Source organism: Hymenobacter gelipurpurascens, from assembly GCF_900187375.1.
In the GTDB taxonomy this organism is placed as follows: Bacteria; Bacteroidota; Bacteroidia; order Cytophagales; family Hymenobacteraceae; genus Hymenobacter; species Hymenobacter gelipurpurascens.
The window spans coordinates 346,030-403,700 of the sequence record NZ_FYEW01000003.1; the positions used below are offsets into that span (position 1 = coordinate 346,030).

Sequence of the window (57,671 nt, forward strand, 5' to 3'; positions counted from 1 at the left end):
CGGGTTCGGAGTGGGTGTATCCTATTATCAAAGCCACGCCTTGGACTACATCACTGTTCGCGACCGATTGGTGAATTTCCGCCAAGAGGAGGGTTTCCCGATTGAGCGGCAATACGTGGTGGCAGGCCTACGCTGGCGCCGCACGGTGCAGCACCGTACGGCCCTGGATATTTCTCACCATCGGGAGCAGGTGTCAGACTCACTGTATGCCCGCAACCCTGCATATTTCTTGGGCCGCTCGCGCCGCGAATACCTGGAATTTGCTTTAATAAGTATTCTGAATCAGCGCAATACCTTTGCCTATCCGCTCACAGGGCAGTACGTTGAAGCCGGTATCAGCTACCGAAAGTTCCTGACTCCTGGAAGCCCCGATATTACTACCCTGCGTGGGCGCTATGCCCGTTACGTGGCCTTGGGAGGTGATTGGTTTTATAGTGCAGGCGTACGAGGGCAGGTGCGTTTTGCCCAGCACCTGGCCTACGCCGATAGCCGTAGCTTCGGCTACGAGACATTGGTTCGGGGCTATGATGCCTACGTGATAGAGGGCCGACACTATGCATTGCTGCAGCAAGGGTTAACGTACCGTTTGTTTGATGCTGCAAGGGTAAAGTTGAATGGCATTAATAATGCTAAAATCAATTCCATCCCGCTCGCGCTGTATTTGAATACCTTTGCCGATGTGGGCTACGTCCGTAATCCGCAGAAACTAGCTACGAACCAATTGCCTAATAAACCCCTGGCAGCCATAGGCCTAGGCCTACACTTGGCTACCTACTACGATTGGGTTTTTACCCTAGAGTATTCGCGCAACGTAGAGCGGCAGGGTGGTTTCTTTTTTCGTACCGAATTTCCCATCTAGCTCGGCTGGCACTTCCCAGGGTTAATCTTTGACTATGAAAATTGCGATTCTGGGGAAGCCCTTCGATGAATCCCTGGCCCCATTCCTACAGGCATTGCTAAATGATTTGATTCAACGGCAGGCCCAGGTAATGATTGTGGAGGCATTTCATACGTACCTCAGCCAGCACATGGAGGTGCCCGCCAGCATTACTACTTTCCGTCGCGGCGATTCACTGCAGGGGGTACGCTTCGTGCTCAGTATTGGCGGCGATGGTACCCTGCTAGACACTGTTACCTACGTGGGCAGCCTGCAGATTCCCATCCTCGGCATCAACACTGGGCGCTTGGGCTTTCTGGCTACCATTACCCCGGATAATATCGCGCCCGCCATCGATTCGCTCTTCAAAGGACATTTCGTGCTGGAAGATCGTAGCCTGATCAGAGTCGATACCGATCCCGATTCATTTGGTGCTATCAACTTCGGTCTCAACGAGTTCAGTATACTAAAGCGGGATTCTTCGTCCATGATCGTCGTCCACACGTATATCGACGGCGAATACCTGAATTCCTACTGGGCCGATGGTCTGATTGTCTCAACACCTACCGGTTCAACAGGCTACTCCCTGAGTTGCGGTGGCCCAGTAATGTTGCCACAAACGAACAATTTTATTATCGCTCCCGTATGCCCTCACAATTTGAACGTACGTCCACTTATCGTATCGGATAGAAGCGTAATTTCTTTCGAGATAGAAGGTAGGAGCAACAACTTTTTACTGTCTTTGGACTCTCGTTCGGTTACGGTAGAAGCCAACGTGCAAATAGCAGTCCGTCGCGAAAACTTTAATGCTCGATTAGTAAAACTAAACCACGTCAACTTCCTGAGTACCTTGCGCAGTAAGTTGAACTGGGGTTTAGACCGGAGAAATCCAGCGGGCATACCTATTTAATAATATAGTTTTTCAACTAATTATTTTTTTAGTTCCCCTCAACCTCTACTTTTGTCACTGACTGCGACCGTGTTCAAGCGGATTTTCGCCTCTCCCTCCTCCGATATTTCTAACTCTCGCTCCATATGAAGCAATTTTTCACCCACACTCTGGCGTTGTTACTAGTGTTGGCACTAGTAGCTACTGACGCAAGTGCGCAGCAATTCACTAAGCGGAAGCAGTATAACTCCGTAGGCGTATCGCTAAATGCAATGAACTACTTCGGCGACATCACGCCTAAGCCTAGCATTCCTAGCTTCCGTGCCGGTGCAACTCGCCCCAACCTGGGCCTGACATTTACTCACCGCTTTGCCCCACGCATTTCTGGTCGTGCAGCTCTTTCGTATGGCCGCATAACCGGTGATGATTCGAAAGCAGCCGACCAGAACGATTCTGACGCCAAGTATCGCTTCAACCGCAACATGAACTTCCGGAATGATATTCTAGAGTTATCTGCAGTTGGTATTTTCGATCTTATCGAGAACCGGAATAACTATCTTAAGCGCCCTGACTTCGTTCCTTATCTGTTTGGTGGTGTAGGTGTTATACATCACAACCCAAAGGGATTGAATGAGGCAGGCAATTATGTTGCACTTCAGCCGTTAAAGACGGAAGGGCAGTCATCTGGCTATAGTCTGACCCAGTTTGTTATTCCTTTCGGTGCTGGTGCCCGCTACAAACTAAACCGGAACTTTGACCTCGGTTTGGAATTAGGTTTCCGTAAAACCTTCACCGACTACTTGGATGATGTTAGCGGCAATTATGCTGATCCGTCAAAGCTTTCTTCAACGGATGCTCTATATTTTGGCAGTACCATCACAAAAGGAACTGCTATTGTGCCCGGCACATACGACGAATTTCAGCAGCCAGGCCAAATGCGTGGTAAAAGCAATGAGAAAGACTGGTACACTACTTTGGGTATATCGGTAAACTATATCCTTGCTCCTAAAGTAAAAAGCCCCAAGTTCCGATAGCCAGCAGATTCTGGCTGTCTTGATTCACCAACAGCCAATCTGATGACCCATTCGTTTCTCTTCAAAGCACTCCTTGTTTGCCTTGTGCAAGCTGGGAGTGTTTTTTTTGTTCATTCAGTAGCTGCACAAAATACCAGCGAAATAGGCCTAGGCCTAGGCGGTCTTACCTATAAGGGAGAATTATCGCCTCATTATCAGTTTCGTAACAACAGCCCGGCTCTTACCGCTTTCTACCGCAAGGATATTTCTGCGCCCATAACTTTGCGAGGGGCCTTTACGGGAGGAATGCTCAGAGCTGATGATACTACTGTGAAAGGCGTAAACGGAAATACTGCACCGCTTGCCGCTTACCGCAACGCTACCCTGAAAGGCAGTTTGCTTGAGCTATCAGGTGTAATGGAGTATAACTTCTTCGATTACCACGACCGTAAGGACAAAGTCCGTTTCACGCCTTATGTATTTATAGGCCTAGGTGGCTTCTATGCACACACCAAAGTACTGGGCAGGGGTATCAGTGACAGTAAATACAATATCCTGATCAACCTATCCATACCGGCAGGTTTAGGGTTTAAATATGCTCTTTCCGACCATTGGAATCTAGGCCTAGAGGCAGGTGCCCGGAAGACCTTTACCGATGAAATGGACCGATACAATGGGAAGGATCTGCCTACAGGAGGATTGGACGCTCAGGTTATGGGAAACACCCATGACAAAGACTGGTATTTCTACAACGGGCTAAGCGTTTCTTACACCTTTTATAAAATCCGCTGTCCCGATACTGGTCAGGAAAAGGGTAAAAAGAAGTAGACCTTAGATATATTGCCCAAATGCCCCTGGCACGTAGCTGATAAAGCTGAAGTGTCAGGGGCATTTGGGCAATGTAGAGAATAGGGATGCGTTGAAAGCTTAGATCGAAGGGAATGCAACCATTTGCGTACCTTGCGGCCTCTTTACGCAAAAAGGTACAATGGCCGCTCGGTCCGAGATAGATTCCCAGAATATTCCCGCGCACGTAGCCGTCATTATGGACGGTAATGGCCGATGGGCCAAGCAGAAAGGCGGTTTACGCATCTTTGGGCACCAGAATGCCATTACGGCCGTTCGGGAAACCGTAGAAGCTGCCGCTGAGGTTGGTGTGCGCTTCCTGACGTTGTATGCTTTCTCTACTGAGAACTGGGCTCGTCCCGCTCATGAAGTGATGGCCTTGATGCAGTTGCTCGTGCACACCATACGGCAGGAGACGCCTACTCTGCTTAAAAATAAAGTTCGTTTGCAGGCTATAGGCCAGATTGAGAATCTGCCTGCTTCCTGCCAGCGAGAACTGGCCGAGGCAATTGAGCTGACAAAAGCCGGTGACCGGATGACGTTGGTGTTGGCCCTAAGCTATAGTGGCCGTTGGGACCTCACACACGCAGCGCAACAGTTGGCCACCGATGTAGCCGCCGGGCGCTTGGAGCCCTCTGCTATTACGGAGCAAACCCTGGCTGGTTACTTATCTACCAAAGGCATTCCCGACCCAGAGCTGCTCATTCGCACAAGTGGAGAGCAGCGCATCAGTAACTTCTTGCTGTGGCAACTGGCTTACACCGAACTCTATATCACCGATTTGCTGTGGCCTGATTTCCGGCGTGAGCATTTCTACGACGCCCTGCGGGCTTACCAGCAGCGGGAGCGGCGTTTCGGCAAAACCAGTGAGCAGCTAACCGTTTCGTAATTGCAGAAAATGAGTTCTTCCTATCATAAAGCTTTCCAGGTACTCGCTATAACCTTATCGTTGGGGGTAGCTGCCAGCGAAGCTGCCTTGGCTCAAACGGTGCCAGCAGCAACCTCTGGCCAGGAGCCCCAGCGTTATACATTGGGGGGAATTACAATTAGTGGTGCCCGATACCTCGATTCCAACACGCTAATCGGACTGACGGGCTTGAAAATCGGCGACCCTATCACAATTCCTGGCGAGGAAGTCGGCAAAGCTATCCGGAAACTCTGGGACCAAGGAATTCTAGGGGACGTCAGCGTGAGCGTTGATCATTTTGAAGGTTCCAAAGTATTCCTGGACTTCAACCTGAAGGAGCGCCCGCGCCTGTCGAAGTTTGATTTCACAGGCATTGGCAAGAGCCAAGCCGACGAGCTGAAGAATAAGATCAAGCTTATTCGGGGCAAGGTGGTGACGGATGCGTTGCTCAGCAACACCAAGGCGCAGGTGCGGAAGTTCTACACCAACAAGGGCTTCCTGGATACAAAAGTGAACATCGTGCAAGTGCCCGATTCTTCACTTTCCAACAGTGTGTCGCTCAACATCAGCGTCGACAAAGGTGATAAAGTTCGCATCCACGATATCGTGTTTGAAGGCAACGAGGCGTTCAAAGACGGTGCCCTGAAAGGCAAGTTCAAGAAGACGAAGGAGAAGAAATTTCCCAAAATCCTGAACTCCGGCAAATTCCAGCGCACAGAGTTTGAGGAGGATAAGAAGAAGCTGATTGATTTCTACAACGCGCAGGGCTACCGCGATGCTGTAGTGGTATCAGACTCCCTCTCCAGAGATCAGAAAGGTCTGATCCTGACGGTGCGCGTGGATGAAGGACCGAAATACTACTTCCGTAACATTACCTGGAACGGCAATTACCTCTATGACGATAAGACACTGGCTTCGGTGCTGGCTATCAAAGAAGGCAGTGTTTACAGCAAAGAGACGCTGGATAAGCGCCTAAACTACAACCCAACTGGCCAAGACGTAACCTCGCTCTACATGAACGATGGGTATCTGTTCTTCCAGATTGAGCCGGTAGAGACAAAGGTGGAAGGCGACTCGATTGATATCGAGATGCGCATTACGGAAGGTGTGCAGGCGCGGGTTAAGGAGATTAACATTGCCGGAAACACCAAGACTTCCGACCATGTAGTGCGTCGGGCATTGTATACGTTGCCCGGCGATAAATTCAGCCGCGAGCAGCTCATTCGTTCCCAGCGCGAACTGGCCACACTAGGGTATTTTGACCCCGAGAAAATCGGGATGAACCCTGTGCCCAACCAAGCAGATGGAACTGTTGATATCAACTACACGGTAGAAGAGAAGCCTTCTGATCAGATTACGCTTTCGGGCGGTTGGGGCGGCTACGCTGGCTTTATCGGTACCGTAGGCCTGGTATTCAACAACTTCTCGCTGCGCAAAGCCAGCAGCCTCCGCAACTGGACGCCGGTGCCCGCCGGTGATGGGCAGCGCCTCTCGTTGAACGTGCAGGCGAATGGCCTACAGTATCAGGCCTATTCGTTCTCCTTCACGGAACCGTGGCTGGGTGGCCGCAAGCCAAACTCTTTCTCTTTCAGCCTGAACAAGAGCATCCAGCGTCTGGGCACCAACTTCGACCCCAAAACAGGGCAGTCGATCAAGGTAAACAGCGCATCTGTAAGCCTAGGCCGCCGTCTGCGCTGGCCCGATGACTACTTTACGCTCAGTAATTCGCTGTCGTATAGCCAGTACAAGCTTCAGAACTACAACATCTTCGAGAACTTCACGAACGGCAACGCGAACAACTTCACGTTCAACACCACGTTGTCGCGCAACAGTATCGACAACCCGACCTTCACCCGTCGGGGCTCTACCTTGGCGCTGAGTGTAAACCTGACGCCGCCTTATTCCTTGTTCCCGGGCTCGCACCCGAACTTGAATGAGTGGGTAGAATTCCATAAGTGGATGTTTGATGCTTCGTGGTTCTCGCCGCTGATAGGTAAGCTGGTTCTGAACACGCGGGCACACTTTGGCTTTATCGGTAGCTACAACAGCAGCCGACAAATTGGCCCATTTGAGCGCTTTAAGTTGGGTGGTTCTGGCCTAGGCCAGGGCGGTTCGGCAAACTTCCTGGTAGGTACGGAATATGTAGGCCTACGCGGCTACGCTGACCCCAATGACCCGGAATCTATACCTGCTTCGCAGCAGCGCTCCAATGGTGGCGTAGTGTACAACAAGTATGTACTGGAAATGCGCTATCCGGTGAGCTTGAACCCGGCTGCAACGGTTTATGTTCTAGGCTTTGCAGAGGCAGGCAACTCTTTTGAGCGGTATACCGACTATAACCCTTACAAGCTGTACCGTTCAGCTGGCCTAGGAGCCCGTATCTTCATGTCGGCATTTGGTTTGCTAGGCTTTGACTACGGATGGGGCTTCGACAAGGTGCCCGTTGTTTCCCCCGGTCAAAAGCAGACCATGGGACGTTTCCACTTCATCATCGGTCAGCAGATCCGTTAAGCCCGACGGTATAGGCGGCCCGCTATCAACTCCTCATTTGCTATGAATAAGTTACTGACGTGGATGCTGGCTGCACTACTGCTGTGCGCTGTAGCTCCGGTGGCGCAAGCCCAGAAATTCGGATACGTAGATTCCGAATTCATTATGGGTAAAATGCCGGCCTATACACAGGCTCAACAGGAGCTGAATACACTCTCAGCAAACTGGCAGAAAGACATTGAGAGTCAGAAAAAAGACCTTGATAAGCTTTATCGGAATTATCAGGCCGAGGAAGTCGTTCTGACAGAGCCGATGAAGAAAAAACGGCAGGACGAAATCCTGAAGAAGGAGCAAGACATCAAGGCGTATCAAAACAAGATATTCGGTTTTGAAGGTCAGCTTTTCAAGAAGCGCCAAGAGCTAACCAAACCAGTGCAGGACCAGGTGTTTGAGGCTATTGAAAAAGTAGCCAAGAAAAAGCAGCTCGGAATTGTGTTTGATAAGTCGGGCGACCTGACCATGCTGTACACCAATCCTGTGCATGATTACACAGAGTTTGTGCTGGAAGAGCTAGGTTTGGCTTCACCGGAGCGCAACCAGCCAGCCCAGAAAGGCGCTGTGAAGTCTGTCTCGACACCACAAACTCCTGCTGGCAGCACCGATGCTGTAGCGGAGGATGCTCCGGCCCCGACCAAAACACCGACGCGCACGACTACACGGCCGGCAACTCGAAAAAATTAACTTTGTGCATCTTAACTCTCTGACTTTCCACTTTTGATGATCACCATGAACAAATTCCGCGTTGCACTGGCTGTTGCCGTTCTTACCTTCACTACGGCTACGGCTTCCATGGCTCAGACGGCCGCACCGCTGAAAATTGGCTATACCAGCGTAGAATATGTGCTGAGCCAGATGCCCGAAAGCAAGCAGATTGAGTCGCAGCTGAAAGACTATAGCACGCAACTGAAAAATCAGCTGGATGCCAAAGCAGCCGAATTCCGCACCAAAGGAGAGGCCTACCAAAAAGGTGCCGCTACCATGACAGAAGTAGTTCGCACCGACAAGGAGCGTGAACTACAAGGCATGCAGCAGTCTATCCAGGAGTTTCAGCAGAGTGCAGAAAACTCTCTGCAGCAGAAGCAGCAAGCCTTGCTGAAGCCTGCTCTGGATAAGCTGCAGAAAACTATTGATGCAGTGGCTGACGAAAACGGCTTCACGTACATCCTGAACTCGGATGGTGCCAGCCCAGTGCTGCTGCACGGCCCTAAGGACGGTGACGTTTCCGATCTGATTCTGAAGAAAATGGGCATCACGCCAGGTGCTGCTCAGGCAGCAGCCAAGGTAACTACGCCTGCTGCGGCTCCAGCTTCTACCCCCGCTGCTCCCAGCAAGACCAAAACTAAAACCAAGAAGTAGCATCTGCTGACTCTTGCTTTGCACATAACAGCCGAGGCCTAGGTCTCGGCTGTTGTTGTTTTAGTGAGACCCCAGCATTCAAGCCAGCGCCCCATGATGGAGCCCGAAGAACTAGACCAACAACTTCCTCTCTTGCCCGCCCCTGACTCAGAGGGAGAAGGAGATGGGGAGGACGAACTGTACGAGCATCACCGCATCCGGGCAGACAAAAAGCAAGAGCTGCTGCGCCTAGATAAGTTTTTGCTCAACCGCCTAGCTAATACGTCTCGCACGCGCATTCAGAATGCTATTAAAGCCGAGGCAGTTCAGGTAAACGACCGAGTGGTTAAGTCTAACTACCGCGTCAAACCCCTTGATGTGATTACCATCACGCTGCCGGAGCCGCCGCGTGAGTTCAAGGTAGTGCCGGAGCCCATGGATCTGGACATCCGGTACGAGGATAGTGAGTTGCTCTTAGTAAACAAACCAGCGGGCTTGGTCGTACATCCGGCGTTTGGCAACTGGCAGGGTACATTGGTCAACGGACTGGCCTACCACCTCAGCAATCTGCCTACGGGCCGCAATGGCGAAATACGCCCTGGCCTAGTACACCGGATTGATAAGGATACGTCGGGTCTGCTGGTGGTAGGGAAATCAGAATGGGCGATGACGCACCTGTCTCAGCAGTTTTTTCATCATACAATCGAGCGCACCTACTTAGCTCTTGTATGGGGAGTGCCAAAGGAATCTACAGGCACCATTCGGGGGCATATCGGGCGCAGCCTGAAGGACCGGAAGGTGCAAGCCGTATATCCTGCTGGTGAACAAGGAAAGCATGCTGTAACGCACTACAAAGTACTGCGCTCATTCGGGACAGTATCCTTGCTCCAATGCAACCTCGAAACAGGGCGTACGCATCAAATTAGAGCGCACATGAAGCACATAGGCCACCCGTTGTTTGGCGATGCCACCTACGGAGGAGATAAGATAGTATATGGGCAACGCACTGGTGCCTATAAGGTATTTGCCGAAAAGGCGCTGGAGATAATGCCGCGCCAAGCGTTACACGCAAAATCACTCGGCTTTATTCATCCAACAACGCACGAGCAGCTACACTTCGAAGTAGAGTTGCCCGCCGACTTTGAGGCCGTTCTTGCCAAGTGGGAGCAATACGAGCAGCAATAGCTTAATGGCATACAAACAAAAAAGCCCCGTTCCATCATTGGAACGGGGCTTTTTTACTAAGAGAATTACTTACGCTTTACAGGAGCTTTAGAAGCTGCTTTCGGCTTGGTAATCTCATCAACAGCTGTTTTAGCTTGGGCATCTGCCGGGTCTAAAGCCAGCACTTGCTGCCAGTAGGGGAGAGAGGCGGTCTTATCGTTCTTGGTGAAGAGATAATAAGAACCGAGGTACTTGTTTGCCTCAATCAGTCCGCTCTTGTATTTGGCCGCATCAGCACCAGATGCTACTTCGATGTATTTCTCGTAGTACGGCTTTGCCAAGCCTTGCTTAGAGTCTTTATCGATGTTGGCATTTGCTCTGGCGCGCATCTGATAGCCCGGTACGTAGGTTGGGCGCTCCTTTACAACCAGGCCATACAAGCTGTCTGCTTGTGCATACTGCCCGTTCATCTCATAAGCCCGGCCCAAGTATACCTTGTCAGTCAGTTCACCACCGTTAGTAGCTGCCATACGCGTTTTGTAAGTGGCAATTGCATTCGGGTAGTCTTTAGCTGCCAGGTAAGCCTGTGCCAACTCATTCTGCAGCTCTGTGGCTTTCTTGGGGTCAGCGGCAATAGCCTTCTTAATGATAGCAGCGCCTTCGCTGGTTTTGCCACCCTTGATCAGCATCTTACCGTAGTACACGTTGTCTTCGGTAATCACTTTGTTGCCAGCGCTAGCCAACTGCATGTATTTCTGCATGGCAGCCAAAGCTTCATCGTTCTTACCGGTTTCGTACAGCGAGTAAGCCCGCAGACGGTTCATGGTCAGGTCATTTGGGTTGCTGACCAACGCCTTGTCAATCTCTACCAGAGCCTCCGGATACTTCTTCGTCAAATAGAGGAAGGAAGCGTTTTTGATATCCGTAGCCGGAGATTTTTCCGCCAACGAAGAGTACTTCTGGAACTGAGCCAGTGCGTCATCGTAACGGCCCGCGAAGTAGTACGTCTCAGCCAGGTAGTTGTAGGCCGGCGCATAGTTCGGGTCAAGGCTAATAGCCTTGTCGAAGTTGGTTTTTGCTTCGTTGTACGAACGTGCCCGAACGTTCAGCTGGCCTTTGCGCACATACGCTTTCACGTTGTTGGGGTCAGCCATTGTAGCACGCTCATAGCTGTTCATGGCTTCGCCGCCACCCTGCTCCGTCTTGAGGTAGATATCACCCCGAGCAATCATCAACGCCGGATCATCTTTGCCTTTGTTCAGCTTCTGAGCAGCATCTACATAGGTCAGCGCTTTCGTAATGTCCGTGATGTTTGATTCGGCGTAGGCCTGTGCAATCATCGTGTACACCTTGGCATCTTTGCCTTTAGATGCTTTCACGGCATTGTCAAACTGGATTTGTGCTTCAGCCGTTTTGTTCTGGGCTAAAGCAGCGCGGCCAGCTGCAACCATAGTAACCGGATCCTTCTGATTCAGTGGGATACGATTGAAATAGTAAGCTGCTGAGTCGGACATGTCGCGCATCTGATACAGACGGCCTAGTTCGTAATTAGACTCAACAGAGCCACCTTGCTTAAGCAACGTTGACCGGGCTTCGCTATAACGCTCCAGATCAATGGCTTTTTGAGCGGTTGAGGTATTCTGGGCAAGAGCGGCAGAGCCGGAAACAGACAAGGCAGCGAGGAGCGTTAGCTTCCAGGGCTTGAAGTTCATGAGCAAGAGGTTTAGTGAAAAAGCTTGTGGAAAGGAGTGGGTAAGCAGGATTACTTAGAATTTACTTCGATGAGCCGGACTTGACCGGTTGCAGGCATCAAACCAGATTTCAACATGATAAGCTGTCCTTTGTTACCTGCTACGAAGGATGCAAAACCGGTGCCAAGTCCGGCGCGTGCCTCGCGGCTGATAACGTATAGCTCCCGACGTAGTGGATATTTTTTCTGCGCCAGGTATGCCTGATACGGCTGAACGTAATCATCTGGCCCGGAGTTAGTTGCTTTTGCGCTTACTCCTACAACCCGAATTCGCTTCCGGAATTTTTGGACAGCAGCATCGTCTCGGTCACTGATCCAATTGACACCAATGACGCCAATAGCGTTTGGATGAGTAGCAACGTATTCTATCAGCGCTGGGTTCGATTTTGAGGCAAATGCTCCTTTTGCTAAGGCAACGCCTCGCGTCACGGAGTCCTGTACAAAACGAGCGGTGCTGGAATTGTTGTTATCAAAAACAACGGTAATATCTCCCGACTTATTCTTGCTATTGACCTGCGCCCATTGCTTTTGCTGGCCAGTGAATATCCCACGTAACTGTGGCATAGTCAGCAAAGAATCAGGATTGTTTGGATGAACAATAACGGCCACCCCGTCAACCCCCACCCGGATAGAACGGGGGGAAAGCTTAAGTCTTTCCAATACACCTCTCTCCTGCGAGGTAAGGTCGCGGGATATAACCGCTAGTCGAACGTTATCAGCCAGAAACGACTGGATTACATTCTGTTCAGGCTGATATAAGGCTTGAATCCGGGCACTGGGGTAGAGCTTCTGAAAGGTATCTACCTGAGATTTTAAGATGGGCTCAAAAGTCTCATCTACACCTATACTAATGGTACCACTAGTTGGGGTGTCTGTTGGGGAAGCCGTAGTAGAGCTGTTTCCGCCATTACAGCCCGCCAGCATTCCGCCCAAAGCTAAAATGGCGCCGGCTGCTCGGAAATTAGCGTACATCGTCATGGCGTTTTTTGAAATGTTGCTGATAGGTACGAACAAATCTAATGATTCCGTAAAGCACGAAGACGCCTCCTAGGAGTTGACGCTTTCCAGTAGATATGGTCAACACACTGGCCGCTTCAGTCCACAGGAATACGCCTAGGCCCATGTATATGATGGCCATCACCAGCATAAAGTAATGGGAAAAGCGCTGTTTGGAACCTGTAGCCAGACGTTCTTCAGTAGGTGTGAGATCAAGCATAAGCAAAGGCAAGGTAAACAGGATGATATTCAACAAACATAATAAAGCGTCTTTTTTGTTCGATTACGAGGATTCCCAAACGGAGTTGAGGTACAAATATTGTCATAGAAATAGCACAGGGACGGCCGATTAGGCTTAATCGGCCGTCCCTGTGCTTCTGAAAATCAATTAGATTTCGTGAATATTCTTTCTGCAACAATGGTGGCCAGTAGGCCTATTCGTACCGGAATGTTATAGGAAGAGTGTAGCGGACAGGCACAGCGTGTTTGTTCTGACGGCCAGGTTTCCAAGCAGGCATGGAGCTAATAACTCGCGAAGCTTCTTCATCGGTACCGTAGCCCAAGCCTTTCAAAATCTCCACATCCATGATGGTGCCGTCGGAATTGACTGTAAAGGCAACGAAGACTTTTCCTGAAACACCCTCGCGGAGTGCAGATGCCGGATAGCGTAAATGGCGCTGCAGATATTTAGCTAGAGCAGCTTGCCCTCCGATAAAGTCAGGCATCTCTTCCACATGAATAAACGGTTTCGTAGTGGCGGGTACCGTGGTATGCGCAGCGGTATCATTGCCAGTACTAACATCGCCAACAGTTCCTACAGTAGGCCCATCAGAGGCAACGGGACCTACAACAGAAGGGCCATCAGTAGCTTCCACTGGCTTAAGCGGTTCCACAGTAGGTTTCACCTGTTCATCAGGAACAACCCTTGTCGGGAGGGCAGTAGCAGGAGGCCGCACTACTACGGCTTGGCGTGCGGCTGGTGGAGGCAACGTTTCCTGCTTAGGAATAACGATATCAGTTAAGTGTACAACGGGTGGCGGAAGCTCAAAGATATATGCGGCCACAACTGTGCTAGGCCAGATGCGTTGTACCACTATAGGAATTGCAATAAGCAATGCCATGAGCGCAGTTGCCAAGGCAACGGCCGTATAAAGATTACGTCCATAAATGCGGCGTAATACATAAGCGCCATAAGCTTTGTTGCGGCCCTCGAAGACGATATCATCGAGAGAGAGGAGCGGGGTGTGCGTGGTCGTGGTCATGGGCTGTATAGAATAAAGGTGAACAATGGCCTATGCAATTCCCCAAGCCAATCTCACACTACTCCACTTCTGGCATCCTTACTGGCTTTCTCTTAATCAACGTAAGGAATTAACCATATAGTATGCGCGCCTACTATATAGTGTCATATATTTTTTTACAAAAAAATCCCTGAACCAAGCTATTGCTCGATTCAGGGATTTAGAACTGTTGACCGAAGTCAACCAGTACATTACTTGATAGCAAACGTCACAGGAACAGTAAAGTATACTGGTACTGCACGACCATTTTGCTTACCTGGAGTGAATTTAGGTAGGTTCTTGATTACGCGAAGAGATTCTTCGTCGCAACCAGCCCCAATGCCTTTCTGCACTTCAGCATTCGTAACAGAGCCATCGGCACCTACTACGAATTTGATAAATACACGGCCTTCAACTTGGTTACGTAGTGCCATGGCCGGATACTTGATGTTCTTACCGATGTAAGCCAACAAAGCTTCCTGACCACCGGGGAATACCGGCATTTGCTCTACATACGTGTAAGGCTTGCTTTCAACCACCTCTTCAACAGCCTTGGTTCCTTCACCAGGTTCTAGGCCAGCCAAGTCGGCAGGGTTGTCAGTATTGCCTTTCACAGTTACGTCAGCCACTGTTTTCTCCTTCAGCTCTTCCTGATCAGGAATTTCCTCTACTTTTTTCACTTCCTCATCCTTCTTTACGACGGGAGGTGTGAACTTAACAGTGGAAAGCTTTGGTGGCGGCGGCGGCGGCGCGTCTGGTGGCGGCGGCGGTGGGGGTGGGGGCTTTGTAGCATCCAGCGGAGGTGCTTCCATCAGCTCATTCACCTTCAGCATTGCATCATCCTTCACCACTTCTTCTTTCTTCAACATGCGCGCCAACAGGGGGAACGCAATCATGAGAGCAAAAAAAGCAACTGCGAGAAGCACTGCACGGGTCACGTGCTTACCATACACCCGCCGGATTACGTAGGCTCCATAGGCCTTATTGCGCCCCTCGAAAACGATGTCGTCGAGGGAGGCTTTGGCCAACTGTGTGTTGTCCATCATAACCCAGAAGTTTTAATCAGGTCCTGATCCGACTTCGAAATGTCTACTAACGCATATTTTTTCTGGTCAGTAATGTTCATTTCGTCGAGGATGTCGACCATGTTTTTGTAGTTCGACTTATCGTCTGGCTTAATTAGCACTACAGTGCCGGGGTTAGCACGACGACGGTCTAACAGCGTCTTACGAATGCCGTTGGCATCGTAGCTGCTCAACTTTAACTCAGGCTTCGTGGTAGCATCCAAGAGGCCTTCGTAATAGTAGATTTTGTTGTTCTCGCCCAGCAAAACTGTAAAAGCGTCAGATGCCTTTAGTACTGTAGGATCATCTTCCTTCTTTTCCTTCACCGGCATCGTCACCTGCATGACGGTCGGTTTGCTGAACGTAGTGGTAAGCATGAAAAAGGTGAGGAGCAGGAAGGCCAAGTCCACCATCGGTGTCATGTCGATTTTGGTCGACATTTTCTTGGCCCGCTTCTTTCCGCCTTTTCCGCCACCGGAGGCTTGTTGTTGGATTTCTGCCATGTCTGTGCGGAGTTAGTTACCGGCCACCGGTTTGGTTTCGAGGTCGGTAATTAGGTTGAACCGGTTAATGTTCTTTTCCTGCATCAGTTTGATGACTTTCTTCACCGTCGGTACGTCTGCTTGGCCATCGCCTTTTATGGCGATGTAAGCGGGCTTACTGAACTGCTTACGGCTGAGCGACTGTGCAGTCACCACCCATTCGATAAGTTGGTTATTAAGCGAATCGGAAGGTATGCCTTCCTGCTTATAAGCCTTACGCTGTTCGCTGTCCAGATTAAGGAGAGCAGGCAGCTTTTCGATGGGGGTTCCGAAGCTAGTAGCAACGCCTCGGAAGGCTTGAACCTGAGCGGCAGTGAAACTCACTCCGTATTTGGCTCCAACCTGCTTAAGCAAATCAGCCTTGATTTCCTCATCATCCATTCCGAAGAATACGCGCTTGTCTTTGTCTACCGCAATCGTGATTACGTGAGACTCCGGCAGGCGAATTTCTGAGGTGGAGGAGGGGGTATCGACCACTACTGCCTCTTCCGGGGCAAACTTAGTGGTGAGCATGAAGAAGGTCACCAGCAGAAAGGCCAAGTCTACCATCGGAGTCATATCCAACGATGGTGAGGTTCTATGAGGCTTTACTTTGGGCATTGCTGGTGTAATTAGGTGGCTTAATTCAGAAACGAACGAACCTGTGTATTAGTGCAATAGCGCACTAAAATTACACCGTGGTGTTGTGGTGTTCTGTTGCGCCGTGCTGAGCCGAGAAGGTCTGGATGATGCTGAAGCCAGCCTCGTCGATGCTGTAGGTCAACTCGTCAATTTTGCTGGTGAAGTAGTTATAAGCTACGATAGCCAGAGCTGACGTGCTGATACCCAAAGCCGTGTTGATCAGTGCTTCCGAGATACCGTTAGCCAGACCTACTGCGTCAGGAGCACCACCTTGTGCCAGAGCCGAGAAAGCCTTGATCATACCGAGTACCGTACCAATCAGACCTACCAGCGTAGCGATTGAAGCCAGGGTAGAGATGATAACTAGGTTTTTCTCCAGCATAGGCAATTCCAGAGCCGTAGACTCTTCAATTTCCTTCTGGATAGCCAATACTTTCTGGTCTTTCTCCATGTGACGCTCACGAGCCATCTCCTGGTATTTCACCAGACCAGCTTTCACTACGTTAGCAACTGAACCTTTCTGCTGATCGCAGGTTGCAATAGCACCCGTGATGTCGTTTACGTTCAGTTTCTGACGGATGGTGCGTACGAACGACTCGATGCTCTTGCTGCCTTTTGCACGGCCCAGAGTCAGAGCGCGCTCAATAGAGAAGATGATTACGCACAGGAACATGGTGATCAGTACGGGTACTACTGGGCCGCCTTTGTACACTACACCAAAGTAGTCGCCTGGAAGGGGGTTGTTATCATGATTACCACCTTGGAAGTGGCTACCGTCGCCGAGGACGAAGATGAAAACGATTACGCTTACAATAAAGGCCAAAATGATGGCGAATACGGCAAATAGGGACGAACTACCACCCTTAGCTTCGCCTTGCGGCGCAGCAGCAGTGGCGGGCCGAGCCGCGGGCTTGTTTATGGCATTCTTTTGTTCCATTGTTCCGGAGAATTAGTGGGTTGTTGGTGAAAGGTTGAAGTTGACAGTAAAAAGTGAACAATTAGGCTGACTAGGCTATAGACAGAGAAGCCCCGCTCACCCGCATGGTTGGCCTAAGATAGGCCACAAATCATGGGTCTGCTCGTGTGCGGGGCCTGTTCCAAAAATAGGTCTAGCCTTGGCAAACCTAAGTAAAAACATGTGTGCCGCCAAATGAATAATGGCTTTAAACGCTTTAAAACCATTTATGACCCGAAAAAAGGCTATTTCGGCTGCGTGTTGTTAGTGGAAGAAATCGAGAGTCTTTTAGCTTCTTCCCAATAACGGTCCATCTGTTTTAAGGTTAAGTCTTTCAGACTGTGGCCTTCACGTGCGGCTTCTGTTTCAAGATACTGAAAGCGTTGAATAAACTTCCGATTAGTACGCTCCAACGCTTCTTCGGGGTCAATGCCCGCGTGTCGGGCAAAATTGATAAGCGAGAATAAAAGGTCGCCAAACTCAGCAGCAGCCCGTTCTTGGTTGATGTCGGCGGGTTCTGCCTGAACGAATTCGGCCGAAAACTCCTCTAGCTCTTCTTGTACTTTCTCCCACACTTGCTCAGGCTTATCCCAGTCAAAACCTGCACCGCGGGCCTTTTCCTGGATCCGCATTGCCTTCACAAGCGCAGGTAACGAAACGGGTACGCCGCCTAGCACAGATGTGTTGCCTTTTTCTTGCAGCTTAAGCTGCTCCCAGTTACGCTTAACTTCTTCTTCGGTTTCCGCTTGCACGTCGCCATAGATATGGGGATGACGGAAAATAAGCTTCTCACACTGGGCGTTCAAAACATCGGCAATGTCGAATGCGCCTTGTTCGTGGGCTATTTTGGCATAGAAAGTCAGATGAAGCATTACATCACCTAGCTCCTTTTTAATATCCTGCAGGTCGTCGCGCAGAATAGCGTCGCTGAGTTCATACGTTTCCTCAATTGTGAGATGGCGGAGGCTTTGCAACGTCTGCTTACGGTCCCAGGGGCATTCTGCCCGAAGGCGGTCTAAAACATCCAGCAAGCGACTAAATGCAGCTAGCTGAGCTGCACGGAGGTCAGGCGAAGTATATTCCATTAAGTCAAATATACGATTTATGGTACGTACACCGATTTGCGTAGGCCAGTCGGTAGGCAATTGGTAAAAACAACTTTTAAGTTCTTCAGCTTAGCCCACTGCATCTTTCGTAGGGAAAGCAGGGGGCTTTGCCTACTTTTGCAGACTCTTAAAACCGACTAGAACTGTGGCATTAATAAAATCAATTTCAGGCATCAGAGGGACTATTGGAGGTGCTGTTGGCGAAGGCCTGACCCCAATTGATGTGGTAAAATATGCTGCGGCTTTCGGGACGTGGGTCCTCAACAAGACGCAAAACAATACCATCGTAATTGGCCGTGATGCACGTTTGTCGGGCGATATGGTGAGCCGGTTGGTGGCTGCTACCCTTCAGGGCTTAGGCATTCATGTAATTGACCTAGGTCTCAGCACTACGCCGACTGTGGAAATGGCTGTGCCTGCCAAACAAGCAGGTGGAGGCATAATTCTCACGGCTTCTCATAACCCGAAGCAATGGAATGCCTTGAAACTCCTAAATGATAAGGGCGAGTTTATTTCTGACGAAGATGGCAAAACGGTGCTGGCTCTTGGCGACTCAGAAGCCTTCGATTTTGCTCCGGTAACCAAGCTAGGCCAGTATTCAGTAGATGATACGTTTCTGCAGCAGCATATAGACGCCATCTTGCAGCTACCGTTGGTTGATAAAGAAGCCATTAAAGCCCGCAATTTCCGGGTGGTGGTGGATGCCGTGAACTCCACAGGTGGTTTTGCCGTGCCCATGCTGCTAGAAGCGCTTGGAGTCGAGACCATTGAGAAGCTGTACTGTGAGCCAACTGGCGACTTTGCGCACAACCCGGAGCCGTTGCCTGAGAACCTGCGTGATATCGCTCGGATTTTGGAGAAAGGCAGCTTCGACCTGGGCATTGTGGTAGACCCTGATGTTGACCGCTTAGCCCTAGTGAACGAGGATGGTACCATGTTCGGTGAGGAGTACACACTAGTGGCCGTATCCGACTATGTGCTCCAGCAGAATGGCGGTGGCAACACGGTCAGCAACCTGAGCAGCACCCGTGCCTTGCGCGATGTAACGGAGAAGCACGGTGGTAGCTACGCTGCTGCGGCTGTAGGCGAGGTGAACGTGGTAAACAAGATGAAGGAAACCAATGCTGTGATTGGAGGCGAAGGCAATGGGGGCATCATTTATCCCGAGCTGCACTACGGCCGCGATTCGTTGGTAGGTATTGCGTTGTTCTTGAGTCATCTGGCCAAGACTGGCCTGACCATGACGCGCTTGCGGGCTTCGTACCCGAACTACTTTATCTCCAAAAACAAGATTGAGCTGACCCCCGAAATCAATACCGATGAGGTGTTGGTGCAGATGCAGCAACGCTATGCCAAGCAGCCCGTCAACACGATAGATGGGGTGAAGATTGAGTTTGATAAAGAGTGGGTGCACCTGCGGAAATCAAACACGGAGCCTATTATCCGCATTTATGCAGAGTCGGACTCCAATGCCACGGCAGACCATCTGGCCAAAAAAATCATCGAAGACATAAAGGAGATTATCAACCACTAAAACGGACGTGGAGTAACTCCGGAGTGGGTGAGTTGGAGGTTCGGTCTGGGCAGTTTATGCCAGTCGGGTCTTCAGCCCACCCATTCCTGTTTAATGATTGCCTCGCACCCCGTTGGAATCCTTTATTTTTGTGAAGTTTTCTGTCGATTCCTTTCCGCTTTAGCTGCCCTGCTCATGACCGTGTATTTTGATAATGCTGCCACTACACCTCTCGATCCGGAAGTATTAGAGGCTATGCTGCCGTTCATGCGCGACCATTTCGGTAATCCAAGCAGCATTCATGGCCACGGGCGGCAGGTACGGGCGGCCATCGAAAACGCACGCAAAAGCATTGCACATTTGATTAATGCGGCCCCGGCTGAAATTGTGTTTACCTCCTGCGGAACGGAAGCCGACAACTACGCGGCTTTCGGAAGCATCCGGACGCTAGGCCTACGGCACGCCATCACCTCGAAGCTGGAGCATCATGCGGTGCTGCATACGCTGCAGGCCCTGGAAAAAGCCGGCGACATACAACTCAGCTACCTGCGGCACGATGCCCGCGGCCAACTTGACCTAGGCCACCTAGATGAGCTGTTGGCCACCCACCCAGGCAGAACGTTTGTCAGCCTGATGCATGCCAACAATGAAATTGGCAACCTCAACGATATTGAAGCCATCGGGGAGATTTGTCAGCGCCACGAAGCCGTGTTCCATACGGATACGGTGCAGACGATGGGCCATTATAAGCACGATGTGCAGAAGTTGAAGGTCGATTTTCTGGTGGGCTCGGCACACAAGTTCCATGGGCCGAAGGGCATCGGGTTTTTGTACCGCCGCTCCGGGGTGTTGGTAGATTCCCTTATTCATGGCGGCTCGCAGGAGCGGAACCAGCGGGCCGGCACAGAAAACGTGTATGGTATCGTCGGACTATCGAAAGCCCTGGAAATCGCCTGTCGGGATATGGCTGAGCATCAACAGCATATTCAGGGACTGAAAGACCGCTTCATCCATAAATTACGGGCCGAGATTGAAGGAGTAGAATTCAATGGTCTTTCTGCTGAAGCAGAGCATAGCCTCTACACCGTGCTGAATGTAAGCCTGCCGCCTTCCGAGATGAACGAGATGCTGCTTTTTAATCTGGATATCAACCGCGTATCCGTTTCGGGCGGTTCTGCCTGTACCAGTGGCGCCAATGCAGGCTCGCATGTACTAAGCGCGCTAAACTGCGACCCCAACCGGGGCGCCATCCGCTTCTCAATGAGCAAGTATAATACGGCCGAAGAAGTAGATTATGCGGTAGAGCAACTAGCAAAGATGTACCGGAAAGAGCCGTTGAAAATTTGAGTGTCAGCGTAGAACTATTACGCACACAAAAGGCCCGCTACCAGATGTTAGCGGGCCTTTTGTCTATACTGCAGGCTGCGTAGCCACCTGAACTTCTTTCATAAGACTGGCCTACAGCAGTTCAATAGGTTGCCATTTCAGACGGTGGTAACCGGACTCCGCTGAATTTACGCTGTTGCCAATATTGGCGTAGCTTGTCGGCCGTATCGGATTGCCGCCTGCATCCGTATGATGGTCTACACCCTGTTCCGCATACTATGGCTGACATTAATATTCAACGAAAAAAATCTTCTCCCAGCCCCTGGCTGCTTGTTTTACTGGTGCTGATAGGCCTAGTAGCGGTTGGCTACTACATATTCCGGACTGATACTGACCAGCCTGTAGAAACAGCCCGACCCATACCTAGTGTGGAGCCTGCCCCCGATTCTACCACCGGTGCTGAAACAGCGCCCAGGCCTACCAACGACCCAGCAGTATCGGATATGGCCACGGAGGAGCCAGGTGCCTCGCCCGATGAGTTGGCCGCATTTGCCGCTTCTGGCACCACTGCGCCTGATTACGGCCGACGTGGCCTAGAAATGCTAAGCGCCACCTTACTGCCCCTCGCTGACCGCGACGATCTGCGCGATGCGACTGTAAACGAGAAGCGCGATGACCTCACCAGTGCCACCAGCCGTTTGCAGGAACAAAATAGCAGTCTGCGCCCCGGCTATGTGGCCGCTGCGGCTCTTCTGAAGGCGTTACAGCAGAAAGGCTACCCCGCGCTGGAGGCAGATGCCGGAGAACTCACAACGCGGGCTGAGGCCCTTAGCGGCCGCGCCTCTACCCCCCAGGATCAGGAGCAGATACGTGATTTTCTGACCCGTGCTGCCCAGCTTCTGCGTACTATAAGCCAGCCAGCGCGCTGATCATTGGCTTTTACTCCTGCTAACCTCATGGAACCTACCCTCGACTCTATCCCTTCCGGTGAAGGCCTGCACTTGCGGCGTCTGCGCGATTTATCTGAATTTGAAGTGGCCGACGGCAGCCCCGATGTACGCGGCTGGACCGTGCGGGGCAGTGATGGTAAGCCCTTCGGTGAAGTGTTTGAGCTAATAGTGGAAGTAGATGCCCTGAAAGTACGCTACATCGATATTGAGCTATCCGCCAGCCTGCACATCAACGAGCGCGACCGGCATATCTTACTGCCCATTGGAGTAGCCGCTATAGATGAAGAAGGCGACAACGTGTTCGTGCCCTCGCTTACCAGCGAATCGGTGCTGGACTACCCACCCTACAATGAAATCCAGATTACGCGGGAGTATGAGGAAGCTATGCTGCGAGCTTTAAAAATGCCGTTGCCAGCTGCCAGGCCTCAAAGTTTCTACGACCAGCCCAGCTACGACGAGCAAAGCTTTTACCACGGCCGCCGCAACGCCTCTTCAGAGTCTTTCCGGCGAAGTGACCGACAACTGGATGCATAAGAAAAGGGCCGCTGCAGTACTGCAGCAGCCCTTTTTTATGGTGAGTATTAGTTATGCCGAATCATGTCGGCCACGGTTTCCACCCACTGGGGGTGCGAGTTCAGCGAGGGAACCAGTTGCCAATGCTCGCCACCGGCTTCTTCAAAGAGCTCCTTAAATTCCTCGCCGACCTCAATAGTCGTTTCGAGACAATCGGCCACGAAAGCGGGGGAGAAGGCCAATACACTTTTGATGCCTTTAGCTGGGAATTCCTTAATAACCTCGTCGGTGTAAGGCTGCAGCCATGGGTCGCGGAGGCGGCTTTGCAGGCGGCTCTGGAAGGTGGTGGTGTACTGCTCAGGCGAGAGGCCTAGAGCCGCGCCTAGCAGGCGAGACGTCTCAAAGCACTGGGCCCGGTAGCAGTAACGGTTGTTTTTGTTATAGCTGTTGCAGCAATTGGCAAGCTTGCAGTAACCGTTTTGGCTGCCTTTCAGCACGTGCCGCTCCGGAATGCCGTGGTAGCTGAACACCACATGGTCGTAGTGATGCTTGGCCATTTCTTCTTTGCCCAGCGTGGCAAATGTGCCCGTGAACCCCGGAATATCTACAAAGGTGCTGATGAAGCTGATGCTGGGCACCACCCACCACTTGCTCACAATATCCATTACCTTTTCTTGTACTGAGCCTGTGCTGGCCGCCGCGTACTGCGGAAACAGCGGCAGCACGATAATGCGGTCTACAGCTGCATCGCGCAGTTCTTGTAGGGCGCTTTCAATACTGGGTTTCTGGTAGCGCATCCCGAAGGCGACCAGATAGTCCTTGCCAAGCTTTTCCTGTACTAGTTTTTGCAAATCTAGGCCATGAAAAAGCAGTGGCGAGCCTCGGTCGGTCCAGAGCTGCTGATATATTTTGGCGGATTTGGGGGCTCGTAATGGCACCACAAGTCCTCTGAACAGCGGGTAGCGTACGGCGGCCGGCATATCAATCACGCGGGCATCCGTCAGGAATTCGTTGAGGTAGCGGCGCACGTCGCCGGTCTGGGGCGAGTCGGGCGTGCCGAGGTTCACGAGCAGGACGCCGATGCGGCCTTTAGTAGAAGTGGGAATGGAGGGCATAAAAGAAGGTAACGCCAAGAGGTGCCAAGCGAATCAGCGGGGCAAGTGGCCTAGAAACTGTACTAAGCCAATGCAAAGGTCGCCAACGATTTCTGAACTAAAACCTGACTTATGTCATCTTTCAATTCGTGGTAGAGACAATCTTGCCCGAAGCTATGTTTTAGAGGGCAGGTGGCCTAGCCGCCGGAAAGTCGTACCTTTGCAGGCCAAAATCCAGATTCTGAAGTGAATACCGAACCAACTCCGCACCGCGCTGGCTTTGTGAGCATTATCGGCAAGCCCAATGTGGGCAAGTCTACGCTTATGAACGCCCTGATGGGCGAGCGGCTCAGCATCGTTACGAGCAAGGCCCAGACCACGCGTCACCGCATCTTGGGCATCCTCAACGGCGCTGATTTCCAGCTTGTCTATTCCGATACGCCCGGTATCATCCAGCCCAAATACGAGTTGCACAACGCCATGATGTCGTTTGTGTACTCCTCCTTGGAAGATGCGGACGTGATTCTGTTCGTGACCGACATCTACGAAAAGCACGACGAAGAGCCGGTAGTTGAGCGTCTGCGCAAAATGGTAGACACACCGATCCTGCTGCTCGTTAATAAAATTGACCAAGCCGATCAGGCCGAGGTGGAAGCCAAAGTAGACTACTGGCGTGAGCATTTGCCCAATGCCACCCACGTTCTGCCGATTTCGGCGCTGGAGAAGTTCGGGACCGGCGAACTGCTGGATCTGATTCTGGGCTACCTGCCAGTGCACCCACCGTACTACCCCAAAGACGAGCTAACCGACAAGCCCGAGCGGTTCTTTGCGGCCGAGATGATTCGGGAAAAAATCTTCAAGCTCTACAAAAAAGAGGTGCCTTACAGCTGTGAGGTAGAAATTGAGGAGTTCAAAGAAGAAGATGCCATCATCCGGATGCGCTCCATCATCTATGTAGAGCGCGCCAGCCAGAAAGGCATCATCATCGGGCAGCAAGGCGCTGCTCTCAAGAAAGTAGGCACCTGGGCCCGCGAGGAAATGGAGAAGTTCTTCCAGAAGAAAGTATTCCTCGAAATCCACGTAAAAATCAACGAAAACTGGCGCACTGACCCCAAAGCGCTAAGCCGCTTTGGCTATAACCAATAAGTGAAATTGTGAAAGGTGAAGTTGTGAACTGATGTTCGACTGGCCTAGGTGACGCAGCCGGAACAGCAATTCGCAATTTCACCTTTCACAATTTTACCTCTTCCGACCTCACATTCACTTAACTACTCCGGGCACTGCCGAAATTGGTCGGGCCGGCGGCTGGAGTCAGACACATGAAAAATACCATTGCCATTGTAGGCCGCCCCAACGTGGGTAAGTCTACCCTTTTTAACCGCCTCGTAGGCCAGCGCAAAGCCATCATGGACAACGAGTCCGGCGTGACGCGCGACCGGCACTACGGCTACGGCGAGTGGATCGGAAAGTACTACACCGTGATTGACACCGGTGGCTACGTGCACAACTCCGACGACATCTTCGAAGGCGAAATTAATAAGCAGGTAAAGCTGGCCATTGATGAGGCTGATGTAGTCCTGTTCATGGTAGACGTAGACGCGGGCATTCATCACCTGGATGAAGAATTTGCCAACGTACTGCGCCGCTACCAAGGCAAAAAGCCGATTTACATTGTCGCCAACAAGGCCGATACCAACTCGCGCATTCATGCTTCCGGTGAGTTCTACACGTTGGGCGTGGGCGATGGTGAGATTTTCCCGATCAGCAGCCAGAGTGGTTCCGGCACCGGCGACCTGCTGGATGCGGTAGTGAGCCACTTTGAGGAAGAAGGCGTGGAAGAACCCGATGCTGGTGTTCCGAAAATTGCCATCGTAGGCCGCCCGAACGTGGGAAAATCGTCGTTCGTGAACCTGCTGCTGGGCACCGACCGCAGCATCGTAACGGATATTGCTGGCACCACCCGCGACTCTATTCAGGCGCGCTACAATGCCTTCGGCAACGAGTTCATTCTGGTAGATACCGCTGGCCTACGCCGCAAAACCAAGGTGCACGAAGACGTAGAGTTCTACTCAGTGCTGCGCTCGTTGCGTGCCTTGGAAGAATCGGATGTCTGCATCGTGATGCTCGACGCTACGCGCGGCATTGAGGCCCAGGATGTGAACATCATTGGCCTGGCCGACAAGAACCGCAAGGGCATCGTGATTCTGGTGAACAAGTGGGACCTGATCGAGAACAAGGAAACCAATACGGCCAAGGATTTCGAGGCAAAAATCCTCGAAAAGATTGCGCCTATTGCCTATCCGCCTATCATTTTCACCTCGGTGCTCACCAAGCAGCGCGTGCATAAGGCCATTGAAACGGCCGTGCAGGTGTATGAGAACAAGCGCAAGAAAGTACCGACTTCCGAGCTGAACGAGGTGATGCTGCGCGAAATCGAGAAATACCCGCCGCCCATTAGCAAGGGCAAACTGGTGCGCATCAAGTACGTGACGCAGCTGCCCACGCACAACCCTGTGTTTGCGTTCTTCTGCAACCTGCCGCAGTACGTGAAAGAGAGCTACACGCGCTACCTGGAAAACCGCCTGCGCGAAAACTTTGGCTTCGAAGGCACACCTATCGGTATTGTTTTCCGGAAAAAGTAAGAGTGGAAAGTGGCCTAGCGTATGCGCTAAGATCATTGCTAGGCCACTTTCATAACCCCGTCAGTAAAGAAGAAAAATTTTCTTTGCTGACGGGGTTACCTTTTTCAAGGTGAGGTATAAAGGGACGTATTTCACTGACGCTCTCTCCTGAAAAGCAGTGAAATCAGCTTTTAAATTGACTTCAAAGTTTTCAAACAACCCCTACCATGAAAAAAGTACTGTTCCTTGCCCTGGCTGCCGCTTCGTTCTCGTTCACTGCTTGCGACAGCAAGAAAGAAGATGCTACCGAGCAGGCTGCTGACAACGTAGAAAACGCTGGCGAAGCTAAGGCTGACGCTATGGAAGAGAAGGCTGATGCCGTTCGCGATTCAGCTGACGCTACTGCCGACAAAATGGAAGATGCAGCTGACGCAACTGATGCTCCTGCTACCACTACCGCTCCTGCTACGACTCCTGCTCAGTAATTTGAGTGAGTCCTTCGGGATATAAAAAAGAGGCCTATCACTTGTGGTAGGCCTCTTTTTTTGTGCCTATGCTACTTTGAATAGGCGAGTTGTTAGCCCAGCCGTCGCTGTAGCAGGCTATCTACCACATCAAATAGCTTGCGCGGCGCATACGTGCGCCACGGAAGATCATCCAGTTGCCCGCCAAAGTTGACGTAGCTGTCGATGTTGTACTGGCGCATTTCGCGGATGACGTGGTCCTGGAAGTTCACGGCCGCAATCCAGCCATCTTCCACGTCTTCAAACCACTCCTCGTAGTAGTCGTCTTCGGAGCCGTGGAAGTTGAAGACGTTTTCGCCGATAAGAATGAATTTGCGGATTCCTTCGTGCGTCATCAGATCTACGATGTTGCGCTTGAGGTTCATGATGTCGTTTTCAATGGCATCATTCCACTCCCCGATAAACTCAATAATGGCCAGGCCAAGATCGTAATCAACGAAAAGAATCTTCAGGAACAGCGTATCCGAGTCGAGACTATCCCACTGCGGGTGGATGTAATAGCCGTAAATGGTATTGACGTAGCTATCGAGGCTGTTTTCGGCTTCAAAGAGGGGAGAGCGGGGGTCCTCGGTGGCCGAATAATGGTCCAGCCAGGCGTAGTGCGGCTCAATGGTATGCATAAGCGTAAGCGGGCTAAGGAGAAAACAAAGCACACGCTCGCGCTTGTGCCCTAGGCCGTGCCAGGTAGCAGTAGCCTCATTGCCCTTAACTCCAACCAAAGCGGCCAGGTTTCCGCACCCGCCCGAAACCTGCTATACTGGCCTAGCAGCCAATACGCATGCTTATTTCCGGGCCACAAGGGCCGCCCGCACCGAGCCATGCTGCCGGAGCAGCTCGGCAGCTTCTGTCTGCGAAATCTGCAGTTCATCCATAAGCATCTTTTCGCCTCGGTCCACCAGCTTGGCGTTGCTGAGCTGCATATCCACCATCTTATTGCCTTTCACGCGGCCCAGCCGGATAAAGGTGGCTGTGGTGAGCATGTTGAGCGCCAGTTTCTGGCCGGTGCCCGCTTTCAGGCGTGTGCTACCCGTGACGAACTCGGGGCCGGTTACCACTTCTACCGGAAATTCGGCGGCAGCCGCTACGGCCGAGCCGGCATTGCACACGATACAGCCTGTAGCCAAGCCATGCTTTCGGGCCTGCTCTAGGCCACCTATAACGTAGGGTGTGCGCCCAGAGGCGGCAATGCCCACTACAATATCCTGGTCGTTGATGTCGTAGGCCAGTAGATCCTTCCAAGCTTGCTCAGCGTCATCCTCCGCATTTTCTACCGCTTTCCGGATGGCCGTGTCGCCGCCCGCAATAATCCCGACAACTACACCGTGCGGCACCCCAAACGTAGGCGGGCACTCCGAGGCATCCAGAATACCCAGCCGGCCACTGGTGCCGGCCCCAATGTAAAACAACCGCCCTCCTTTGCCGAGCCGGGCCACCGTAGCCTCTACCAGCGCTTCAATCTGAGGCAGGGCCTTCGCTACCGCTTGTGGTACGGTCTGGTCCACAGTGTTCATACCCGCCAGCAGCTCGTGGGTAGAAAGCGTTTCGAGGTTATTGAAGTGGGAAGGGCTTTCAGTAGTACTCATAAGTGGGATGGGAATGGAAAAGCAGATATGTGTTGCAGCCGAAAAAGTGTTTCCACCTCAGAAGCTACACTAGCTGCCCAATAACAGTGAATTTATCGAAGACGTGGTTGGTATGCGGAGCATCGTGGTCGAGCTCCTTTGTCAGGTCCTGGCCGGCCCAGTGCTCGTAATGGTTGCCGCGCTTCCAGAGGCGTGAGCGGGTCACATCGTAAATCAGCCCCTGGTAGGCCACCCAAATTTCGTCGCGGTCTTGGCCGTTGCGCAGGGCCAGCTGGGCGCGGCTATAGCGCGGTAGCGTTGGAACGGAGTCGGGTAGTTGGTCGCTCATCGGGGCATAGGCCTAGCGGGAAGTATTATCCCAAAAGGGCCTGGGTCAGAATCCAGCGGTTAGGTAAATCTCCCTGAGCAGCGCGCAAATAATCCTGGTAGCTGCAGGGTACAATGCGTTTGATGTCGCTGTCGGCGAGGCTCTCCACTTCCAACCACCATTTTTCGGTACGCTTGCCTTTGTAAAACACCAGCTTGGCGGGTGTGCCCGGCAGGCCTACAGCATACCGGATAAAGCGTTTGCTCTGGAAATCCGTTTCGCCCCGGCGGTGGTAATAGCCCTCAATGAAGTACCAGAGCATGGTAGCCAGCGTCATGGCAGCTAGGCCATGGTGGTCATGATCGGGCCGGTAGCCGTATAGGCCGAAAGAGCTGAGCTGGTCGTTGTGGCCCGCGTACCAGGCCAGTTTCGCGGCTTCCTCGTTGGTCAGGCCAAATGGGTTGGGCGGATAATAGGCGGGTGCATCATTCCAGCGCAGCGCCGCCACATCGAAGCTCACAAAGTCGGCTTGGCGCAGGAGTGGCTCGGCCTGCCGGATGTCGTCGCGGATCTGACCTACGCGCAGAGTTTCGAAATGTAGCTTCTCAAGAGCCGCCAGCACATCGGGCGCAACTAGGTACTGCTGGTGGGCCAACTGCGCGAAGTTGAACAGGAAGCTGGGCTCGTGCATCAGCATGCGCCGCAAATGGCTTTCCTCGGGGCAGGAGCCGTCCTGCTCGGCCATATCCACGCGGGCATCAATGGTGGCGAAGCTCACGGCCCGGTCCAGGGTTTCGTAGGCCAGGAACTGGCCGTAGTCGAGGTCGTGGGAGCCGCCGAGCAGAATAGGAACCGTGTTGTGCTCCAGCAGGGCCGCAATAATTTCGCGCAGGCGCTGATAGGTATCTTGCAGCGTAAGTCCGGGCCGCAGATTGCCCAAATCTACGAGGCGCACGGGCCCAGCCCCTTTCTGTAATTGATACAAGCTACTGCGCACCGCATTGGCGCCGTGGGTGGCAGGCGCCCCCAGCGCACTACCGCGCCATTCATCCAAGCCGATAAGGGCCAGGTCTGCCACCCGCCAGTCCGGAAATGCATCCAGAAACGGCGTGACATAGGTAGCCAGCGTGGTAGAAGAAGAGGAAGCAGAAATCAGCTCTTCGTGGAGCGGATCAAAAAAGATGGCCAGATTCATCGGGCGCGGAAGGTGCGGACGTGTACAAAGCTACGTAAAAGCCGGCCATGGCCCTATCAGCTTTCTGCAACGGAAATGAGCTTTCCCGCGAAAAAAGTAGTTATTTAAGCAGCCTTTCCTGTTCGGCTTACCTTACGCGGCCCGTGCAGCAAACATCCCAGCCTCTATTCGCCAGTCCCACCTTAGTGCCTTCTCTCCCTATGGACATCCGTCGCACCTTCGACATTCTACCCCAGCTTAAGCAGAAGTACAATAAACCTGATTGCTTCGCCTCCAAGATAAATGGCCAGTATACGCCCATCAGCACCGATGCGGCAGTAGAAAAGGTAAATCAGGTAAGCTTGGGGCTGCGCAGCTTGGGCATCCAAAAAGATGATAAGGTGGCCATCATCTCGATGAACCGCCCGGAGTGGATGTTCGCCGATTTTGGTATTGCCCAGCTCGGCGCCACCAGCGTGCCGATGTACCCCAGCATCACGGTGGAAGATTACAAGTACATCTTTACGGATGCCGGCGTGAAAGCTGTTTTCGTGTCTGATAAGAAACTGCTCGATAAGGTGCTGGAGGCCACGCAAGGCTTGGATATTCCGGCCGAGAATATCTTCACCTTCGATAAGATTGCCGGAGCCCGGCACTTTGATGAATTGCTGGAACTAGGGAAAAAAGGCAACCCCGCCGACCTAGAACCTATCAAAGCTGCCGTGCAGCCCGACGACCTGCTGACCCTGATTTACACCTCCGGCACCACCGGTCAGCCCAAAGGCGTAATGCTGACGCACAACAACATCCTCAGCAACTGCCGCAACGCGCAACGCTTTGTGCCCGTCACAAAGGATGATAGGGCGTTGAGCTTCCTGCCGCTCTGCCACATCTTCGAGCGCATGGTAACGCATATCTACCTCATCAATGGGGTAAGCATTTACTATGCTGAGAGCATGGAAACCATTGCGGATAACCTGCGCGAAGTGAAGCCCCAGATCTTTACCACCGTGCCGCGTTTGTTGGAGAAAGTATATGATAAGATTGTGGCGAAAGGCCACGAGCTGGAAGGCGTGAAAAAGCAGCTGTTCTTCTGGGCCCTGAACCTCGGCCTGAAGTACGACAACCAGAAAGACCACGGCTTCCTCTACAACACGCAATTGGCGCTGGCCAATAAGCTGATTTTCAATAAATGGCGCGAAGCCCTGGGGGGTAATCTGCGCTGCATTGTAAGTGGGGGCGGAGCCCTGCAGCCGCGCCTGGCTCGGGTGTTTTGGTCGGCGGGTATTCCCGTTATGGAAGGCTACGGCCTCACTGAAACCTCGCCGGTAATTGCGGTGGGCGGCTACGAGCCCGAGAACAATATGATTGGCACTGTAGGCCCTATCATCGATAACACGGAAGTGAAAATTGCTGCTGATGGTGAGATTCTGACCAAGTCGGAGTCGGTGATGAAAGGCTATTACAACAAGCCCGAATTAACGGCGAAGGAGTTTGACGAGGAGGGCTGGTTCCATACCGGTGACATCGGCGAGATAGTAGACGGGAAGTTCCTCAAAATAACGGACCGTAAGAAGGAGATGTTCAAAACCTCAGGCGGCAAGTACATTGCCCCGCAGGTACTGGAAAGCAAGCTAAAGGAGTCGCCGCTGGTAGAGCAGTGCATGGTCGTCGGCGACGGGCAAAAGTTTCCGTCCGCTCTCGTTATTCCTTCCTTTGATGACCTGAAAGGCTGGTGCAAGCGCAACAGCATAGACTGCAATTGCTCCAATGAGGAGCTCGTCAAGAAAGAGCAGGTGGTGAAGATGTACGAAGACCTCGTGCACAAGTACAACAAGGACTTCGCCCAGTGGGAGCAGGTGAAGAAAATCGTGCTGCTGCCTCAACTCTGGACCGTAGAAACCGGTGAAATGACGCCCACCCTGAAAGTCAAGCGCAAGATCATTACGGCTAATAATAAAGACCTCATTGACAGCTTGTACCAACAAGCTGTGAAATCGTAATAGTTGAGCAGGCACTTGCCGAAGGCTTGGTTACTCAGTAGAGTAGCCAAGCCTTTTGGTTTGTTGTAACTTAAGATGTGGTAGCAGAGCGGGCCCGTGCCAACGGCTAGGCCAGTAGGTGGATATCGAAAAGCCGCCTGCCGCCAAGTGCTAGGCCACTTGCTGGAGGAGCAAACTTTTTTTGCGTAACTTAGTATGCAAGCATAACATATTTCTGTATGTTTACCGGACTTGCTCCCCTCACCCATGACACCCGAAGAAACCGTCGATTATAACATCAAAGTTGCCTGGCACGCCATTTCGCGCATGTACAATACGCAGGCGGCTAAGCACGACATCACCACGAGCATTGGCTTCGTGCTGCTGAACATCGACCAGGAGAACGGTACGCCTGCCACCAAGATAGCGCCTTTGTTGGGGCTGGAAACTCGCTCCCTGACGCGTATTCTACGCAGCATGGAAGAGAAAGGCCTCATCTATAAACAGGCTGACACCCAGGATAAACGTTCGGTGCGCATCTTCCTGACGGAAGAGGGCCTACGGGGTAAAGAAATTTCCCGCCAAACGGTACGTCACTTCAACCTGAAGGTGCGTGAGAAAATCCCGCAGAGCGAGCTGAACGTGTTTTTTAAGGTAGTAGGTCAGATCACCGGCATGATTGAGGGTAAAACCCTTTACGACGACTTCAAACCGAAACCTTTGCGCTCCGAGTCGCCGGCTTAGGCCTGTTCTTGGGGCTTTTTTACTGCCCGAAAATCCCCTAGTCTGGGGTTTTCTTACGGCTAAAAATTCGGCATGACGAGTAGTTTGGCAGCCAAATTATCCTTTCTGATTCTTTCATTTCTCACCCACTCATTCCCCCACGAATGAATCGTACCATCAAAAAAGTAGCTGTACTGGGCTCCGGTGTGATGGGCTCGCGCATTGCGTGCCACTTCGCCAACATCGGCGTGCAAGTACTGCTGCTCGACATCGCACCGAAAGAGCTTCTGCCAGCTGAAGAAGCGAAAGGCCTGAAGCTGGACAACCCCGCGGTGAAGAACCGCATTGTCAACAGCTCCCTGCAGGCTGCCGTAGCCGCTAACCCGTCGCCCTTGTACCGCAAGGCCGATGCTAGCCGCATCAAGACCGGCAACTTCGACGACAACCTCAAGGACATTGCCACCTGCGACTGGACGATTGAGGTAGTAGTAGAGCGCCTCGATATCAAAAAGAGCCTGTTCGAGCGCGTGGAGCAATACCGCAAGCCCGGCACGCTCATCACCAGCAACACCAGCGGCATCCCGATTCATATGATGACGGAGGGCCGCTCCGACGACTTCAAAAAATACTTCTGCGGCACGCACTTCTTCAACCCACCGCGCTACCTGAAGCTGCTCGAAATTATTCCGACCCCGGACACGGACCAGGCGGTAGTGGATTTCCTGATGCACTACGGCGACCTGTACCTAGGTAAAACCACCGTACTCGCCAAAGACACGCCTGCCTTCATTGCTAACCGCGTAGGCGTTTTCGCCATCATGGACGTGGTGCAGGTGATGAGCCAGCTAGGCCTGTCGGTAGAGGAAGTAGACAAGCTCACCGGCCCGGTTATCGGTCACGCCAAGTCGGCTACCTTCCGTACTTCGGACGTGGTAGGCCTGGATACGATGATCAACGTAGCCAACGGCCTCGCCCAGAACCTGCCCAATGACGAAGCTAAAGCGGTGTTCCAGCTGCCGGACTTCATCAAGAAGATGGCGGAGAACAAGTGGCTAGGCGACAAAACTGCTCAAGGCTTCTATAAGAAAGTAAAAGGCGAAGGCGGCAAATCGGAGATTCAGGCGCTTGACCTCGCCGCGATGGAATACAAGCCCAGCGCCCGCGTGAAGTTTGCCACGCTGGAAAGCACTAAGCCAATCGAAAAACTGGCTGACCGCTTCAAGGTCCTGGTAGCCGGCAAAGACAAAGCCGCTGACTTCTACCGCAAAACCTTCGCGGGCCTGTTTGCCTACGTGAGCAACCGGATTCCGGAAATAACTGACTCTCTGTTTAAGATTGACGACGCGTTGCGTGCTGGCTTCGGCTGGGAGATGGGTCCGTTTGAAACCTGGGATGCCCTAGGCGTTCAGAAAGGATTGGAGCTGGCTCAGGCTGAAGGCAAAACGGTTGCCCCTTGGGTGCAGGAAATGCTAGCCGCTGGCAGCGCTACCTTCTATAAGGTCAGCGAGCAAGGCGTAAAGCAGTTCTACGACATCGAGGCCAAGGCCTACAAAGCCATTCCGGGTGTTGAGAACTTCATTATCCTCGATAACCTGCGCGCTACGGGCAAGGTCATCTGGAAAAATGCCGGTGCTTCGGTACTGGACCTCGGCGACGGCATTATAAACGTGGAGTTCCACAGCAAGATGAACGCGCTGGGCTCCGACGTGATTCAGGGCCTGATGAAAGGTGTGGAAATTGCCGAAAAGGATTTCCGCGGTATGGTTGTTGGCAACGACGCGCCAAACTTCTCGGCCGGTGCCAACCTAGGCCTAGTGTACATGTTCGCGCTAGACCAGGAGTACGACGAGCTGAACCTGATGATTGCCCAGTTCCAGCAGGCCATGATGCGCATGCGCTACAGCAGCATTCCGGTGGTAGGCGCTCCGCACGGCCTCGCCTTAGGCGGCGGCTGCGAGCTGAACCTGCACTGCGACCGAGTTGTAGCTGCCGCTGAAACTTACATGGGCCTCGTGGAATTTGGCGTAGGCCTGATTCCCGGCGGCGGTGGTACCAAGGAAATGACCCTGCGCACCGCAGCCAAGTATGAAGAAGGAGAGCCCGAGTACAACCTGCTCCGCAACAGCTTCATGACCATCAGCACCGCCAAAGTTTCGACTTCCGCGGCTGAGGCCTTCGATCTGGGCTTCCTGCGCCGCGGCGACGAGGTAGTGGTAAACAGCAACCGCGTCATCGCGCAAGCTAAAGCTGCTGCCATTGAGCTGGCTGAAGATGGCTACACCCAGCCCGTGCAGAAAACCAACATCAAGGTGCAAGGCAAAGGCGCCCTCGGTATGTTCCTGACCGGCGTGCACGCCATGAAGGAGGGCCGCTACATCTCTGACCACGACGTGAAAATCGCCAACAAACTGGCCTACATCATGTGCGGCGGCGACCTAAGCAGCCCCACCGAAGTATCGGAGCAATACCTGCTGGACCTGGAGCGTGAAGCCTTCCTTTCGCTGACCGGCGAGCGGAAAACGCTGGAGCGTATTCAGAGCATCCTGACCACTGGCAAACCCTTGAGAAACTAGAGCTAAAACCTAGTTCCCTGCCTCTGAAGAGGAGAGGGTAGGGGTGGTTGACTGGTCTAGAACGAACCTAGTGTGACTAGATGTTCTATCATCAGCAACTACTCTAACCTCAAGAGGAACTAGGCCTAGAATAGCTCTAATCCCACTATTTTCTTCAAGACTCACTACAATGAATGCATATATCGTAGCTGGTTACCGCACGGCCGTTGGCAAAGCCACCCGCGGCGGTTTCCGCTTCACCCGCCCCGATGACCTCGCCGCCGACGTCATCAAGCACCTGGTAGCCTCCGTGCCCGCCCTCGACCCCACGCGCATTGATGACGTGATGGTAGGCAACGCGGTGCCGGAAGCCGAGCAAGGCCTGCAAATGGGCCGCCTGATTTCGCTACTGGCGCTACCCATGAACGTATCGGGCCTCATCGTGAACCGCTACTGCGGTTCCGGCGTGGAAACCATTGCCATGGCCGCCAGCAAAATCTCGGCGGGTATGGCTGAGTGCATCGTGGCCGGTGGCACCGAGAGCATGAGCATGGTGCCTACCGTGGGCTGGAAAACGGTGCCCAACTATAAACTGGCGCAGCAGCACCCAGACTACTACCTCGGCATGGGCCTCACGGCCGAAGCTGTAGCGCAGGACTACAAAGTGTCGCGCGAAGATCAGGACCAGTTTGCTTACAACTCGCACCAGAAGGCCATCAAGGCGATTCAGGCCGGCAAGTTTAAGGAGCAGATTGTGCCCATCACGGTAGAAGAAACCTACCTCGATCAGGCTACTGGCAAGAAGAAGAACCGCTCGTTTGTAGTAGATACCGACGAAGGCCCACGTGCTGACACGTCCATTGAGGCGCTGGCCAAATTGCGTCCGGTATTCGCGGCTAATGGTTCGGTAACGGCTGGTAACTCTTCTCAGACTTCTGATGGTGCCGCTTTCGTCATCGTAATGTCGGAACGCATGGTGAAAGAGCTGAACCTAGAGCCCATTGCGCGCATGATTACTTATGCCACCGAAGGCATCGACCCGCGCATCATGGGTATGGGCCCGATCAAGGCTATTCCGAAGGCGTTACGCCAGGCGGGCATGAAGCTCCAGGATATCGACCTGTTTGAGCTGAATGAGGCCTTTGCTTCTCAGTCGATTGCCATTACCCGCGAGCTGGACATTGACGAGAGCAAGCTGAACGTGAATGGCGGTGCCATTGCGCTAGGCCACCCACTGGGCTGCTCGGGCGCTAAGCTTAGCATTCAGCTTTTCCACGAGCTGCGGGCGCAAGGCAAAAAGTACGGCATGGTAACCGCCTGCGTAGGCGGCGGCCAGGGCGTAGCCGGCATCTACGAATTGCTGAAATAAGCCGGTAGCGGGTTCGGTGGTCGGTGGCGTGCGCCGCCGGAAAGCGTGGCAGCGTTTTCCTAAGGAAAACTCAACTGGCCTACGGCACCGACCACCGAATCTGCTCCGTTTTCAGAACCAGATACTTAGGTAAACTGTTCTGCTTAAAAAGATTAAGAACCCCGGCACTCGGGGTTTCTTTTTCAGAAAGTACTCGGCAAGCATAACATAATTTGCTATCTTTCGGTATCCCACACTGAAGGGGCTAGTGGTAGCCAAATAGTAGGTATGCCGAGTATCTTCTTTCTCTTTTCGACATCGATTTTTTCCCAACCCCAACATCTCACCCGGTCATGGAAGTAACTAACAAGCTTGTGAAAGGCGGCGAGTTCATCATCAAAGAAACCGACGCTCAGGACGTATTTACCCCCGCCGATTTTTCGGAGGAGCAGAACATGATGCACCAGACGGCTCTGGACTTCGTGGAAAAAGAAGTGCAGCCCCTACTGGAGCGCCTCGATAACCATGAAGAGGGCCTCATGCGCGGCCTGATGGAGAAAGCTGGTCAGCTAGGCCTGTTTGGGGTAAGCATCCCGGAGCAGTACGGCGGACTGGACATGGACTTTACTACCTCCCTGCGCGTGACCGAAGGCGTAGGCGGTGGCCACTCGTTCCCAGTTGCTTTCGCGGCTCACACGGGTATTGCTATGCTGCCCATTCTGTACTTCGGCAACGAAGAGCAGAAAGCCAAATACCTGCCTGGCCTGACCAGCGGTGAGCTGATGGGTGCCTACTGCCTCACGGAGCCCGGCTCGGGTTCTGACGCGCTGGGTGCTAAAACCAAAGCTATTCCGACCGAAGACGGCGAGTTCTACGTGCTGAACGGTCAGAAAATGTGGATTACGAATGGCGGTTTCGCCGACGTATTCATTGTGTTTGCTCAGGTTGACGGCGATAAGTTCACCGGCTTCATTGTGGAGCGCAACACGCCCGGCCTAAGCCTCGGCAACGAAGAGCACAAGATGGGCATCAAGGGCTCGTCTACGCGTCAGGTGTTCCTTTCGGATGTGAAAGTGCCGAAATCAGCGGTACTGGGCGAGATTGGTAAAGGCCACCTCATTGCCTTCAACATCCTGAACATCGGCCGTATTAAGCTGGCTGCTGCTTGCTTGGGTGCTACCAAAATGGCCTCTACGTTGAGCATCAAGTATGCCAACGAGCGGGTGCAGTTCAAACTGCCTATCAGCAAGTTCGGCGCTATCAAGTTCAAGCTGGCCCAGCAGGCTGTGCGTATCTACGCCGTAGAGTCGGCTATTTACCGCGCCGGTATGGACATTGCCCGCATGGAGCAGGAGTTGCTGGCTAAAGGCCAGAGCCACAACGAGGCCTTGCTGGGTGCTGCCCGCGAGTTTGCCGTGGAGTGCGCCATCCTGAAAGTAGAAGGTTCGGAAGTGCTTGACTACGTGGTGGATGAAGGCGTGCAGGTGTATGGTGGCTACGGCTTCTCGGCCGACTACCCCATGGACCGCGCCTACCGGGATTCGCGCATCAACCGCATCTTTGAGGGCACGAACGAAATCAACCGCATGCTGGCCGTTGATATGATCTTGAAGAAGGCCATGAAAGGTGAGCTGGATCTGATGGGCCCCGCCCAGGCCGTGCAACAGGAGCTGATGGCTATTCCGGACTTCAACCTGGAAGAAGAAACTGGCCTGTTTGCTGCTGAGAAAAAGACCATTGCCAAGCTGAAAAAGGCCATTCTGATGGTAGCTGGCACGGCCGTGCAGAAGTACATGAACTCGCTCGCTAAAGAGCAGGAAGTACTGATGAACATTGCCGATATGGCTATCAAAGTCTACACCGCCGAAAGCACCATTCTTCGCGTGGAGAAAGAGGCCGGCGTGAAAGGCGAAGAGGCTGTTTCAACGCAAATTGACATTGCCCGCGTGTACCTCTACGACACTGTGGACCAGGTAAACAAGTTCGGCAAAGACGCCATCGGCACCATGACCGAAGGCGACGAACAGCGTCTGTTGGCTATGGGCCTCAAGCGCTTCACTAAGGCTGACCTCTACAACGCCAAGGAAGCCCGTCGTCGCATTGCCGACCACCTGATTGCCGCCAACGAGTACACGTACTAGCGTGTATTGCTAGGCCACTATTCGGACTGATTGAGTATCGGCGCAAGTGCTGGCAGGCAGTTGCCCGATTCAAGCCTCCGAAACCCATAAAAGCAGAAAGCTGCTCCTGATATCAGGAGCAGCTTTCTGCTTTTATGCACAACGCATAGCCCTCAGATGCCGTTTGCAAGCAGATACTCCACCCCAACTCCCACTAGGTATGGCCAACGAACAGGTACAGGGTAAAGACTTTTACGAGAGTGTGCTGCGGTTTTACGACCACGCCGCGAGCTTCTCCAAGCTGGACCCCGGCATTATTGCCCAAATCCGGGCCTGCAACAGTATTTACAAGGTCAACTTCCCGGTGGAAGTTGATGGCCACGTGCAGGTGTTCGAAGGCATTCGGGTGCAGCACAGCCACCACAAACTGCCCAGCAAAGGCGGCATCCGCTACAGTGTATATGTGGATGAGGAGGAGGTAATGGCCCTCGCCACACTCATGACCTTTAAGTGCGCGTTGGTCGATGTGCCATTTGGCGGGGCCAAAGGTGGAGTAAAAATTAACCCCCGTACTACCCCCGTAAATATCCTGGAGCGCGTAACGCGCCGCTATGCCACGGAGCTGATCAAGAAAAACTTGATTGGCCCCGGTATGGACGTGCCAGCCCCTGATTACGGCACCAGCGGCCGGGAAATGGCCTGGATTGCCGACACATACATGACGTTTAAGTACGGCGACACCAGTGCTCTAGGCTGCGTAACCGGCAAGCCCGTAGGCCAGGGTGGTATCCGGGGCAGGACCGAGGCAACTGGCCTAGGCGTGTTCTACGGCCTCCGCGAACTACTGCTGGATGAGCCGATGCTGAAAAAAGTAGGTCTTAGCAGTGGCGTGACTGGCAAGCGCATCATTGTGCAAGGGCTGGGCAATGTGGGCTACTTCGCGGCTCATTTTTGCCAGCAGGATGGCGGTATCATTACCGGCATTGCCGAGCGGGAAGGCGGTATCTATAGTGAGACTGGCCTAGACGTAGCCGCCGTGTTTAAGCACCGCCAGGAAACTGGTTCGGTGCTAGGCTTCCCTGGCGCGAAAGACATAGCTGAGTCCCTAGACCTGCTGGAGTACGAGTGTGACGTGCTGATACCGGCTGCGCTGGAAAACCAGATTCACGAAGGCAATGCAGCTAGGATCAAGGCCAAAATTATTGCCGAAGGAGCTAACGGGCCTACCACACAGGGCGCTGAGAAGATTCTGCTGGAAAAGGGCATCATCATTCTGCCTGACCTATACCTCAACGCGGGTGGCGTAACGGTTTCCTACTTCGAGTGGCTGAAAAACCTTTCCAATGTACGCTTCGGTCGTATGGGCAAGCGAGCTGAGGAAGGTGCTATGCGCCGCTTGGTTGCTACCATTGAGCGCACCACCGGCAAAACCCTCACGGCCGAGGAGCGCCAGCAAATCGTGCATGGTGCCGACGAAATTGACCTCGTACGCTCCGGCCTTGAGGACACCATGATTACGGCGTATCAGTCTATCCGGAAGGTGATGGATGAGGTAGAGGGCATCACGGATTTGCGTACGGCGGCTTTCTACAGTGCTATTGAGAAGATCGGGGTAAGCTACCAGTCACTCGGTATTTTTCCGTAGGCCACTGTTGGCATCCGGCAGAAAAAGGGCCGCTTCCTATCTGGAAGTGGCCCTTTTACTTTTCTTATACGCGAAATGGGAAGTGGCCTAGGGCCTACTTTACTACGATCCTATTCAGCATAAGCGCCGCCGATTTCTTGCTAGGCCTGCTTACGCCAACCAGCGTTTTCGCATCAAGCCAGCCTGTGAAATCTTTCACGTAGGAAGGGTTTTGGTCGGAAGCTACGTTCAGGCCCAAGCCTTTGGGTTCCTGCACCACACCCGTTTGGGCATTCACGCGGCGCAAGTATAAGTCTGACTTGTTCTTGATTTTCTCCCAGGTCACAAACTGGATATCCTGCCCAAATACGGCGGCGCGGTAGCCAATGCTGCTGAAACCCTCGGCGGCAGGAGCAACCTGATCTTTGGCAATGATGCTGTGCCAGCTCGGCGACTGAAACTCGTTGTAACCGAACAAGTGCAGTTCCCGCGTGTGGCCCGGCGAGTCTTCTCCGCCTTCCTCGTATTTCTTTTCGGCCACTACTACCAACTGCTTTTCCTCGGTGAGGAGCAGGTCAGTCAGGTACACGTCTTCCAGGCGTTTGGCAGTAGCGCCGCTGGCTTTATTGGTTTCGGCCAGATACTCGGGTGTGAATTTGAACTCGGGCGCGAATTTCATATCTCCCTCACCGCTGAAATCAAATTTCACCAGCTTTAGGCTTTGGTACAGGCCCGTCTCGCGCTCGTTGCAGATGGCGGCAGCGTAGAGCGTATTATCCGCCTGCAAAGCAAAACGGGAGTCGAAGACGTTCACTTCTTTGCCGCCAAATGTACCCCCCACAGATACCGACATCACCTTCACCTCGGGCGAATCGTTGCGGTAGCGGCGCACAGTCAGCTTCTTCATGCCGTCTCCTACTAGCGTCACGTACTGCGAGCCATCATTGGCAACCTGTACCGTGATAGAAAAGAAGCCGCCCTGATCATGGAAATCGTAGGTGCGGTCTTTAAGCTTCAGGAGCTTCTCATCATAAACAGAAGCATTTACGGCTCTGATCTGCTCATTGCGGGTGAGGTAACGCCAGGCCACCAGCTTACTGCCATCGGGGGAGAAGACCACGCTGGGGCGACGGTCGCGGGCATCCGCTTCCACCAGTTTTTTAAGCGGAGCCTTTTGTCCATTGCTCAGCTCGAAAGATTGGGCTGATAACACCTGCGATGAACCGCTTTTCTGATGTATGACCACAATAGCCTGATTGCCCGAGCAGGAAAAGGCATCGATGGCCTGATCAGCCGACAACGGCACCGCAGTAGACCAGGTCCGTTTCAGGTCGGCATCATAACGCTCAACGGCGTACTCGGTGGCTGATTTGTGGGCTAGAATCACGAAACCACCACTCGAAAGGGGAATGGTTTTACGCAGGACGCGCTGGTTATATCGATCATCGGCGCGCTCAGGCAAATAACTGAACGGCGCTGATTTTACTCTTTGGGCCACTACCGACGTGGGGCCGGCAAGCAAACCAGCCAGCAACAGGCTAGCGGCTAAAACGGAAGAAAGTCGCACGAAATGAGGTAGTTAGGAAATAAATGAAAAAATCAGGAAAAATGTACTCTCCAAAGGTATCCAACTTCCAGACCACTCCGTATATGCCGACGTTTCCAAGGGCAATCGGTCTGGGAAAAAGAAATCTTCATGCTTTCTTAACGCCTAACAGGGTGATTTATACACATCGACCTGTTTCCTTTGTAGCGAAAGCAGCTTACGCTGATAGAAAGCGGGAGCTCATGTACGAAGGTCAATATTTAACTAATTAAATATTGGCATTTGCTTCTGCACAACTCCCGTAAAGCTAACAGCGAGAGCAGATACTTCCCTTCGATACATTTTCTTCTGTTTTTTTCTTGGTTTAACCACTCTGGCGCAATAATTGCCAGGCCCCTAGTCCGCTTACAACCGACCCTGTCGTTATGAAAACTTTACTACGCCTTTTTTTACTTGTTACTTTAGTTGTTATCGGAAAGCTTTCCAAGGAGGACAGCGCTTTCCCAGCATCTGCCGCCAAGTCAGCCCAGTCCGTTCTACAAGCGCCAGTTCGTAGCGCTTCATTATTCTTCGGACAGGCAGTTCCCAAAACATCTACCAACCTCGGCCACGAATATCAGTGGCATGCAACCTCTACCAGCTTAAACTAGATGTTGATAGGCGGCTTTCAGAAGCCGCCTTTTTTGTGGCCTACACATAACAAGGGCTTGCCAGCGCTACTACCGCTGGCAAGCCCTTGTTATGTGTAGGCCACCTAGATAGTTACTTGTGTAGTGTATAATGCCCTAGCATTAGCTGATGCGGCTCCAGTTGACGGCCGTGGCCGGCAGGCTTTCAATATGCCGTCGGATGGGCAGGTTGCCGGGGTGGCCTAGGCCAGGGTCGGCGTTGAGCAAGGCCTGGGCCGCCGCCCGGCTCTCGCTCAGGATGCGGCCGTCTTTAGCTAAGTCAGCAATCAGCAGATCAAGCACGCCGCTCTGCTGAGTGCCCATCAGGTCGCCGGGGCCGCGCAGTTTCAGGTCGATGTCGGCAATTTCGAAGCCGTTGTTGGTGCGCACCATGGTTTCGATGCGAGTGCGCGAGTCTTTGCTGAGCTTATAACCCGACATAAGAATGCAATAGCTCTGGTCGGCGCCCCGGCCTACGCGGCCGCGCAGCTGGTGGAGCTGAGAAAGACCAAACCGCTCAGTGCTCTCAATCACCATCACCGAGGCATTCGGCACGTTCACGCCTACCTCAATAACGGTGGTAGCCACCATTATCTGGGTTTCATTTTTCACGAAACGCTGCATTTCAGCGTCTTTTTCACCCGCCGTCATGCGCCCATGCACAATGCTGATCTGAAACTCGGGGAAGGCGCGCGCCACGCTTTCGTAGCCATCCATGAGGTCCTTGTAGTCGGCCATGGCCTCGCTTTCCTCAATGAGCGGATACACGATGTAGACCTGACGGCCCAGCTTGATCTGGTCGCGCAGAAACTGGAATACCTTCAGCCGGTTGGCATCGTAGCGGTGCACCGTTACAATGGGCTTGCGGCCGGCCGGTAGCTCGTCAATTACGGATACATCCAGGTCGCCATACAGCGTCATGGCCAGGGTGCGCGGGATAGGCGTGGCCGTCATTACGAGCACGTGCGGGATGATGTGCGGGTTTTTCTGCCATAGCCTCGAGCGCTGCGCCACCCCAAATCGGTGCTGCTCATCCATAATGGTGAGGCCGAGGTTACGGAACTGCACCACATCTTCCAGCAGCGCGTGCGTGCCTACCAGCATATGCATTTCGCCGGAGCGGAGCTGCTCGTGCAGCACACGCCGCTCGGCGGTGCGGGTGCTACCTGTTAGTTTCCCAATCTTGAGGCCCAGCAGATCGGCGTACTGCTTGAGGCCTACATAGTGCTGGTCGGCCAGAATCTCAGTGGGAGCCATCAGGCAGCTTTGTGCGCCGTTGTCGGCGGCCATCAGCATGCTGATGAAAGCTACGATTGTTTTGCCCGAACCCACGTCGCCCTGCAGCAGACGGTTCATCTGGCGGCCGGAGCAGAAATCTTTGTAGATATCGTGAATAACACGTTTCTGAGCCCCCGTGAGGTCAAAGGGCATCACGTTTTTGTAGAAGTGTACCAGAGAAGGCACCTCCTTGAACAGCTGGCCGGCCAGCTCCACCTTGCGCTGGTCGCGTTGGCGCAGCAGCTTGAGTTGCACGTAAAACAGCTCCTCAAACTTGAGCCGGAAACGGGCCGTCTGAAGTAGCTCCGTGCTTTGCGGGAAGTGAATCTGCTGAATGGCCATGGCCTTGTCCATGAGCCCATACTGCTGGATGAGGTCGGCAGACAGCGTTTCATGGACCTGAGGCAGCGCAATCTTCAAAAGATCGGAGACCATGCGCGCAATAGCCTTGCTATCTACGCGGTGGTAGTTCTTGAGCTTCTCGCTGGTGTTATACACTGGCTGCAGATAGCTCTGGCCCGCTTTGGCTTCCGTCACTTCCTCCAGCTCGGGATGCGCCATCTGGGGGCGCCCATTGAACATGGTGGGCTTGCCGAATACGATGTACTCCTGGTGATTCTTGATGATCTTCTCCAGGTAATTCACGCCCTTAAACCACACCAGATCCAGCTCGCCGCTGGCATCGGCTATCTTGGCCACCATGCGCTTCTTGGGACCTTCGCCGATAACCTCGCGGTTGCGCAAAATGCCTTTCACCTGCACGTAAGGCAGGTCGTCGTGCAGGTCGCAGATGTTATAAAACTGGGTGCGGTCGAGGTAGCGGAACGGGTACCGCTGAATCAGGTCGCCATAGGTAAACAGGTTAAGCTCCTTTTGCAGCAGCTGCGCCCGCTGTAGGCCCACACCACGCAGATACTCCAGTTTGGTCTGAAAGAAATTACTCATGAATCAGCGGCAGGCTGTAGGCCACTTGCGTTCTTCTCCAACAGCTCATGCAAGGTGGCCATAGGAGTAGAGCGAGTGGTTTCTTTACTGGTATTTTAGGGTGTTCAGCAACTCAATAATATCTTTCTTCACGTAGTCAATCACTGGCGCCAACGAGTCGTTGGCAGTAGCTGTGCGGAAGTAAAGCGCGCCTCGGAAGAAGTGCTGCGTGCTGTCAGTGGTGTAGAATTGGAACTGACTGGGTACATCGCCCTGAAGTTCAAACACCGACACGCGCATGCCGTTGGGCGTCTTCAGCGTGCTCTCATCAATAGCTGTAGCCTTAATTTGATGCTTGCTGGTGAGTTTGCGGGCGTCTTCGAGAAGCTTGTTGCTCAGCTGTTTGCTGCGTTTGAGGTCGGCGTACGTAATCTGCACGTTGGCATGCAACTGTGGATAGTAGATGTTAATCCAGTGCGGCTGCGCCAGATAGGAGGAGTCGCGTAGGATTTTGGCTGAGCGGGAATACTTAAATGTGTAGGGGTGCCCCGGCGCCAACTGCTGGTAGGCATGCGGGGGCAAATCAATGCGGTTGTAGCCTTTGGGCTTGGGAGTGAAGTCCGGAGCCGAGGTGCAGCCCACGGCCAAGCCCAGCAGCGTTAGTACAGCGCCCCAGGCGCGCAGAATTCGGAAATCGGCCATGCCAAGCAAATCAGTTGATTATTCAAAGGTAGCACAGTTCCGCGCCAAGCCGCTAGGCCACTTAACCCACCTAATGTGCCTGCAGAAGTGGCCTAGCAGCACCCGCAAGCAAAAAGCCCCGGCGCAGAGCCGAGGCTTTTTAAAGTCAGGAGGAAACTGCGAGTTAGAAAGGCAATTGATTTAGTTCTGGTTCCTCCCGAAATGTAGTGGGTGTTTCGGCAGCGGCAGGCTGGTTGGTTGGCTGGTTTTCGCCAGCACCTGCCCGGCCGTTGCCCAGCATAGAAATCTCCTCCGCTACAATCTCCGTGATGTAGCGCGTCTGGTTGTCCTTATCCTGGTACTGCCGGGTCCGGATGCGGCCCTCCACGTACACCTGATGGCCTTTACGCAGGTACTTTTCGGCTAGCTCCGCGAGGTTGCGCCAGGCGGTTATGTTGTGCCATTCTGTACGCTCTACGCGGGTACCTTGCTTGTCTTTATAGTACTCATTTGTAGCCATCGTGAAGTTGGCTACCGAGTTACCGCCTTCCAGATGGCGCACCTCCGGGTCTTTGCCCAGATGACCGATGAGGATGACTTTGTTTACGCTTGCCATATTGCTGACTTTTAAGTTTTTGAAGAAAGAAAATAGGGAGTTGTAATAAGCATAAAGATACAAAAACGATACATTTATTCCAATCTGATTGGTATTTAAAACACTGAATTGCTAATAAAATTAGTAATAATAACTGGCTTTGGTAGGCGCTCTACCTCTGAGGCCCGGTAGGCCAGTAGGCCAGCTGCCACCGCCGCATCGGATGGCAACGGCTCCGAAAGCCACACCGGATGAAAACGAGCCTCCACCTTCTGGTGGCTCAGTACGTGTCGCATAGCCGTGGAGGCCTCTTCCACCCGATTGGTAGCTACTAGGCCACCCATACTTTCTACTGCCTTCACTAAGGACGCAGCCGAGAATTCAGCTGACTCCGTTTCGTGTAGGACAAAGTCGTAGAGGCCTTCCCAGATATCCTTGGGGCCGCGCTTGCGCATGTATAAGGTATCATCATGGCGCAGCACGAGGTAGTGGAAGTAGCGAGTGCGAGCCGCCTTGGCTTTGCTTTTGACGGGTAGCTCCTGCACCATGCCGTGCTGAAAGGCGTAGCATTCGGTTTGTAGCGGGCAAAACAGGCAGTCAGGCTTGGCTGGCGTGCACTGGATGGCCCCAAACTCCATGATGGCCTGGTTGAACTCTGCTGGCTGTTCGGCCGGAATGAGGTTATCGGCGAGCTGCTGAAATACTTTACGGCTGGCCGGTGCAGCAATATCCTGCGTGAAGCCGAACACGCGGGCCAGTACCCGGAATACGTTGCCATCGAGCACGGCTACTTTCTCATCGTAGGCAAAAGAGGCAATGGCGGCTGCCGTATACTGGCCTACGCCCCGCAACTTAAGTAGCTCAGCATAGGAGCCGGGGAAATGGCCACCGAACTCACTTACCACCTGCTGAGCGGTATGATGCATGTTGCGGGCGCGGGAGTAGTAACCTAGTCCTTGCCAGTGCCTAAGCACCTCATCCTGCGGTGCTGCGGCCAGGTCCTGCACAGTAGGGTAGGAGCTGATGAAATCCAGGTAGTAGGGCAGGCCTTGCTTCACGCGGGTCTGCTGTAGAATAACTTCGGAAAGCCAGATGGCATACGGATCGCGGGTGTGGCGCCAGGGCAGGTCGCGGCGGTGGCGCGGGTACCATTCCAAGAGTCGGTGTGCAAACCAGGGATACTGAGAAAGGGAATTTACGGAACTCAAGGCTTTGAAAAAGAATAAGTTGGATGCAACTTAGGAAGCGCAGCCGAATGCTGCGAAAACTATTGTAAAACCAAAAAAGGGGACTACCTTTGTGCCCCTCAAAACATAAGCAACGCCCTACCGGGCAAGTGCTTACGTTTTGAGGAAGGCAACAATTGCCAAGCACATATTTTTCACCTCCCTAGTACACTTACCAGCGTGACTAAAGCAGAAGTAATCGCCGAAATTGCTGACAAAACCGGCATTGAAAAAGCAGACGTTTCGGCTACCGTAGAAGCCTTCTTCAAAGTTGTGAAGGATTCGATGGCCGATGGCAACAACATCTACGTGCGCGGCTTTGGCAGCTTCGTTAACAAGAAACGCGCGAAGAAAGTAGCCCGCAACATCTCGAAAAATACGTCGATCATCATCGACGAGCATTTCATCCCGAGCTTCAAGCCGTCCAAGACCTTCATTGGCAAGATCAAGAACAGCAAGAAAATCAAAGCCCTGGCTAACGCCTAAGCACCCTTTGCTATCCGATGTCGGCAGTGCCGCCGGGCGTCCTATACCGGAAGCTCGGCGGTCTGCGTTTTTTCCTGCTAATGGCTCGTAATTCCTCTAAGTATCAACTCATTCTCCTCGCTTTGGCGGTGGCTCTTGTGGCCGGTTTGTTTTTGTTGCCGAAGGTGATTGTGAAGCCAAAAGCTGGAAAAGGCGAACTTGCTCAGGGCGCTGCGCGTACTGCTAACCGCGACAACGGAGCTGCTGCTCCTTCCACGGCATCTGTTGATGCAATGGGCAAACCCGAAGGTGCTACTGCTGAGCAGCCGCACATGACGGTGGCTCCTGTTCAACGCCGGGAAATCAATGGCTTGTTGGCGAAGTACAAGGCGGAAGCCGATCTGGCAGCTAAGCTTCGGTTGGCTACAGACCTGGCAGACAAGTACAAAGGCATCGAAAAGTTCGACAGTGCCGGCTTCTACCTGGAGCAGGTGGCCCTGACTCGCCCCGGCGAGCAGGCCTGGAAGCGGGCGGCTGACGCGTATTTCGAAGCATTTAGCTTCGCTACTACCGAGGGACGGCAGAAATTGCTGGGCGCTAAGTGTGAGGAGTTGTATGGGCGTGTGTTGAAAAACAACCCCGATAACCTCGACGCGAAGACCAACCTCGGTATGGCGCTCATGGCCAGCTCGAACCCGGTGCAAGGTATTACCGTGCTGCGCGAAGTGCTGGCTGCTGATCCAAAAAACGAAAAGGTGCTATATAACCTTGGTTTGCTGGCTATTCAGAGCAACCAGTTCGATAAGGCAGCAGAGCGTTTTCAGGAGCTAACTAAAGTAAATCCTGAAAACGTCAACGGACAGTTTTATCTTGGCGTCGCGTTAGCGCAAACCGGCGCGAAAGCGGAAGCCCGTCAGGCCTTCCAGAAAGCCAAGAGTCTCAGCCCCGATCCGGCCCTGGCCGCCTCCGTGGATGAGCAACTTCAGAAGCTGCAATAGTGCTTGTTAACTGTTCTTGAGTGGCTATCGTTGTCTTGGGCATCAGTAGCACAAGCAAGAGTGGCCTACAATAAGAAATCAAAATCAATTCACTCATCTAACCCACAACAACATGCCTTGCGGTAAAAAGAGAAAGCGTCATAAGATTGCCACTCACAAGCGGAAGAAGCGTCTGCGCAAGAACCGTCACAAGAAGAAGTAATCCCTTCTGGGGTTTGCTCGTGGGTGTTTTTCTGGCTCAGAAAAACGCTCTTCTATCTCTCACTTAGTATCTCGAGAGTGGCCAGATGTTCGCTTTCCCCGTGGCTCGAAAGGGAAGCCGGCGCCTTGTGCGCTGGCTTCCCTTTGCGGGTTTCGGGGCAATCTATAACCGTTAGGCCATGCTTTTTGCCAGATACTGCTCTAACCGCTTAATCCATTGAGTAACGAATTAATCATTAATTCTACTCAGGACGGAGAACGGATTGCCCTGCTACAGGACAAGCGGCTCATCGAATATCATTTCGACCGCAATGACACCGCCTACTCGGTTGGTGACCTCTTCCTGGGCACGGTCAAGAAAGTTATGCCCGGTCTGAACGCCGCGTTCATTGACATTGGGTACCAAAAGGATGCCTTTCTGCACTACGGCGACCTGGGGGAAAATTTCCCTTCGCTGACGAAGTGGGTGAAAGGTGTTCAATCGCAGAAAATACCCGTTGGCCCCCTGAAAACCTTCCAGTTTGACGGGATGCTCGACAAAGTCGGCAAGATCGACAACACGCTTAAAAAGGGCCAGCAAATGCTGGTTCAGATTGTAAAGGAGCCAATTTCTACCAAGGGCCCGCGCTTGTCCACGGATATTTCCATGGCGGGCCGGTACTTGGTGCTGGTTCCTTTTTCGAATACCATCAGCGTATCCAAGAAAATCGTCAGCAAGACGGAGCGGGAGCGGCTTAAGCGGCTCATTGCTTCCATCAAGCCCGACAATTTTGGCGTGATTATCCGCACCGTGGCCGAAGGCCGCGAGGTGGCTGAGCTCGACAAGGATATGCAGAACATGGTGGAGAAGTGGGAAAAGCTCTACCAGACCCTGCGCACGGCCAAGCCGAACGACAAGGTGCTGGGGGAACTGGGTCGCACCAGCTCCATGTTGCGCGACATGCTCAACGAGTCGTTTGACGCCATTACGGTGGATGCGGCTCCCATGTACGAGGAAATGCGGAGCTACCTGCAGCAGATTGCGCCCGACAAGCTCGGTCTGCTGAAGCTACACTCCGGCAAAGTGAAGGTGTTTGAAAGCCTCGGGATTGAGAAACAGCTCAAGACCTTGTTTGGCAAAACCGTTACGGTGCCTGGGGGCGGCTACCTCGTAATTGAGCACACGGAGGCCCTGCACGTCATCGACGTGAACTCCGGCAACAAAAGCAACCAAGAAGGCGACCAAGAGGCCACAGCCCTGCACGTGAACCTCTCGGCCGCTAAAGAAGTAGCCCGCCAGCTCCGGCTGCGCGATATGGGCGGCATTATCGTCGTGGATTTCATTGATATGAAGTCGGCGGAGAGCCGCAAGAAGGTAGAAGATGCCGTGCGCGACATCATGAAGCACGATAAAGCGCGCTTCACAATTCTGCCCATCACCAAATTTGGCCTACTTCAGATTACCCGGCAGCGCGTTCGGCCTGTCGAAAACATCGTGACCGGTGAGGTTTGCCCCACCTGCGGCGGCACGGGTAAGATTTCGGCGTCTATTCTGGTGACCGACGAAATAGAAAACAGCATTGAGGACCTGCTGGTGACCCAGAACCAGTCGGGCATTACGCTCAATGTGCACCCATTCCTGCACGCTTACTACACTAAAGGCTTAGTAAGCAGACAGATGAAATGGTATTTGAAGTATTATAAGTGGGTGAAAGTGATGAAGGACACTAGTCTGGGCCTCACTGATTACCGCATCGAGGATGAGCACGGCGAGGAAATCGAGCTGCACTCTGCCGCGGCGGCCATGAGCCGGTTGCAGGACCGGGAAATTGAACTGATTGACTGACGGATTTTTTCTGCGAGAAAACTCCTCCTGATAGAAGAAAAGCCCGCGTTGCTGAGAGCAACGCGGGCTTTTTGTTTGGGTGACGGAGTGGCCTAGGAGATGCAATAGACTGGCATTCTAAATCGCACCAACGTCATGTCGAGCTTGTCGAGACATCTCGCGTGCTAATGTCTGGTTAGCATTGCAACGTCAGCACGCGAGATGTCTCGACAAGCTCGACATGACGTTCTACACATTGTAGGCCACTTCCCAGATTCCCCCTTCATTCGGAATAACAGATGGACTGGCCTAGAACTTAATGCCGAGGTCCAGGGCGACTTCGCTATTCTTGAAGCTCACTTCCGAGAAGTTGCGCTGCTTATTGTAGTACTTCTCTACGTTTAGCAGGCCGCGGTGGTAGCTCACGCCCGCGAATAGCTTCGTGCTTTGGCCCATCTGATATTCGGTGCCGAAGCCGAGGAGCACGGCTGCATCGGGCGTGATGACGTGGTCGAGGGCTTTGGATTCTTTGCTGGTCGTGGGGTCGATGTAGCGCTTGCTGCCATCGATTTTGGCCGCAATGGCGCCGCCTACCGTGCCGCCGAGCTGGAAGTAGAGCTTGGTATCGGTGGCAATATCATTGGTGAACAGCTTCACCGTTACAGGAATTTCGAGGTACTGCACCCCGATTTTCTGCTCTACCCGCTTGCTGGTGGTGGGGTCGAGGAACAGAATCTTACCGCCTTTGCCCGCGAGCTGTAGGCCAGTGCTGAAGGCGTAGTTCTGCCCAAAGAAATAATCGACCACAATTCCGCCGCCAAAGCCGACCTTGCTGCCGTTTTTCTGGAAGCCTGTTTGTGTGGGCGAATCAACGCGCAGGCTGGTGATGGAAGGCGAAACCTTGAGGCCTATTTCAACTTGGGCGGATGCAGCCCCGGCAGAAGCGCCTATGCAGGCGAGGGCGAGCAGTGCTTTTTTCATATCAAATGCAGAAGTACGGTGAGCAAAACACGAAAGACAGCCGCCTGCCGTTTCGTTTTGGCTAATTTCGCCATAAATATAAAAGCGTGATGCACATTCCTGTCCGTATGCGCCCCTGGCTGGCGGTTGCTCTGAGCCTAACGATGCTGGCTCTGCCCAATTGTACCTCTAAAACGGAGAAGTGCGAATTGAACCCGGAAGTAGCCAAAATAGCCGTGTCCGTGCAGGTGGAGCGCCTGGAAAAGCCGTATTTCCAGATTAAGACGCCTGCTGATGCCGAGCAGTTTATTAAACAGCACCCGCTTTTTGCTCGGCAGTTTTTACAAAGTAGCCAGTATCCTCCCGGCATGCTTGGGGCTACACTTGCCCGTTTGGCTACCAATACCGAACTACGTAAGCTCGGCTACCAAGCCGATACTACGTTTCAGACGGATAAGCTGAACGTTGAGTTGAAGCAGCTATTTCAGCACATCAAGTACTACTTCCCTGATTTCCAGATTCCGCCGGTAAAAACCTTTGTGAGCGGTTTGAGCCAGGATCTGTCCGTTAGTGACAGTTTGCTGGTTATCAGCACCGATTTTTTCATCGGACCGAAAGCAGCTTGGCGACCCAAGGTACCGCAGTACATACTGCGGCGCTATACCAAACCCCATGCCCTACCAATGGTGGCGCTTTCTATCAGCAGCAAATACAATCAGAAGCAGACAACCAACCAAACCATGCTCGGCGAGATGGTGCAGTTCGGGAAGGCGCTGTATTTCGCGGAGAAGGTGCTGCCCTGCACGCCCGACTCACTGCTGATTGGATACACCAATAAGGAAATAGCCGGCGTGGCCTTCAATGAAGGCAAGATTTGGGCGTACTTCATCGAGAAAAACCTACTGTATAATACAGCACCGTTCACCATTCAAAAGTACGTGGGCGAGCGGCCCAACATTCCGGAAATCGATAAAACCTGCCCCGGTAGGGTAGGGGCCTGGGTGGGCTGGCAGATAGTGCGCAAGTATATGGCCGAGCACCCCAACGTGACCCTGAAGCAGCTAATGGCCGAAAAGAACGCCCAACATATCCTCAACGACTCAAAGTATCGGCCCAAGCCACGCCGAGCTGAGCGCTAGGCCACTTCAGGAAGCGGCGTTGCCTTTTTCTCCCTCCCGGTTACCTTGACTGCTTGTGCATATTGCCGTCTTCAGCCAGTACCACACCAACCCCGACTGTCCCGCGACTAGTCGGCATTACTCGCTGCTGAAGTATATTGCCAAAACCCACCGCGTCACGCTCATTACTACGCGCACCTGGGAGGCGCAACGTCTCACCCAGCACTATCCGTGGCTGCCGGAAGGTGTAGAAATGCGCGCAGCGGAAGTGGCCTACGAGAACCGGATGGGCGTTGCCCGGCGCATTCTCTCCTTCGGGCAGTATGCGGCATATGCGCTCCGGGAAGGGCTGCGCATGGATAAGCCCGACGTTATCTGGGGCATCAGTACGCCGCTCACGGCCGCATGGGCAGCGGCGCAGGTAGCTCGTTTGCGCCACGTACCGTGGGTGTTTGAAGTGCAGGACTTATGGCCGTCTTTCCCCATTGCCATGGGCGCTGTGCCAAGCCGATTTGCGCAGCAGCGCTTGTTTGCCCTCGAAAAAAGCTTGTACAAATCGGCAGCGCATATTCTGCCGCTTTCCCCCGATATGACGGCCTACGTGCGGGGCCTAGGCCTACCTGAAAGCAAACTCACTACCGTCTGGAACGGTACGGACCTGGATCTAGCGGACCAGGCTACGCCGGAAATGGCAGAGGCGCTACGCAAGGAACACAACCTAGTAGGCCACCGGGTGGTGCTCTATGCCGGTACGTTTGGGCGGGCCAACGATATTCCGACACTGATTGCGGCGGCTGAGCTTTTGGCGTCTCGTATGCCCGATGTAGTGTGGCTGTTCATGGGCCACGGCTATGATGAGCCACGGCTGCAGGAAGCAGCTGCGCGGTGCTCGGCTATTCGGCTGGTGCCGCCACAGCCCCGCCACGCAGTGTTCACGTGGTTTAAACTGGCGAACCTATCAGTAGTATCATTTCTAGGCCTGCCGGTGCTGGATACGAACTCGCCCGCTAAGTTCTATGATAGCCTGGCCGTCGGGACGCCGGTCATCGTCACCAACCAAGGCTGGACGAAAGCTCTTCTGGAGAAGCACAGGTGTGGCTGGTATTCGCCGGCAAGTGATGCGGCGGCTCTGGCTGCCCGCGTTGAAGAAGTGCTGCAGCAGCCAGAGCAATTACAAGCAGCCAGCAAAGCGGGAAAGCAAGTGGCCTACGAGCAGTTCGACCGGCAGCAGATAGCCGCTACTTTGCAACGGATTCTGGAGCAGGCAGCAAGTAAGTTGTAAGCCAACTGGTTTTGTGCTCCCTATGACTACTTATAGACTAAGTTGTGCTCTTTGATTTTGGAAGATCAGTGTCAGTAACAGCCGGAAGTGCTTTTGGAGCCAGTTTAGCGGTTTTCGCAACCACATCGGCATAGTACTTACACCAATCTTTCAGAGGGCAAATGGCGCATTTGGGCTGGCGGGCTACGCAGATGTAGCGGCCGTGTAGTATAAGCCAGTGATGCGCTTTTGGGATAAGGGCTTCTGGGATGTAGCGCACCAATTCCTTCTCCACGGCCAGCGGCGTGGTAGCTGTCCGTGACACTAGGCCTAGCCGGTGCGAAACCCGGAATACGTGGGTATCTACAGCCATAGCGGGCTGGTTGTAAATCACGGAAACCACCACGTTGGCCGTTTTGCGGCCTACGCCCGGCAAGCGCTGCAGCTCCTCAATAGTGCTGGGCACTTCGCCCCCAAAATCACTCACCAGCAAACGTCCTAGGCCTGAGAGATGCTTGGCCTTGTTATTCGGGTAGGAAACGCTCCGAATAAAGGGAAATACTTCCTCGGGCGTGGCGGCCGCCAAGTGCTCGGGCGTCGGAAATTGCTCGAGCAGCGTCGGCATAATCTGGTTTACGCGCTTGTCGGTGCACTGGGCGCTAAGCACCACGGCTACGATGAGCTCGTAGGGGTTGGAGTACACCAGTTCCGTTTCCGGCTCAGGGAAGTTCTGGGTGAAATACTCTAGGAAGTGGCGGAACCGTTCTGGTTTGCGCATACGGCAGGCAAGACAAGGAAGTCACAAAGAAAGCGCAAAAACACGTCATCCTGCGCCCCACGAGAGCCACCCCGATAAGGAGCAGATAAATCGTGAAACGCAGGATGACGATTGGTTTCCCTTTTTCTCTTATCCCGCTTTCAGGAACGTGCGGGAATACTGCAGGATAGAATCAGTAGCTCGTTGGCTGGGCTTGCGCTGCACACCATCGAGCAGGCGCTGGGCCAGGAGCATATCGGCGCAGGTAGCGGCCAGCTCGGGGTCGTGCTGCAACGACTGTTCTACTTCTTGTTGTTGATCAGCCGGCAATTCGTTGTATACGTACCGGAGCAGTTTCTCTTGGGGTAAGGTTTTGATCATAGAAAACGGGTTGTGCGGCCATCTTCTTCCGCAGGTTGATGAGCGCGTAGCGCATACGCCCTAACGCAGTATTAATGCTCACCCCCGTCGCGTCGGCAATTTCCTGAAAGCTCATGTCGCCGTAATGACGCATGATCAGGACCTCTTTCTGCGCCGTGGGCAGCTCCTGAATCAGTTCCCGAAGCCGCGCGTGAGTTTCCTCCCGCGTAAGAGCGGCTTCGGCACCCTCTTCTGCCAACGACAACGAGTTAAAGGCGTGACTTGTTGTGTCTAAGTTCAATAATGGGCTACGTTTTTCCCGACGGAAAAAATCAATGGCCAGATTGTGGGCAATACGGCAGATCCAGGAAGAAAATTTTCCTTCCTCATTATACCGCCCGCTTTTCATGGTATGGATGGCCTTGATGAAGGTATCCTGCAACAGGTCGTCCGCCACATCCTCATCGCGCACGATGAGCATGATAGTAGTGTAAACCCGGGTTTTATGACGTTCGAGCAGGTGAGCAAAAGCTTCTTCCTGGCCGGCAATGTAAAGCGAAATCAGAGCGGAATCGCTCGGCTGTATGGTTTCCATAAAGGCTACGAGAATATAGGGGACGTAGAGCTTTAGGCCATAGAGTGCAGTTGCCGGTGAGAACTATAGATGAAGTAAGAATGAAGCGAGGCTTGCTAAAACCAAATGTAGAAAACTGCAAGCCGAAACACAATGGAAAAATTATAAGAGGAGAAAATATTTTTACTATTTGGAAACCAAAGAATTAAGTATTTAAAATATCCTATTTATTGTTTCAATGAAGTTGGTTTTCCTCTGATTATCAGAAAATAAAACTGCTTCAACACAAAAAAAGCCCGTCGGAACGGGCTTTCGTGAGTAGGACTTGGTAGTGGCCTAGGGCTTGAGTTTTGCGTCTATTTCCTGAATCCTGGTATCAAGCGGAGCAGCTTGTGGAGTGGTGCCTACCGCGGAGGAAGCTCGCTGATTCAATAGGGTGCTCATCTGTTGCAACATAGCTAGGCGTTCCTCAGTGCGGCGCATAGCAGCCTGCAATTCCGGCGAAGTAGTTTGGGCAGGAGCGGGCATAGAAATTACAGTAGGCTTGTACCCGGTCACTTTCTCATCGTGGCGTTCAATGGCCTCGGCCGTTTTCATATCGTCGCGCAGATTCACAATGTCGCCCTGCAGGTTCAGTGCTTTTCCTTCCCCCAGCAACTGGCGGGTGCCGTCTTTGCCCACCATGATACCGTCGGGACGGAGCGTGGTGCCATTGTTGAACTTCATGGGAGCAGAAAGGCGGCTGGATTGCCCCGCCTGCAAGCGCATCACCACGCCGTTGCGACGGTACGCACCATCTTTCAGATCTGCGGTGGTAGTAGTGGCTGTTTGGGCCTGTGCCTGTGCCTGTGCTTGTTGGACCGATGCGAATGCTAGGCCACTACACAGCAGAAAACGAGCGTAAAAGGAGAAGAAGGACATAAGTTGTAGGGAGAGGAGTAGGAGAAACTACGTTGAATAATGCAGAAAGAGAGGGCTACACACTCTCAAAATCCTGACGGCGACCCAGCCAAGCCAGCGCCGGTGTCTCAGCGGTAAACAACCGTACGTGATATTGTTCATTCGAGACGAGCGGCGCGCCATCGGTCTGTTCTACTTCGCTCAGATTGGTAGCAGCCAACAGAAAAGCCACATACACGCGCCGGCCCAGCTGCACAGGCAGGCGCGGCAGAAATTCTGCCAGCACCCATTGCGTATCGTCCTCGGAGGCGGTACCGCGGGCCCGGACATCCAGCAGCCAGAAATACGCGCGGTGCTCTACAGCGGTGGCCAGCGCCGCCTCATATCCGCGCTGCAGCTCCGGGGCCGGAATGGGCCGCAGCCACCGGGCCTGCAGAATCTGCAGATCGGGGCGGTAGCGCAGCTCAACGGAATCGGGGGGCGGAAACAGGGCGGAACGCGGCATCGGACAGGGGCTTGTAGGTGCAGGGCAGATGGCAATAGGTTTGCTATATACGGCGCTGGGCCCCGAGTGGCCTAGCCTGCCTGACTGGCCTAGCCACGCCCTGCTGGCGAATATCCCTAAGGTTCAGTTCCTAGGCCAGGGTTTGGCAGTACCTTTGTGCGCGCCGCTGTACCTCTCGGCCTTTTGCTATGTCTGTTTCTGATGCGGCCCCGCGCCACGACCCATATGCCGCGCTGCGGATTCCTGATTTTCGCCGATTGATTTCTGCCCGCATCTGCCTCACGGTAGCTACCCGCATTCAATACCTGGTAGTAGCCTGGCAGATTTTCAACCTGACCAAAGACCCCCTAGCCCTAGGCCTCATTGGCCTCACGGAAGCCATACCCAGCATTGCGGTTTCCCTGTACGCCGGCCACCTGGCCGACTCTGTGCGGCGCAAGAACATTATTACTGCCACGGTGGCCGTGCTGGTGCTGTGTGCGGCAGCGCTGGCGTTTTTTGCTTCTCCGGCGGGCTTGCCGCTGCTAGCGCGCGGCTCTTTCTATACGCTCCCACTTTACAGCATCATCTTCGTGAGCGGCATTGCGCGCGGGTTCCTGGGGCCGGCGCTGTTTTCGTTTATGCCGCAGCTGCTGCCGAGCCGGGAACGGCTGGCCAATGCCATTACCTGGAACAGCACCACCTACCAGGCCGCGGCGGTGCTGGGGCCGGCAGCGGGCGGCTACCTCATCGCGCATCTGGGCGTCGGCAACTCCTACCTGGTGGCCACGGTGCTGCTGGCGCTGGCGCTGGTGCAGTTTCTCCTGATTGCCTCTAGGCCACTTCCGCCGTTGGAGGGCGAGCGGCTAGGCCTGCAAGACAGCGTGCTGAGTGGCCTACGCTTCATCTGGCACAACCAGCTGGTGCTGGCCGCGCTTTCCCTCGATCTGTTTGCCGTGTTGTTTGGTGGTGCGGTGGCGCTGCTGCCCGTGTTTGCGGTGGATATTCTGAAGGTGGGCGCA

General features: G+C 53.3%; 54 protein-coding genes (2 of these 54 only partly in view). 29 read left to right on the plus strand and 25 right to left on the minus strand.

All coding sequences use genetic code 11. The features are described 5' to 3' along the window. The 9 genes from CFT68_RS19750 to CFT68_RS19790 all read left to right on the plus strand — a co-directional run. Window positions 1-859: the 3' portion of a POTRA domain-containing protein gene (locus tag CFT68_RS19750; protein WP_088845407.1), read on the plus strand. Its footprint begins 632 nt before the window's first position; only the last 859 of its 1,491 coding nucleotides appear in the window; its start codon lies beyond the left edge, outside the window; it ends in the stop codon at window positions 857-859. A 34-nt stretch (window positions 860-893) separates the two neighbouring features. Then, a complete protein-coding gene (locus tag CFT68_RS19755) occupies window positions 894-1,787 on the plus strand; it encodes an NAD kinase (protein ID WP_088845408.1) in 894 nt (297 codons plus the stop codon). A 125-nt stretch (window positions 1,788-1,912) separates the two neighbouring features. After that, window positions 1,913-2,800: a DUF6089 family protein gene (locus CFT68_RS19760; protein ID WP_088845409.1), complete on the plus strand. Its 888-nt coding sequence runs from the start codon at window positions 1,913-1,915 to the stop codon at window positions 2,798-2,800. Window positions 2,801-2,842: 42 nt separating this feature from the next. After that, window positions 2,843-3,607, plus strand: a complete 765-nt coding sequence (gene porG / locus CFT68_RS19765; RefSeq protein WP_088845410.1) for a type IX secretion system protein PorG — start codon at window positions 2,843-2,845, stop codon at window positions 3,605-3,607. Window positions 3,608-3,767: 160 nt separating this feature from the next. Beyond that, entirely contained in the window at window positions 3,768-4,514 is a 747-nt protein-coding gene (locus CFT68_RS19770; RefSeq protein ID WP_088845411.1) for an isoprenyl transferase, read from the plus strand. 9 nt (window positions 4,515-4,523) lie between these two features. Continuing rightward, entirely contained in the window at window positions 4,524-7,043 is a 2,520-nt protein-coding gene (gene bamA, locus CFT68_RS19775; RefSeq protein WP_088845511.1) for an outer membrane protein assembly factor BamA, read from the plus strand. 42 nt (window positions 7,044-7,085) lie between these two features. Beyond that, entirely contained in the window at window positions 7,086-7,763 is a 678-nt protein-coding gene (locus CFT68_RS19780) for an OmpH family outer membrane protein (RefSeq protein ID WP_088845412.1), read from the plus strand. A 45-nt stretch (window positions 7,764-7,808) separates the two neighbouring features. Then, complete coding sequence (locus tag CFT68_RS19785) at window positions 7,809-8,438, plus strand: OmpH family outer membrane protein (protein WP_245815455.1); 630 nt, start codon at window positions 7,809-7,811, stop codon at window positions 8,436-8,438. A 93-nt stretch (window positions 8,439-8,531) separates the two neighbouring features. Beyond that, complete coding sequence (locus CFT68_RS19790; protein ID WP_088845414.1) at window positions 8,532-9,602, plus strand: RluA family pseudouridine synthase; 1,071 nt, start codon at window positions 8,532-8,534, stop codon at window positions 9,600-9,602. Between the two features lie 65 nt (window positions 9,603-9,667). On the opposite strand, the gene CFT68_RS19795 is transcribed toward CFT68_RS19790, so the two are convergent. From CFT68_RS19795 to mazG, 9 genes are all read right to left on the minus strand, one after another. Further along, complete coding sequence (locus tag CFT68_RS19795) at window positions 9,668-11,293, minus strand: tetratricopeptide repeat protein (RefSeq protein WP_088845415.1); 1,626 nt, start codon at window positions 11,291-11,293, stop codon at window positions 9,668-9,670. A 50-nt stretch (window positions 11,294-11,343) separates the two neighbouring features. Further along, the gene (locus tag CFT68_RS19800; protein WP_088845416.1) at window positions 11,344-12,309 is read right to left on the minus strand and encodes a PstS family phosphate ABC transporter substrate-binding protein; all 966 of its coding nucleotides are present in this window, start codon (window positions 12,307-12,309) and stop codon (window positions 11,344-11,346) included. Continuing rightward, window positions 12,293-12,580, minus strand: a complete 288-nt coding sequence (locus tag CFT68_RS19805) for a hypothetical protein (RefSeq protein ID WP_212590445.1) — start codon at window positions 12,578-12,580, stop codon at window positions 12,293-12,295. The genes CFT68_RS19800 and CFT68_RS19805 overlap by 17 nt, the downstream gene beginning before the upstream one ends. A 181-nt stretch (window positions 12,581-12,761) precedes the next feature. Next, the gene (locus CFT68_RS19810; RefSeq protein WP_088845418.1) at window positions 12,762-13,589 is read right to left on the minus strand and encodes an energy transducer TonB; all 828 of its coding nucleotides are present in this window, start codon (window positions 13,587-13,589) and stop codon (window positions 12,762-12,764) included. A 230-nt stretch (window positions 13,590-13,819) separates the two neighbouring features. After that, window positions 13,820-14,650, minus strand: coding sequence for an energy transducer TonB (locus CFT68_RS19815; protein ID WP_088845419.1), 831 nt, complete (start codon window positions 14,648-14,650; stop codon window positions 13,820-13,822). Then, window positions 14,650-15,174, minus strand: coding sequence for an ExbD/TolR family protein (locus CFT68_RS19820; protein ID WP_088845420.1), 525 nt, complete (start codon window positions 15,172-15,174; stop codon window positions 14,650-14,652). The genes CFT68_RS19815 and CFT68_RS19820 overlap by 1 nt, the downstream gene beginning before the upstream one ends. A gap of 12 nt (window positions 15,175-15,186) precedes the next feature. Further along, complete coding sequence (locus CFT68_RS19825) at window positions 15,187-15,813, minus strand: ExbD/TolR family protein (RefSeq protein ID WP_088845421.1); 627 nt, start codon at window positions 15,811-15,813, stop codon at window positions 15,187-15,189. A 70-nt stretch (window positions 15,814-15,883) separates the two neighbouring features. Next, window positions 15,884-16,771: a MotA/TolQ/ExbB proton channel family protein gene (locus CFT68_RS19830; protein WP_088845422.1), complete on the minus strand. Its 888-nt coding sequence runs from the start codon at window positions 16,769-16,771 to the stop codon at window positions 15,884-15,886. A gap of 263 nt (window positions 16,772-17,034) precedes the next feature. Continuing rightward, window positions 17,035-17,874 carry a nucleoside triphosphate pyrophosphohydrolase gene (gene mazG, locus CFT68_RS19835; protein ID WP_088845512.1) on the minus strand — a complete coding sequence of 280 codons (840 nt, stop codon included), beginning with the start codon at window positions 17,872-17,874 and terminating at the stop codon, window positions 17,035-17,037. A gap of 166 nt (window positions 17,875-18,040) precedes the next feature. Here mazG and glmM point away from each other — a divergent pair, with 166 nt between their 5' ends. The 4 genes from glmM to CFT68_RS19855 all read left to right on the plus strand — a co-directional run bounded on the left by glmM (window position 18,041) and on the right by CFT68_RS19855 (window position 22,218). Further along, window positions 18,041-19,429: a phosphoglucosamine mutase gene (gene glmM / locus CFT68_RS19840; RefSeq protein ID WP_088845423.1), complete on the plus strand. Its 1,389-nt coding sequence runs from the start codon at window positions 18,041-18,043 to the stop codon at window positions 19,427-19,429. A 174-nt stretch (window positions 19,430-19,603) separates the two neighbouring features. Then, window positions 19,604-20,755 (plus strand): cysteine desulfurase family protein, encoded by a 1,152-nt coding sequence (locus tag CFT68_RS19845; RefSeq protein ID WP_088845424.1) that lies wholly within the window; start codon window positions 19,604-19,606, stop codon window positions 20,753-20,755. 257 nt (window positions 20,756-21,012) lie between these two features. Then, window positions 21,013-21,663, plus strand: coding sequence for a hypothetical protein (locus CFT68_RS19850; protein WP_088845425.1), 651 nt, complete (start codon window positions 21,013-21,015; stop codon window positions 21,661-21,663). A 27-nt stretch (window positions 21,664-21,690) separates the two neighbouring features. Then, window positions 21,691-22,218 carry a PRC-barrel domain-containing protein gene (locus CFT68_RS19855; protein WP_088845426.1) on the plus strand — a complete coding sequence of 176 codons (528 nt, stop codon included), beginning with the start codon at window positions 21,691-21,693 and terminating at the stop codon, window positions 22,216-22,218. Between the two features lie 47 nt (window positions 22,219-22,265). Here the strand turns inward: CFT68_RS19855 and hemH are convergent, their stop codons facing one another. After that, window positions 22,266-23,312 (minus strand): ferrochelatase, encoded by a 1,047-nt coding sequence (gene hemH, locus CFT68_RS19860; protein ID WP_170934870.1) that lies wholly within the window; start codon window positions 23,310-23,312, stop codon window positions 22,266-22,268. Window positions 23,313-23,537: 225 nt separating this feature from the next. Here hemH and era point away from each other — a divergent pair, with 225 nt between their 5' ends. The 3 genes from era to CFT68_RS19875 all read left to right on the plus strand — a co-directional run bounded on the left by era (window position 23,538) and on the right by CFT68_RS19875 (window position 26,397). Next, window positions 23,538-24,437: a GTPase Era gene (gene era / locus CFT68_RS19865; RefSeq protein WP_088845427.1), complete on the plus strand. Its 900-nt coding sequence runs from the start codon at window positions 23,538-23,540 to the stop codon at window positions 24,435-24,437. 173 nt (window positions 24,438-24,610) lie between these two features. Further along, window positions 24,611-25,933, plus strand: coding sequence for a ribosome biogenesis GTPase Der (der, locus tag CFT68_RS19870; RefSeq protein WP_088845428.1), 1,323 nt, complete (start codon window positions 24,611-24,613; stop codon window positions 25,931-25,933). A gap of 206 nt (window positions 25,934-26,139) precedes the next feature. Beyond that, a complete protein-coding gene (locus CFT68_RS19875) occupies window positions 26,140-26,397 on the plus strand; it encodes a hypothetical protein (RefSeq protein WP_088845429.1) in 258 nt (85 codons plus the stop codon). Between the two features lie 92 nt (window positions 26,398-26,489). Here the strand turns inward: CFT68_RS19875 and CFT68_RS19880 are convergent, their stop codons facing one another. The 4 genes from CFT68_RS19880 to CFT68_RS19895 all read right to left on the minus strand — a co-directional run bounded on the left by CFT68_RS19880 (window position 26,490) and on the right by CFT68_RS19895 (window position 29,521). Beyond that, on the minus strand, window positions 26,490-27,056 hold the full coding sequence (locus tag CFT68_RS19880) for a hypothetical protein (protein WP_088845430.1): 567 nt from the start codon (window positions 27,054-27,056) through the stop codon (window positions 26,490-26,492). A 162-nt stretch (window positions 27,057-27,218) separates the two neighbouring features. Continuing rightward, complete coding sequence (murQ, locus tag CFT68_RS19885) at window positions 27,219-28,019, minus strand: N-acetylmuramic acid 6-phosphate etherase (protein WP_088845431.1); 801 nt, start codon at window positions 28,017-28,019, stop codon at window positions 27,219-27,221. A 64-nt stretch (window positions 28,020-28,083) separates the two neighbouring features. Next, window positions 28,084-28,347: a cytochrome b5 domain-containing protein gene (locus tag CFT68_RS19890; protein WP_088845432.1), complete on the minus strand. Its 264-nt coding sequence runs from the start codon at window positions 28,345-28,347 to the stop codon at window positions 28,084-28,086. Window positions 28,348-28,372: 25 nt separating this feature from the next. After that, window positions 28,373-29,521 (minus strand): formimidoylglutamase, encoded by a 1,149-nt coding sequence (locus CFT68_RS19895; protein ID WP_088845433.1) that lies wholly within the window; start codon window positions 29,519-29,521, stop codon window positions 28,373-28,375. 200 nt (window positions 29,522-29,721) lie between these two features. Between CFT68_RS19895 and CFT68_RS19900 the strand changes: the two genes are divergently transcribed. The 6 genes from CFT68_RS19900 (at window position 29,722) to CFT68_RS19925 (ending at window position 39,870) form a co-directional block, all read left to right on the plus strand. Then, window positions 29,722-31,503, plus strand: a complete 1,782-nt coding sequence (locus CFT68_RS19900; RefSeq protein ID WP_088845434.1) for an AMP-dependent synthetase/ligase — start codon at window positions 29,722-29,724, stop codon at window positions 31,501-31,503. A 246-nt stretch (window positions 31,504-31,749) separates the two neighbouring features. Next, window positions 31,750-32,226, plus strand: a complete 477-nt coding sequence (locus CFT68_RS19905; RefSeq protein ID WP_088845435.1) for a MarR family winged helix-turn-helix transcriptional regulator — start codon at window positions 31,750-31,752, stop codon at window positions 32,224-32,226. A 143-nt stretch (window positions 32,227-32,369) separates the two neighbouring features. Continuing rightward, on the plus strand, window positions 32,370-34,778 hold the full coding sequence (locus CFT68_RS19910) for a 3-hydroxyacyl-CoA dehydrogenase/enoyl-CoA hydratase family protein (protein ID WP_088845436.1): 2,409 nt from the start codon (window positions 32,370-32,372) through the stop codon (window positions 34,776-34,778). Between the two features lie 169 nt (window positions 34,779-34,947). After that, entirely contained in the window at window positions 34,948-36,126 is a 1,179-nt protein-coding gene (locus tag CFT68_RS19915) for an acetyl-CoA C-acyltransferase (RefSeq protein WP_088845437.1), read from the plus strand. A gap of 332 nt (window positions 36,127-36,458) precedes the next feature. After that, entirely contained in the window at window positions 36,459-38,246 is a 1,788-nt protein-coding gene (locus CFT68_RS19920) for an acyl-CoA dehydrogenase family protein (RefSeq protein WP_088845438.1), read from the plus strand. Window positions 38,247-38,445: 199 nt separating this feature from the next. Then, entirely contained in the window at window positions 38,446-39,870 is a 1,425-nt protein-coding gene (locus CFT68_RS19925) for a Glu/Leu/Phe/Val family dehydrogenase (RefSeq protein ID WP_088845439.1), read from the plus strand. A gap of 94 nt (window positions 39,871-39,964) precedes the next feature. Here the strand turns inward: CFT68_RS19925 and CFT68_RS19930 are convergent, their stop codons facing one another. Continuing rightward, window positions 39,965-41,416: a hypothetical protein gene (locus CFT68_RS19930; RefSeq protein WP_141106638.1), complete on the minus strand. Its 1,452-nt coding sequence runs from the start codon at window positions 41,414-41,416 to the stop codon at window positions 39,965-39,967. A gap of 404 nt (window positions 41,417-41,820) precedes the next feature. Between CFT68_RS19930 and CFT68_RS21605 the strand changes: the two genes are divergently transcribed. Continuing rightward, entirely contained in the window at window positions 41,821-42,045 is a 225-nt protein-coding gene (locus tag CFT68_RS21605) for a hypothetical protein (protein ID WP_141106639.1), read from the plus strand. Window positions 42,046-42,186: 141 nt separating this feature from the next. On the opposite strand, the gene recG is transcribed toward CFT68_RS21605, so the two are convergent. The 4 genes from recG to mutY form a co-directional block, all read right to left on the minus strand. After that, entirely contained in the window at window positions 42,187-44,286 is a 2,100-nt protein-coding gene (recG, locus tag CFT68_RS19935) for an ATP-dependent DNA helicase RecG (RefSeq protein ID WP_088845441.1), read from the minus strand. A gap of 84 nt (window positions 44,287-44,370) precedes the next feature. Next, window positions 44,371-44,967 (minus strand): gliding motility lipoprotein GldD, encoded by a 597-nt coding sequence (gldD, locus tag CFT68_RS19940; protein WP_088845442.1) that lies wholly within the window; start codon window positions 44,965-44,967, stop codon window positions 44,371-44,373. A gap of 163 nt (window positions 44,968-45,130) precedes the next feature. Continuing rightward, window positions 45,131-45,562 carry a single-stranded DNA-binding protein gene (locus CFT68_RS19945; protein ID WP_088845443.1) on the minus strand — a complete coding sequence of 144 codons (432 nt, stop codon included), beginning with the start codon at window positions 45,560-45,562 and terminating at the stop codon, window positions 45,131-45,133. A gap of 95 nt (window positions 45,563-45,657) precedes the next feature. Continuing rightward, window positions 45,658-46,698, minus strand: a complete 1,041-nt coding sequence (mutY, locus tag CFT68_RS19950) for an A/G-specific adenine glycosylase (RefSeq protein WP_245815457.1) — start codon at window positions 46,696-46,698, stop codon at window positions 45,658-45,660. A 249-nt stretch (window positions 46,699-46,947) separates the two neighbouring features. On the opposite strand from mutY, the gene CFT68_RS19955 reads away from it, so the two are divergent. The 3 genes from CFT68_RS19955 to CFT68_RS19965 all read left to right on the plus strand — a co-directional run bounded on the left by CFT68_RS19955 (window position 46,948) and on the right by CFT68_RS19965 (window position 50,256). After that, window positions 46,948-47,253 (plus strand): HU family DNA-binding protein, encoded by a 306-nt coding sequence (locus CFT68_RS19955; RefSeq protein ID WP_088845445.1) that lies wholly within the window; start codon window positions 46,948-46,950, stop codon window positions 47,251-47,253. 80 nt (window positions 47,254-47,333) lie between these two features. After that, on the plus strand, window positions 47,334-48,230 hold the full coding sequence (locus CFT68_RS19960; protein WP_245815458.1) for a tetratricopeptide repeat protein: 897 nt from the start codon (window positions 47,334-47,336) through the stop codon (window positions 48,228-48,230). Window positions 48,231-48,648: 418 nt separating this feature from the next. After that, window positions 48,649-50,256, plus strand: a complete 1,608-nt coding sequence (locus tag CFT68_RS19965) for an Rne/Rng family ribonuclease (protein WP_088845446.1) — start codon at window positions 48,649-48,651, stop codon at window positions 50,254-50,256. 288 nt (window positions 50,257-50,544) lie between these two features. Here the strand turns inward: CFT68_RS19965 and CFT68_RS19970 are convergent, their stop codons facing one another. Next, entirely contained in the window at window positions 50,545-51,216 is a 672-nt protein-coding gene (locus CFT68_RS19970; RefSeq protein ID WP_088845447.1) for a porin family protein, read from the minus strand. Window positions 51,217-51,323: 107 nt separating this feature from the next. On the opposite strand from CFT68_RS19970, the gene gldB reads away from it, so the two are divergent. After that, a complete protein-coding gene (gldB, locus tag CFT68_RS19975) occupies window positions 51,324-52,334 on the plus strand; it encodes a gliding motility lipoprotein GldB (protein WP_449404432.1) in 1,011 nt (336 codons plus the stop codon). 55 nt (window positions 52,335-52,389) lie between these two features. After that, window positions 52,390-53,595 (plus strand): glycosyltransferase family 4 protein, encoded by a 1,206-nt coding sequence (locus tag CFT68_RS19980; RefSeq protein WP_088845449.1) that lies wholly within the window; start codon window positions 52,390-52,392, stop codon window positions 53,593-53,595. A 37-nt stretch (window positions 53,596-53,632) separates the two neighbouring features. On the opposite strand, the gene nth is transcribed toward CFT68_RS19980, so the two are convergent. From nth to CFT68_RS20005, 5 genes are all read right to left on the minus strand, one after another. Next, the gene (gene nth / locus CFT68_RS19985; protein WP_088845450.1) at window positions 53,633-54,352 is read right to left on the minus strand and encodes an endonuclease III; all 720 of its coding nucleotides are present in this window, start codon (window positions 54,350-54,352) and stop codon (window positions 53,633-53,635) included. 129 nt (window positions 54,353-54,481) lie between these two features. Beyond that, the gene (locus CFT68_RS19990) at window positions 54,482-54,661 is read right to left on the minus strand and encodes a hypothetical protein (protein WP_245815460.1); all 180 of its coding nucleotides are present in this window, start codon (window positions 54,659-54,661) and stop codon (window positions 54,482-54,484) included. Beyond that, window positions 54,651-55,286 (minus strand): RNA polymerase sigma factor, encoded by a 636-nt coding sequence (locus tag CFT68_RS19995; RefSeq protein WP_088845452.1) that lies wholly within the window; start codon window positions 55,284-55,286, stop codon window positions 54,651-54,653. Before CFT68_RS19995 ends, CFT68_RS19990 begins: the two co-directional genes overlap by 11 nt. Window positions 55,287-55,601: 315 nt before the next feature. Continuing rightward, on the minus strand, window positions 55,602-56,186 hold the full coding sequence (locus CFT68_RS20000) for a DUF6799 domain-containing protein (RefSeq protein WP_088845453.1): 585 nt from the start codon (window positions 56,184-56,186) through the stop codon (window positions 55,602-55,604). A gap of 55 nt (window positions 56,187-56,241) precedes the next feature. Next, a complete protein-coding gene (locus CFT68_RS20005) occupies window positions 56,242-56,670 on the minus strand; it encodes a hypothetical protein (protein ID WP_088845454.1) in 429 nt (142 codons plus the stop codon). A 188-nt stretch (window positions 56,671-56,858) separates the two neighbouring features. Here CFT68_RS20005 and CFT68_RS20010 point away from each other — a divergent pair, with 188 nt between their 5' ends. Further along, window positions 56,859-57,671, plus strand: the 5' portion of a protein-coding gene (locus tag CFT68_RS20010; RefSeq protein ID WP_088845455.1) for an MFS transporter. 471 nt of this gene lie beyond the right edge of the window; the window shows 813 of its 1,284 coding nt (coding positions 1-813); it begins with the start codon at window positions 56,859-56,861; its stop codon lies beyond the right edge, outside the window.

Coding starts and splice junctions, on each gene's coding strand:
- CFT68_RS19755 (WP_088845408.1), top strand. CDS start 894: ATGAAAATTGCGATTCTGGGGAAGCCCTTCGATGAATCCCTGGCCCCA.
- CFT68_RS19760 (WP_088845409.1), top strand. CDS start 1,913: ATGAAGCAATTTTTCACCCACACTCTGGCGTTGTTACTAGTGTTGGCA.
- porG (WP_088845410.1), top strand. CDS start 2,843: ATGACCCATTCGTTTCTCTTCAAAGCACTCCTTGTTTGCCTTGTGCAA.
- CFT68_RS19770 (WP_088845411.1), top strand. CDS start 3,768: ATGGCCGCTCGGTCCGAGATAGATTCCCAGAATATTCCCGCGCACGTA.
- bamA (WP_088845511.1), top strand. CDS start 4,524: ATGAGTTCTTCCTATCATAAAGCTTTCCAGGTACTCGCTATAACCTTA.
- CFT68_RS19780 (WP_088845412.1), top strand. CDS start 7,086: ATGAATAAGTTACTGACGTGGATGCTGGCTGCACTACTGCTGTGCGCT.
- CFT68_RS19785 (WP_245815455.1), top strand. CDS start 7,809: ATGAACAAATTCCGCGTTGCACTGGCTGTTGCCGTTCTTACCTTCACT.
- CFT68_RS19790 (WP_088845414.1), top strand. CDS start 8,532: ATGATGGAGCCCGAAGAACTAGACCAACAACTTCCTCTCTTGCCCGCC.
- CFT68_RS19795 (WP_088845415.1), bottom strand. CDS start 11,293: ATGAACTTCAAGCCCTGGAAGCTAACGCTCCTCGCTGCCTTGTCTGTT.
- CFT68_RS19800 (WP_088845416.1), bottom strand. CDS start 12,309: ATGACGATGTACGCTAATTTCCGAGCAGCCGGCGCCATTTTAGCTTTG.
- CFT68_RS19810 (WP_088845418.1), bottom strand. CDS start 13,589: ATGACCACGACCACGCACACCCCGCTCCTCTCTCTCGATGATATCGTC.
- CFT68_RS19815 (WP_088845419.1), bottom strand. CDS start 14,650: ATGGACAACACACAGTTGGCCAAAGCCTCCCTCGACGACATCGTTTTC.
- CFT68_RS19820 (WP_088845420.1), bottom strand. CDS start 15,174: ATGGCAGAAATCCAACAACAAGCCTCCGGTGGCGGAAAAGGCGGAAAG.
- CFT68_RS19825 (WP_088845421.1), bottom strand. CDS start 15,813: ATGCCCAAAGTAAAGCCTCATAGAACCTCACCATCGTTGGATATGACT.
- CFT68_RS19830 (WP_088845422.1), bottom strand. CDS start 16,771: ATGGAACAAAAGAATGCCATAAACAAGCCCGCGGCTCGGCCCGCCACT.
- mazG (WP_088845512.1), bottom strand. CDS start 17,874: ATGGAATATACTTCGCCTGACCTCCGTGCAGCTCAGCTAGCTGCATTT.
- CFT68_RS19845 (WP_088845424.1), top strand. CDS start 19,604: ATGACCGTGTATTTTGATAATGCTGCCACTACACCTCTCGATCCGGAA.
- CFT68_RS19850 (WP_088845425.1), top strand. CDS start 21,013: ATGGCTGACATTAATATTCAACGAAAAAAATCTTCTCCCAGCCCCTGG.
- CFT68_RS19855 (WP_088845426.1), top strand. CDS start 21,691: ATGGAACCTACCCTCGACTCTATCCCTTCCGGTGAAGGCCTGCACTTG.
- hemH (WP_170934870.1), bottom strand. CDS start 23,312: ATGCCCTCCATTCCCACTTCTACTAAAGGCCGCATCGGCGTCCTGCTC.
- der (WP_088845428.1), top strand. CDS start 24,611: ATGAAAAATACCATTGCCATTGTAGGCCGCCCCAACGTGGGTAAGTCT.
- CFT68_RS19875 (WP_088845429.1), top strand. CDS start 26,140: ATGAAAAAAGTACTGTTCCTTGCCCTGGCTGCCGCTTCGTTCTCGTTC.
- CFT68_RS19880 (WP_088845430.1), bottom strand. CDS start 27,056: ATGCATACCATTGAGCCGCACTACGCCTGGCTGGACCATTATTCGGCC.
- murQ (WP_088845431.1), bottom strand. CDS start 28,019: ATGAGTACTACTGAAAGCCCTTCCCACTTCAATAACCTCGAAACGCTT.
- CFT68_RS19890 (WP_088845432.1), bottom strand. CDS start 28,347: ATGAGCGACCAACTACCCGACTCCGTTCCAACGCTACCGCGCTATAGC.
- CFT68_RS19895 (WP_088845433.1), bottom strand. CDS start 29,521: ATGAATCTGGCCATCTTTTTTGATCCGCTCCACGAAGAGCTGATTTCT.
- CFT68_RS19900 (WP_088845434.1), top strand. CDS start 29,722: ATGGACATCCGTCGCACCTTCGACATTCTACCCCAGCTTAAGCAGAAG.
- CFT68_RS19905 (WP_088845435.1), top strand. CDS start 31,750: ATGACACCCGAAGAAACCGTCGATTATAACATCAAAGTTGCCTGGCAC.
- CFT68_RS19910 (WP_088845436.1), top strand. CDS start 32,370: ATGAATCGTACCATCAAAAAAGTAGCTGTACTGGGCTCCGGTGTGATG.
- CFT68_RS19915 (WP_088845437.1), top strand. CDS start 34,948: ATGAATGCATATATCGTAGCTGGTTACCGCACGGCCGTTGGCAAAGCC.
- CFT68_RS19920 (WP_088845438.1), top strand. CDS start 36,459: ATGGAAGTAACTAACAAGCTTGTGAAAGGCGGCGAGTTCATCATCAAA.
- CFT68_RS19925 (WP_088845439.1), top strand. CDS start 38,446: ATGGCCAACGAACAGGTACAGGGTAAAGACTTTTACGAGAGTGTGCTG.
- CFT68_RS21605 (WP_141106639.1), top strand. CDS start 41,821: ATGAAAACTTTACTACGCCTTTTTTTACTTGTTACTTTAGTTGTTATC.
- recG (WP_088845441.1), bottom strand. CDS start 44,286: ATGAGTAATTTCTTTCAGACCAAACTGGAGTATCTGCGTGGTGTGGGC.
- gldD (WP_088845442.1), bottom strand. CDS start 44,967: ATGGCCGATTTCCGAATTCTGCGCGCCTGGGGCGCTGTACTAACGCTG.
- CFT68_RS19945 (WP_088845443.1), bottom strand. CDS start 45,562: ATGGCAAGCGTAAACAAAGTCATCCTCATCGGTCATCTGGGCAAAGAC.
- CFT68_RS19960 (WP_245815458.1), top strand. CDS start 47,334: ATGGCTCGTAATTCCTCTAAGTATCAACTCATTCTCCTCGCTTTGGCG.
- CFT68_RS19970 (WP_088845447.1), bottom strand. CDS start 51,216: ATGAAAAAAGCACTGCTCGCCCTCGCCTGCATAGGCGCTTCTGCCGGG.
- gldB (WP_449404432.1), top strand. CDS start 51,324: ATGCGCCCCTGGCTGGCGGTTGCTCTGAGCCTAACGATGCTGGCTCTG.
- nth (WP_088845450.1), bottom strand. CDS start 54,352: ATGCGCAAACCAGAACGGTTCCGCCACTTCCTAGAGTATTTCACCCAG.
- CFT68_RS19995 (WP_088845452.1), bottom strand. CDS start 55,286: ATGGAAACCATACAGCCGAGCGATTCCGCTCTGATTTCGCTTTACATT.
- CFT68_RS20000 (WP_088845453.1), bottom strand. CDS start 56,186: ATGTCCTTCTTCTCCTTTTACGCTCGTTTTCTGCTGTGTAGTGGCCTA.
- CFT68_RS20005 (WP_088845454.1), bottom strand. CDS start 56,670: ATGCCGCGTTCCGCCCTGTTTCCGCCCCCCGATTCCGTTGAGCTGCGC.